This is a genomic window from Erwinia phyllosphaerae (assembly GCF_019132875.1).
In the GTDB taxonomy this organism is placed as follows: domain Bacteria; phylum Pseudomonadota; class Gammaproteobacteria; order Enterobacterales; family Enterobacteriaceae; genus Erwinia; species Erwinia phyllosphaerae.
Window position 1 is genome coordinate 1 of record NZ_JAHSPF010000005.1, and the last position, 57,671, is coordinate 57,671.

51 protein-coding genes (1 of these 51 running past the window's edge) are annotated in these 57,671 nt (G+C 54.4%); 22 read left to right on the forward strand and 29 right to left on the reverse strand.

Annotated features, from left to right (window positions below; all coding sequences use genetic code 11):
• Positions 1-213 (forward strand): hypothetical protein (locus tag KUE00_RS10210; protein ID WP_246759761.1); only part of this gene is annotated, 213 nt, incomplete at its 5' end.
• Here the strand turns inward: KUE00_RS10210 and lpxP are convergent.
• The 12 genes from lpxP to acuI form a co-directional block, all read right to left on the reverse strand.
• Entirely contained in the window at positions 210-1,130 is a 921-nt protein-coding gene (gene lpxP, locus KUE00_RS10215; RefSeq protein WP_246759762.1) for a kdo(2)-lipid IV(A) palmitoleoyltransferase, read from the reverse strand. The genes KUE00_RS10210 and lpxP overlap by 4 nt on opposite strands.
• A 201-nt stretch (positions 1,131-1,331) precedes the next feature.
• Positions 1,332-1,628 carry a DNA-binding transcriptional regulator Fis gene (gene fis / locus KUE00_RS10220; RefSeq protein WP_000462905.1) on the reverse strand — a complete coding sequence of 99 codons (297 nt, stop codon included), beginning with the start codon at positions 1,626-1,628 and terminating at the stop codon, positions 1,332-1,334.
• Positions 1,629-1,652: 24 nt separating this feature from the next.
• Complete coding sequence (gene dusB, locus KUE00_RS10225) at positions 1,653-2,618, reverse strand: tRNA dihydrouridine synthase DusB (RefSeq protein WP_414148008.1); 966 nt, start codon at positions 2,616-2,618, stop codon at positions 1,653-1,655.
• A 400-nt stretch (positions 2,619-3,018) separates the two neighbouring features.
• The gene (gene prmA / locus KUE00_RS10230; RefSeq protein WP_246759765.1) at positions 3,019-3,900 is read right to left on the reverse strand and encodes a 50S ribosomal protein L11 methyltransferase; all 882 of its coding nucleotides are present in this window, start codon (positions 3,898-3,900) and stop codon (positions 3,019-3,021) included.
• A gap of 28 nt (positions 3,901-3,928) precedes the next feature.
• On the reverse strand, positions 3,929-5,356 hold the full coding sequence (panF, locus tag KUE00_RS10235; protein ID WP_246759766.1) for a sodium/pantothenate symporter: 1,428 nt from the start codon (positions 5,354-5,356) through the stop codon (positions 3,929-3,931).
• Entirely contained in the window at positions 5,353-5,589 is a 237-nt protein-coding gene (locus tag KUE00_RS10240) for a YhdT family protein (RefSeq protein ID WP_246759767.1), read from the reverse strand. The genes panF and KUE00_RS10240 overlap by 4 nt, the downstream gene beginning before the upstream one ends.
• A 67-nt stretch (positions 5,590-5,656) precedes the next feature.
• On the reverse strand, positions 5,657-7,006 hold the full coding sequence (gene accC / locus KUE00_RS10245; RefSeq protein ID WP_246759768.1) for an acetyl-CoA carboxylase biotin carboxylase subunit: 1,350 nt from the start codon (positions 7,004-7,006) through the stop codon (positions 5,657-5,659).
• A gap of 14 nt (positions 7,007-7,020) precedes the next feature.
• Positions 7,021-7,494, reverse strand: coding sequence for an acetyl-CoA carboxylase biotin carboxyl carrier protein (accB, locus tag KUE00_RS10250; protein WP_246759769.1), 474 nt, complete (start codon positions 7,492-7,494; stop codon positions 7,021-7,023).
• Between the two features lie 21 nt (positions 7,495-7,515).
• Positions 7,516-7,968: a type II 3-dehydroquinate dehydratase gene (gene aroQ / locus KUE00_RS10255; protein WP_246759771.1), complete on the reverse strand. Its 453-nt coding sequence runs from the start codon at positions 7,966-7,968 to the stop codon at positions 7,516-7,518.
• Positions 7,969-8,193: 225 nt separating this feature from the next.
• The gene (msrQ, locus tag KUE00_RS10260; RefSeq protein WP_246759772.1) at positions 8,194-8,793 is read right to left on the reverse strand and encodes a protein-methionine-sulfoxide reductase heme-binding subunit MsrQ; all 600 of its coding nucleotides are present in this window, start codon (positions 8,791-8,793) and stop codon (positions 8,194-8,196) included.
• Positions 8,793-9,800 (reverse strand): protein-methionine-sulfoxide reductase catalytic subunit MsrP, encoded by a 1,008-nt coding sequence (gene msrP, locus KUE00_RS10265; protein ID WP_246759773.1) that lies wholly within the window; start codon positions 9,798-9,800, stop codon positions 8,793-8,795. The genes msrQ and msrP overlap by 1 nt, the downstream gene beginning before the upstream one ends.
• Before the next feature lie 419 nt (positions 9,801-10,219).
• Positions 10,220-11,227 carry an acrylyl-CoA reductase (NADPH) gene (gene acuI, locus KUE00_RS10270; protein ID WP_246759775.1) on the reverse strand — a complete coding sequence of 336 codons (1,008 nt, stop codon included), beginning with the start codon at positions 11,225-11,227 and terminating at the stop codon, positions 10,220-10,222.
• Between the two features lie 183 nt (positions 11,228-11,410).
• Between acuI and csrD the strand changes: the two genes are divergently transcribed.
• From csrD to tldD, 8 genes are all read left to right on the forward strand, one after another.
• Positions 11,411-13,360 carry an RNase E specificity factor CsrD gene (csrD, locus tag KUE00_RS10275; protein WP_246759776.1) on the forward strand — a complete coding sequence of 650 codons (1,950 nt, stop codon included), beginning with the start codon at positions 11,411-11,413 and terminating at the stop codon, positions 13,358-13,360.
• Between the two features lie 313 nt (positions 13,361-13,673).
• Positions 13,674-14,717, forward strand: coding sequence for a rod shape-determining protein MreB (gene mreB, locus KUE00_RS10280; protein ID WP_003855260.1), 1,044 nt, complete (start codon positions 13,674-13,676; stop codon positions 14,715-14,717).
• Positions 14,718-14,781: 64 nt separating this feature from the next.
• The gene (gene mreC / locus KUE00_RS10285) at positions 14,782-15,780 is read left to right on the forward strand and encodes a rod shape-determining protein MreC (protein WP_246759778.1); all 999 of its coding nucleotides are present in this window, start codon (positions 14,782-14,784) and stop codon (positions 15,778-15,780) included.
• Entirely contained in the window at positions 15,777-16,265 is a 489-nt protein-coding gene (mreD, locus tag KUE00_RS10290; RefSeq protein ID WP_246759780.1) for a rod shape-determining protein MreD, read from the forward strand. The genes mreC and mreD overlap by 4 nt, the downstream gene beginning before the upstream one ends.
• Before the next feature lie 8 nt (positions 16,266-16,273).
• Positions 16,274-16,867, forward strand: a complete 594-nt coding sequence (locus KUE00_RS10295) for a Maf family protein (RefSeq protein WP_246759781.1) — start codon at positions 16,274-16,276, stop codon at positions 16,865-16,867.
• On the forward strand, positions 16,857-18,326 hold the full coding sequence (gene rng / locus KUE00_RS10300) for a ribonuclease G (RefSeq protein WP_246759783.1): 1,470 nt from the start codon (positions 16,857-16,859) through the stop codon (positions 18,324-18,326). Before KUE00_RS10295 ends, rng begins: the two co-directional genes overlap by 11 nt.
• 106 nt (positions 18,327-18,432) lie before the next feature.
• Complete coding sequence (gene yhdP / locus KUE00_RS10305; protein ID WP_246759785.1) at positions 18,433-22,233, forward strand: AsmA2 domain-containing protein YhdP; 3,801 nt, start codon at positions 18,433-18,435, stop codon at positions 22,231-22,233.
• A gap of 81 nt (positions 22,234-22,314) precedes the next feature.
• Positions 22,315-23,760: a metalloprotease TldD gene (gene tldD, locus KUE00_RS10310; protein WP_246759786.1), complete on the forward strand. Its 1,446-nt coding sequence runs from the start codon at positions 22,315-22,317 to the stop codon at positions 23,758-23,760.
• Between the two features lie 67 nt (positions 23,761-23,827).
• Here the strand turns inward: tldD and aaeR are convergent, their stop codons facing one another.
• Positions 23,828-24,745, reverse strand: a complete 918-nt coding sequence (aaeR, locus tag KUE00_RS10315) for an HTH-type transcriptional activator AaeR (protein ID WP_246759787.1) — start codon at positions 24,743-24,745, stop codon at positions 23,828-23,830.
• Positions 24,746-25,016: 271 nt separating this feature from the next.
• Here aaeR and aaeX point away from each other — a divergent pair, with 271 nt between their 5' ends.
• The 5 genes from aaeX (at position 25,017) to KUE00_RS10340 (ending at position 30,031) form a co-directional block, all read left to right on the forward strand.
• Positions 25,017-25,220, forward strand: a complete 204-nt coding sequence (gene aaeX / locus KUE00_RS10320) for a p-hydroxybenzoic acid efflux pump operon protein AaeX (RefSeq protein WP_034890367.1) — start codon at positions 25,017-25,019, stop codon at positions 25,218-25,220.
• Positions 25,221-25,227: 7 nt separating this feature from the next.
• Positions 25,228-26,160: a p-hydroxybenzoic acid efflux pump subunit AaeA gene (gene aaeA, locus KUE00_RS10325; RefSeq protein ID WP_246759788.1), complete on the forward strand. Its 933-nt coding sequence runs from the start codon at positions 25,228-25,230 to the stop codon at positions 26,158-26,160.
• A gap of 5 nt (positions 26,161-26,165) precedes the next feature.
• Entirely contained in the window at positions 26,166-28,121 is a 1,956-nt protein-coding gene (aaeB, locus tag KUE00_RS10330) for a p-hydroxybenzoic acid efflux pump subunit AaeB (RefSeq protein ID WP_246759789.1), read from the forward strand.
• A gap of 127 nt (positions 28,122-28,248) precedes the next feature.
• On the forward strand, positions 28,249-29,700 hold the full coding sequence (locus KUE00_RS10335; RefSeq protein WP_246759790.1) for an NAD-dependent succinate-semialdehyde dehydrogenase: 1,452 nt from the start codon (positions 28,249-28,251) through the stop codon (positions 29,698-29,700).
• A 52-nt stretch (positions 29,701-29,752) separates the two neighbouring features.
• Positions 29,753-30,031, forward strand: a complete 279-nt coding sequence (locus KUE00_RS10340) for a barstar family protein (RefSeq protein ID WP_246759791.1) — start codon at positions 29,753-29,755, stop codon at positions 30,029-30,031.
• 72 nt (positions 30,032-30,103) lie between these two features.
• Here KUE00_RS10340 and yhcN (KUE00_RS10345) read toward each other — a convergent pair whose 3' ends face one another.
• The 3 genes from yhcN (KUE00_RS10345) to argR all read right to left on the reverse strand — a co-directional run bounded on the left by yhcN (KUE00_RS10345) (position 30,104) and on the right by argR (position 31,620).
• Positions 30,104-30,373, reverse strand: coding sequence for a peroxide/acid stress response protein YhcN (yhcN, locus tag KUE00_RS10345; protein ID WP_246759793.1), 270 nt, complete (start codon positions 30,371-30,373; stop codon positions 30,104-30,106).
• A 102-nt stretch (positions 30,374-30,475) separates the two neighbouring features.
• On the reverse strand, positions 30,476-30,739 hold the full coding sequence (gene yhcN, locus KUE00_RS10350) for a peroxide/acid stress response protein YhcN (protein WP_246759794.1): 264 nt from the start codon (positions 30,737-30,739) through the stop codon (positions 30,476-30,478).
• Between the two features lie 410 nt (positions 30,740-31,149).
• A complete protein-coding gene (gene argR / locus KUE00_RS10355) occupies positions 31,150-31,620 on the reverse strand; it encodes a transcriptional regulator ArgR (RefSeq protein WP_246759795.1) in 471 nt (156 codons plus the stop codon).
• 427 nt (positions 31,621-32,047) lie between these two features.
• Here argR and mdh point away from each other — a divergent pair, with 427 nt between their 5' ends.
• Positions 32,048-32,983: a malate dehydrogenase gene (mdh, locus tag KUE00_RS10360; RefSeq protein ID WP_246759796.1), complete on the forward strand. Its 936-nt coding sequence runs from the start codon at positions 32,048-32,050 to the stop codon at positions 32,981-32,983.
• 31 nt (positions 32,984-33,014) lie between these two features.
• Here the strand turns inward: mdh and degS are convergent, their stop codons facing one another.
• The 3 genes from degS to zapG form a co-directional block, all read right to left on the reverse strand.
• On the reverse strand, positions 33,015-34,073 hold the full coding sequence (gene degS / locus KUE00_RS10365; protein ID WP_246759797.1) for an outer membrane-stress sensor serine endopeptidase DegS: 1,059 nt from the start codon (positions 34,071-34,073) through the stop codon (positions 33,015-33,017).
• Between the two features lie 77 nt (positions 34,074-34,150).
• Positions 34,151-35,512, reverse strand: coding sequence for a serine endoprotease DegQ (gene degQ / locus KUE00_RS10370; RefSeq protein WP_246759798.1), 1,362 nt, complete (start codon positions 35,510-35,512; stop codon positions 34,151-34,153).
• A gap of 106 nt (positions 35,513-35,618) precedes the next feature.
• Positions 35,619-36,023, reverse strand: coding sequence for a Z-ring associated protein ZapG (zapG, locus tag KUE00_RS10375; protein ID WP_246759799.1), 405 nt, complete (start codon positions 36,021-36,023; stop codon positions 35,619-35,621).
• 185 nt (positions 36,024-36,208) lie between these two features.
• Here zapG and zapE point away from each other — a divergent pair, with 185 nt between their 5' ends.
• From zapE to sspB, 5 genes are all read left to right on the forward strand, one after another.
• A complete protein-coding gene (gene zapE / locus KUE00_RS10380; protein ID WP_246759800.1) occupies positions 36,209-37,336 on the forward strand; it encodes a cell division protein ZapE in 1,128 nt (375 codons plus the stop codon).
• A 245-nt stretch (positions 37,337-37,581) separates the two neighbouring features.
• Complete coding sequence (gene rplM, locus KUE00_RS10385; RefSeq protein ID WP_125287073.1) at positions 37,582-38,010, forward strand: 50S ribosomal protein L13; 429 nt, start codon at positions 37,582-37,584, stop codon at positions 38,008-38,010.
• A 15-nt stretch (positions 38,011-38,025) separates the two neighbouring features.
• Positions 38,026-38,418: a 30S ribosomal protein S9 gene (gene rpsI, locus KUE00_RS10390; RefSeq protein ID WP_125287074.1), complete on the forward strand. Its 393-nt coding sequence runs from the start codon at positions 38,026-38,028 to the stop codon at positions 38,416-38,418.
• A 306-nt stretch (positions 38,419-38,724) separates the two neighbouring features.
• Positions 38,725-39,366 carry a stringent starvation protein SspA gene (gene sspA, locus KUE00_RS10395; protein ID WP_246759801.1) on the forward strand — a complete coding sequence of 214 codons (642 nt, stop codon included), beginning with the start codon at positions 38,725-38,727 and terminating at the stop codon, positions 39,364-39,366.
• A gap of 1 nt (position 39,367) precedes the next feature.
• Positions 39,368-39,853: a ClpXP protease specificity-enhancing factor gene (gene sspB / locus KUE00_RS10400; protein ID WP_246759802.1), complete on the forward strand. Its 486-nt coding sequence runs from the start codon at positions 39,368-39,370 to the stop codon at positions 39,851-39,853.
• Between the two features lie 86 nt (positions 39,854-39,939).
• Here sspB and KUE00_RS10405 read toward each other — a convergent pair whose 3' ends face one another.
• Positions 39,940-41,697, reverse strand: coding sequence for a sulfite reductase subunit alpha (locus KUE00_RS10405; RefSeq protein WP_246759803.1), 1,758 nt, complete (start codon positions 41,695-41,697; stop codon positions 39,940-39,942).
• A 43-nt stretch (positions 41,698-41,740) separates the two neighbouring features.
• Positions 41,741-47,275 (reverse strand): glutamate synthase-related protein, encoded by a 5,535-nt coding sequence (locus tag KUE00_RS10410; protein WP_246759804.1) that lies wholly within the window; start codon positions 47,273-47,275, stop codon positions 41,741-41,743.
• 952 nt (positions 47,276-48,227) lie between these two features.
• Between KUE00_RS10410 and arcB the strand changes: the two genes are divergently transcribed.
• Both arcB and mtgA read left to right on the forward strand, forming a co-directional pair.
• Positions 48,228-50,558: an aerobic respiration two-component sensor histidine kinase ArcB gene (gene arcB, locus KUE00_RS10415; RefSeq protein WP_246759805.1), complete on the forward strand. Its 2,331-nt coding sequence runs from the start codon at positions 48,228-48,230 to the stop codon at positions 50,556-50,558.
• Positions 50,559-51,429: 871 nt separating this feature from the next.
• A complete protein-coding gene (gene mtgA, locus KUE00_RS10420; RefSeq protein WP_246759806.1) occupies positions 51,430-52,149 on the forward strand; it encodes a monofunctional biosynthetic peptidoglycan transglycosylase in 720 nt (239 codons plus the stop codon).
• A gap of 110 nt (positions 52,150-52,259) precedes the next feature.
• On the opposite strand, the gene npr is transcribed toward mtgA, so the two are convergent.
• The 8 genes from npr to lptC form a co-directional block, all read right to left on the reverse strand.
• A complete protein-coding gene (gene npr / locus KUE00_RS10425; protein ID WP_246759807.1) occupies positions 52,260-52,532 on the reverse strand; it encodes a PTS phosphocarrier protein NPr in 273 nt (90 codons plus the stop codon).
• Positions 52,529-53,383, reverse strand: coding sequence for an RNase adapter RapZ (gene rapZ / locus KUE00_RS10430; RefSeq protein WP_246759808.1), 855 nt, complete (start codon positions 53,381-53,383; stop codon positions 52,529-52,531). The genes npr and rapZ overlap by 4 nt, the downstream gene beginning before the upstream one ends.
• A 75-nt stretch (positions 53,384-53,458) precedes the next feature.
• Entirely contained in the window at positions 53,459-53,938 is a 480-nt protein-coding gene (gene ptsN, locus KUE00_RS10435; protein WP_246760115.1) for a PTS IIA-like nitrogen regulatory protein PtsN, read from the reverse strand.
• A 196-nt stretch (positions 53,939-54,134) separates the two neighbouring features.
• A complete protein-coding gene (gene hpf / locus KUE00_RS10440) occupies positions 54,135-54,422 on the reverse strand; it encodes a ribosome hibernation promoting factor (protein WP_246759809.1) in 288 nt (95 codons plus the stop codon).
• A gap of 22 nt (positions 54,423-54,444) precedes the next feature.
• Positions 54,445-55,878, reverse strand: coding sequence for an RNA polymerase factor sigma-54 (rpoN, locus tag KUE00_RS10445; RefSeq protein ID WP_246759810.1), 1,434 nt, complete (start codon positions 55,876-55,878; stop codon positions 54,445-54,447).
• Between the two features lie 48 nt (positions 55,879-55,926).
• Positions 55,927-56,652, reverse strand: a complete 726-nt coding sequence (lptB, locus tag KUE00_RS10450; RefSeq protein WP_246759811.1) for an LPS export ABC transporter ATP-binding protein — start codon at positions 56,650-56,652, stop codon at positions 55,927-55,929.
• Positions 56,653-56,655: 3 nt separating this feature from the next.
• Positions 56,656-57,201, reverse strand: a complete 546-nt coding sequence (gene lptA, locus KUE00_RS10455) for a lipopolysaccharide ABC transporter substrate-binding protein LptA (protein WP_246759812.1) — start codon at positions 57,199-57,201, stop codon at positions 56,656-56,658.
• Positions 57,173-57,671, reverse strand: the 3' portion of a protein-coding gene (lptC, locus tag KUE00_RS10460; RefSeq protein ID WP_246759813.1) for an LPS export ABC transporter periplasmic protein LptC. Its footprint extends 74 nt past the window's final position; only the last 499 of its 573 coding nucleotides appear in the window; the start codon falls outside the window, past its right edge; it ends in the stop codon at positions 57,173-57,175. Before lptC ends, lptA begins: the two co-directional genes overlap by 29 nt.

A 57,671-nucleotide genomic window follows, 5' to 3' on the forward strand; every position in this document is an offset into this window, starting at 1 on the left:
GCAGAAGCAGAAGCAGAAGCAGAAGCAGAAGCAGAAGCAGAAGCAGAAGCAGAAGCAGAAGCAGAAGCAGAAGCAGAGGCAGAAGCAGAGGCAGAAGCAGAAGCAGAAGCAGAAGCAGAGGCAGAAGCAGAGGCAGAAGCAGAGGCAGAAGCAGAGGCAGCAAAAAGCCAGCCCGATGAGGCTGGCTTCAGTAAAAGCGTTACGGAGAGTTAATAGAGCGGCTGAGCGCCATCGGGACGCGTTTTAAAGCGGCGATGCAGCCACATGTACTGATCCGGCGCACGCATAATTTCGCCCTCAATAACTTTATTCATATAGGCAGCGGCCTGCTGCTCATCCTCAATCGGATACTCTTTTAGCTCGGGCTGAATCACCAGCTCGTAGCCGCTTCCGTCTTCGTTACGGATCAGCACTACGGTAATCATTGCTGGTTTAGCCATGCGAGCAATCATCCAGGTACCGCTGGTCGTGGCAGCCTGAGGGACGGCAAACAGCGGTGCAAACACGCTGCCTTTAGGGCCGTAGTCCTGATCGGGAGCAAACCAGACCGCTTCACCCTGTTTCAATGCCTGCACCATACCGCGTAAATCGCGGCGGTTAATCATCGCCTTATTGGAACGCATACGGCCTTTGGTTTGCACCCACTCCATCAGCTTGTTGTTATGCGGACGATACATAGCCATCATCGGCTGACAGAGGCCCATTGCTCTGCCACCCAGCTCCAGCGACATAAAATGTACGCCGATAATCAGCGCGCCTCGGCCTTCTTTTTGCGCGGCCTGCAAATTATGCAGGCCGTTAACGGTAAACCAGCGCTTAACGCGGCGATCGGACCAGAACCAGGCCATACCGGTTTCCAGCAGTCCCATGCCCAGCGACTCAAAGTTGCGCACAATGCTCAACTCAATTTGTTCTTTTGGCATATCCGGAAAGCACAGCTCCAGATTGCGGCGAGTAATACGAATACGGCGTTTCAGAAAACGCATTGATGTGCGGCCCATCCATGTGCCCAGTTTTTGCAGCATTGGAAAAGGCAGCAGCACCAGTAAATACAGTAATCCCAGTCCGGCCCATGTTGTCCAGTAACGTGGATGCATCATGTTGCGGGTAAAGCGGGGAGATTCCTTCATATGTCTCTCTTTATGCGTGCATGGAAGATGTAGCGCATAAAGAAGTTAATCCGCAGCGATACAGAGGATAGGACAACGACATCGACGAGAAGTTGAGATTAACGTCTGATATTTACACAAGCCAGACGATTCTGTGTAAATCGCAGACATTAAAAAAGGCGCTAACAGTACGTAGCGCCTCCGTCACAATGAACCGAAACCTTAGTTCATGCCGTATTTTTTCAGTTTCTTACGCAGCGTACCGCGGTTGATACCCATCATCAGGGCTGCACGGGTCTGGTTGCCACGGGTATATTGCATCACCATGTCCAACAGAGGCTGTTCTACTTCAGCCAAAACCAGCTCATACAGGTCATTAACATCCTGACCGTTCAGTTGAGCAAAATAGTTCTTCAGTGCCTGTTTGACCGAGTCACGCAGAGGCTTTTGGGTCACCTGATCCTGGGAGTTAACGGTTGAAACGGTCAGTACATCAGAATTTACGCGTTGTTCGAACATAGTTCTGTCAGCTCTTTATTTCTATTATGCAAGTTTTTCGAAGTATGCTTCCAACGCCTCCAGCTGTTCGCTGGCATCCTCAATGGCGTTGAATGTGCGCCGAAACTGGTCGTTTGGGGCATGCTCCTGGAGATACCAGGAGACGTGCTTCCGGGCAATACGGTATCCTTTGCGATGACCATAAAAGTCGTGCAGTTCCCGTAAGTGCTCGATAAGCAAGCGCTTTACTTCAGCCAGTGGCATTGGTGCCAGCAGCTCCCCAGTGTCCAGATAATGCTGGATTTCCCGGAAGATCCACGGTCTTCCCTGAGCCGCACGTCCTATCATCAGGGCATCAGCCCCCGTATAGTCGAGTACGGCTCTGGCTTTATGCGGGTCAGTAATGTCTCCGTTCGCGATAACGGGAATAGAGACATTCTGCTTAACTGTCCGAATGCTGTCATATTCAGCTTCGCCGTTGAACAAACACGCGCGAGTGCGTCCGTGGATGGTCAGGGCCTGAATGCCACAACGTTCAGCCAATTGGGCAATCTCAACACAATTGCGGTTATCCGTGTCCCAGCCGGTGCGAATCTTTAACGTGACGGGCACATCTACCGCATTAACTACCGCTGAAAGGATAGACTTCACCAGTTCAGGGTGTTGCAGCAGGGCCGAGCCCGCCATTTTACGATTCACCTTTTTAGCCGGACATCCCATGTTGATATCGATAACCTGCGCACCCGATAAAGCGTTAATGCGCGCGGCCTCAGCCATCTCTTCAGGGTCACAACCGGCAATCTGCACGGTACGAATACCGGGCTCATCACTGTGTACCATACGCAGTCGTGATTTGTCGCTGGCCCAGACTTCCGGGTTTGACGACAGCATCTCCGATACGGTCATACCAGCGCCCATTGCATAACAAAGCGTCCGGAAAGGCCTGTCGGTAATTCCGGCCATTGGTGCTGCAATCAGGCGATTGCGAAGCTGGTGGTTTCCTATGCGCATGAAAAAAAAGTGACCATAGTGTGTTCGCAAGGCGGCGTATATTACGCATTTTTTTCAGAAGATGAAAGGCCAAACTTTGAACAATTTCGCGTAAAAAGAGTCACCACAAGGTTACGCGATTAGCTTACTTGATAAATATTAATATTAAACAACAGGTTAAATATCAAAGGCTAAATTATGAACAAATATTTTTCTTTTTCTGTGACAAACTTAACACTATAAATAACGGTATCTTGCGTGAAAAACACGCCTGATACCGCCGTGTCCGCCTCGATTCTGCCAGTGCCCGGTCAATTATTCGACGATAATCCGCGCATGTAAAGGCCGGATTGCACGATTAATGACTTGCTTAAGCGCCTTATGCAGGCGACAGGCGAGCATTATCGGCTAAATTCGTTGATTAGCGGCGTATGCCGGTGATGCGGCACCACTCTTCTTTCTCCGCCACAGGATCAAGCGTGAACTTGTCCTCATAGGCTTCGCAAACGCCGCTTGCCTGGCTGGCCAGCACGCCGGAAAGCCCCAGATGACCGCCGGATATCGGCAGCACGCTGATAAGCGGGGCCAGCTCGCGCAGCGGGCCGGCAAGAATGTTGGCGACGACGACATCCGCACTCAGGTTGTCAGGCTGCTCATGGGGCAGATAGAGCGACAGACGTTCCGATACGCCGTTGCGCTCGGCATTGTCGCGACTAGCCTGAATGGCCTGCGGATCGATATCAATTCCGATAGCTTTAGCCGCGCCCAGCTTAAGAGCCGCGATAGCCAGGATGCCGGAGCCACAGCCAAAATCGATTACCGTTTTGCCCGCCAGATCCAGACCGTCCAGCCAGCTCAGGCACATCGCCGTCGTTGGATGCGTGCCGGTGCCGAAAGCCAGGCCGGGATCGAGCATCACGTTAACCGCATGCGGATCCGGCACGTCACGCCAGCTTGGGCAGATCCACAGACGCTGACCGAAGCGCATCGGGTGGAAGTTTTCCATCCACTCGCGCTCCCAGTCTTTATCTTCAATCTGCTCAATTTTGTGATGAAAACTGGCGCCGAGCAGCGGATGTTGTTCCAGACCGGCAATCACGTCCTGCATCTCGGTTTCTGCATCGAACAGGCCGATCACATCGGTATCGCCCCACAGGCGGGTTTCGCCCGGCAGCGGCTCAAAAACCGGATTATCGTGCGTATCCTGGAACGTGACCGAGACAGCCCCGTTCTCAATCAGCGCATCGCCCAGCTCTTCAGCCTGTGCGCCAGTGGTGTTGATCTTCATTTGTATCCAGGGCATTGCGATTCTCTTTAGTCAGACAAAAAGGCTATGGCCGTTGAGGACGGCCAAAACGGTTGCCGATTGCAAAAGCAATCAGGCTAAGCAGCAGCGACGGCACCACGGGGTGAAAGCCCCAGGGCTGCAGCGATAAGCTGGCCAGCAGGGTATAACAGCCTGCGCCGCTAACCATACTGCTCAACGCGCCGGCAGCGTTGGCTTTTTCCCAGTACAGGCCCAGCACCAGCGGCCACAGAAACACCGCTTCCAGGCCGCCAAAAGCCAGCAGATTAAGCCAGATTAGCATGTCGGGTGGATTCCAGGCCGCCAGCAGCAGCAGCAGGCCCAGCACCAGCGTGACGGCCGCCGAGATCTTTTTCAGCAGCGGCTCATTATCGATCTGCTGCGGACGCACGCGTAAAAACAGATCTTTCACGATCGTGGCGGAAGATTGCAATAGCTGTGCGTTGATCGTCGACATAATCGCCGCCATCGGCGCGGCAAGAAAGATCCCCGCAGCCAGCGGCGGCAAAACGTGGATCATCAGCGTAGGGATAACCAGGTCAGGGATCTTCAAATCGGGCATAACCGCACGTCCCAGCGCGCCAGCCAGGTGCATCCCGAACATCAGTACGGCAACCACAATGGTGCCAAGCACAATCCCGCGATGCACAGCCTTGCTGTCTTTATAGGAAATACAGCGAACGGCAGTATGCGGCAGCCCGATAACGCCAAAGCAGACCAGCACGGAAAAAGAGGCCAGGAAAGTTGGGCTAAGGATATTATCCACGCCGCCGGGCGAAATCAGCTGGGGATTAATCTGCTCCAGCTTCTGTACCGCGCTGTGCATACCGCCCGCGGCATGGATCACGGCAAACAGCAGAATAAAAGTGCCGAGCAGCATCACCAGGCCTTGCAAAGCATCGTTCAGCACGCTGGCTCGAAAGCCGCCAAAAGCGGTATAGAATGCGATAGCGCCGCCGAAAATTAACAGGCCGGTATCATAAGGAATGCCTGCCGCCGTCTCCAGCAGCCGTGCGCCGCCGATAAACTGCACGGTCATCGCACCGACAAAGGCAATCAGCAGGCTCAGGCTGGCGAACCACACCAGCAGCGTGCTGCGGTAGCGAGCAAAAAGCATATCGTTCAGCGTGACGGCATTGTAGCGCCTGGCCAGAATAGCAAACTTTTTGCCCAGAATGCCCAGCGACAGCCAGACGGCCGGCACCTGAACCATTGAAAGCAGCACCCAGCCCAGCCCGTAATGGTAGGCCGCGCCGGGACCGCCGATAAACGAGCTGGCGCTGATATAGGTGGTCGTTAGCGTCATGGCCAGCACAAAGCCGCCCATCGACCGGCTGCCAAGAAAATATTCGGTCAGGAAGCTGCCTTCGCGGCGTTTACGCATGGCATAGACAGACAGCGCGGCAACCAGCAGCAGATAGGCGATTAACGGTACAATAACCCCCGGCTTCATGGCGCATCCTCCAGGGAAATATCACGAAACACGCGTTTTATCATCAGCCAGCAAAAGAAAATAAACAGCAGCGGTACCAGCAGACAGGCCATTTCAAACCAGTGGGGCAGGCCGGTTGGGCCGGGCTGGTTATCACCCGACAGCGCCGCCAGAAACCAGGCGGCAAGATAGGCCACCGCCAGCCAGAACGACCAGCGGGCCTCGCGATGCGCCTGCACAAAGCGTTTTTCCATTTTTCCTCCCGGAACAGGCAAAGAAAAAGGCCGGTCAGACCGGCCTTCCTTTCATTCCTCAGACAAATCAGGTTTCCTGAATGCCGAGTTTTTTCTCCAGATAATGGATGTTAGTGCCGCCCACCTGGAAGTGTTCGTCATCCATGATCTTCATTTGCAGCTCAATATTAGTCTTGATGCCGTCAATGATCAGCTCTGCCAGTGCATTCCTCATGCGGGCAATCGCGACTTCACGCGTTTCGCCATAGGTGATCAGCTTGCCAATCATGGAATCATAATACGGTGGTACGGTGTAGCCAGCGTAAATATGAGATTCCCAACGCACGCCAAACCCGCCGGGCGCATGGAAGCGCGTGATCTTGCCAGGGCTTGGCAGGAAGGTATTTGGATCTTCGGCGTTGATACGGCATTCAACCGCATGTCCGCGAATAACAATATCTTCCTGTTTGATCGACAGCGGCTGGCCGGCAGCGATACGCAGCTGCTCTTTGATCAGATCAACGCCGGTGATCATTTCCGTTACCGGATGCTCAACCTGAATACGGGTGTTCATTTCAATGAAGTAGAACTCACCGTTTTCGAACAGGAACTCGAAGGTGCCCGCGCCGCGATAGCCGATATCAATACAGGCTTTCGAGCAGCGTTCGCCGATAAAGCGGCGCTGTTCTTCGCTAATGTCTGGCGCTGGCGCTTCTTCCACGACTTTCTGGTGACGACGCTGCATTGAGCAGTCGCGTTCAGCCAGATAGACCGCGTGGCCCTGACCATCAGCCAGCACCTGGATTTCCACGTGACGTGGGTTTTCCAGGAATTTCTCCATATAAACCATGTCGTTATTGAAAGCCGCTTTGGCTTCCGCTTTCGTCATGTTAATGGACTGCTCCAGGTCTTTGTCGTGGCGCACAACACGCATACCGCGACCGCCGCCGCCGCCAGAGGCTTTGATGATCACCGGATAACCGATGCGGTTAGCAATGGCGCGGTTTTTCTCCATGTCGTCGCCCAGCGAACCGTCAGAACCCGGTACGGTTGGCACGCCGGTTTTCTTCATCGCGGTGATAGCGGACACCTTGTCGCCCATCAGGCGAATGGTGTCGGCTTTCGGGCCGATAAAGATAAAGCCGGAGCGCTCAACCTGCTCGGCAAAATCGGCGTTTTCAGACAGGAAGCCGTAGCCAGGGTGAATCGCCACCGCGCCGGTAATTTCCGCAGCGGAAATCAGGGCAGGGATGTTCAGGTAGCTTTTTACGGAAGGTGCCGGGCCGATACAAACGGTTTCATCCGCCAGCAGCACGTGTTTCAGATCGCGGTCCGCGCTTGAATGCACGGCGACGGTTTTGATGCCCAGTTCTTTACAGGCACGCAAAATACGCAGCGCAATTTCACCACGGTTAGCTATTACAATTTTATCCAGCATGGTTCGCCTCGTCGTTATTCGATGACTACCAGCGGCTCGTCAAATTCAACTGGCTGACCGCTTTCGACCAGAATCGCTTTTACCACGCCGGACTTGTCGGCTTCGATCTGGTTCATCATTTTCATCGCTTCAACGATGCACAGGGTATCGCCAGCGTTAACTTTCTGGCCGATTTCGACAAAGGCTTTCGCGTCCGGGCTTGGCGTGCGGTAGAAAGTACCGACCATTGGTGAACGTACGATGTGACCACTGATCTCGGCAGCGGCAGGCGCTTCCATCACAGGCGTAGCGGCAGGTGCAACGGCGGTAGCCAGGGCAGGCTGCTGCTGCATCATTGGTGCAGCATAGGCCTGCTGCATCATCGGATAGCCCGGATTGGCTGGGGAACGACTGATGCGAACGGACTCTTCACCTTCAGAAATTTCCAGTTCAGCAATGCCTGATTCTTCAACCAGTTCGATCAGTTTTTTAATCTTACGAATATCCATTAGTGTGGTTCCGTACTCTGTTTAATTAGATTGTGACAGGCGTTTTACCGCCGTCTGTAAAGCCCAGGAGTAACCGTCGACGCCAAGTCCACAGATTACGCCAGCAGCAATATCAGAAAGATAAGAATGATGGCGAAAAGGTTCGCGGGCATGCACGTTAGACAGGTGCACTTCAATAAACGGGATGCTCACTGCAAGCAGGGCATCGCGAAGCGCAACGCTGGTATGCGTAAAAGCCGCCGGGTTAATGACGATATAATCGACATTGCCTTTCGCTTCATGAATGCGGTCAATTAACGCATGTTCCGCATTGGACTGCAGATGACTCAGCTTCACGTGGAGATCTTCAGCCTGCGTGTTCAGCATGCTGACGAGATCGAGAAGGGTCGTGCTGCCATACTTCTCCGGCTCGCGTGTGCCAAGGAGGTTCAGGTTTGGACCGTTCAAAAGCAGTATGTGAAACTTGTCGGTCATCTTGCTGCTATCTCCTGCGATAATTGAGGCATCGCACAAAATACAACGCGAAACGCCATTTGTCACCTTCGAAGGTGAAATTTGGCCTGTCCGCAGGTTTAAAACCGGGCATTATAACGATTTCAACGCAATTAGCAGCTAAATACTGGTCGTATCAGCGAAGATAATCCAGCAACTGCAGATAAAGCGCGCGGTAATAGCGAGATATGCGGAGCGGCGCACAGTTTATCGCCGCCAGCCGCGGAATTTTTTATAGCGCCACAGCAGCAGGACGAGCGCGATAAAAGCATAGATCCATGGCTGGGGCGAAAAGGTTTTTACCGACCACAGATAGTGGATCGGGGCCAGGATCAGCACGATATAAATGGCGTTATGCAGCTTTTGCCAGTTTCTCCCCAGCTTCTTCTGCGCTTTCTGAAAAGAAGTCAGCGACAGCAGCAGCAGAATAAACCAGCTGATAATGCCCAGCGTGAGATAAGGCCGGGAGATCAGTTCGGAACCCAGCAGGCCCAGATTATCAATGCCCAGCTCAAGTAGCGCATAGCTAACCAAATGCAGCGTGGCCCAGGCAAAGCACCACAGGCCAAGCAGTCGGCGAACGCGAATAAGCAGCGGCTGCTTGCCATAGCGCGCCAGCGGCGTTACCAGCAAGGTGCCCAGCAGGAACTTCAGCGCCATTCTGCCGGTAAAATGCTGGATATCTTTTGCCGGATCGGCGCTCAGCCAGCCCTGGTTAATGGATAAAATCAGCCAGAGAAAGGGTAAAAAACCGGCAAGATGCAGCAGAACTTTCAGACCGGTAATCTGTTTAATCGTCAGGCGCACTAAAAGTTCTCCCGCAGATCTAACCCTTTATAGAGCGAGGCAACCTGGCTGCCGTAACCGTTGAATAATAAAGTAGGCTGGCGTTTAACATCCAGGATCCCGCCAGAGCCGATAAAGCGTTCAGTAGCCTGAGACCAGCGCGGATGATCGACATGCGGGTTAACGTTGCCGTAAAAACCATATTCATTCGCGGCCAGCTGATTCCATGTGGTCGGCGGCTGCTCTTTAACCAGCGTGATTTTTACGATCGACTTGATGCCTTTAAAACCATATTTCCACGGTACGGTAAGGCGGATGGGCGCGCCGTTTTGTGGCGGCAGCGCTTTGCCATACACGCCGGTAGTCAGCATGGTTAATGGATGCATCGCCTCATCCAGCCGCAGCCCTTCTACATAGGGATAATCGATGCCGCCGCCAACAAAGCGATCGCGCTGACCGGGCATCTCTTCCGGCGCATAGAGAGTCTGAAAAGCGACATAGCGTGCATTGCTGGTGGGCTCCGCCGCCTTTAACAGCTTGCCCAGTTCAAAACCAATCCAGGGTACGACCATCGACCAGGCTTCCACGCAGCGCATCCGATAAATACGCTGTTCCAGCGGAAAACGCTTAAAGATATCGTCCATATCCAGCGTCATGGGCTTCGCTACTTCACCGCCGATCTCAATCTTCCAGTCGGTGGTTTTTAGCGATCCCGCATTGGCAGCCGGATCGGCTTTATCCAGACCAAACTCATAATAGTTGTTATAGCCGGTGACTTTATCTTCCGGCGTCAACGGCAGGCTGGCCTGATATTGCGCGGGCTTGCTGAAATCAAGCGGTTTACCCGCTGGCGCTTTTGGACTCTCTTTGCCTTTTCCCTGCAACCACGAAAGCACATCAGCTTTTGCCGTGGGAATCGACAGGGCAGCCACGCTGATACCCAACGCCTTCATCACCTGGCGGCGCTCGGCATTAAAAATGGTCTCAGGCGTTACATCATTTTCAGTGAGTTTATCAACGGGCTTCATTACAGAGTCTCCAGAATCGATCGCTCTTTAGCATGACCAATAAATCCGGTTTGAGCGAATCAGCAGGCAGAAAAAAGCGTATGCGAATGAGGATATCAGGTCCGTGAACAGTTTGAGCTTCAGGTAAGTGTAATGAGTTATGTTAACGTTAAGAAAGTAAAATGATGCTGGGGTAACGGGTAAACAAACCGCTGATAAATGTAAAGACAACTACTCCGGCAGCAAAAGGGCGGCCGGAGTAAAAGAGCTCTGGTTAAGTTTAATCAGCGTGCGCCGGAGTAAAAGAGCTCTGGTTAGTTTTAACCAGCGTGCGCCGGAGTAAAAGAGCTCTGGTTAGTTTTAATCAGCGTGCGCCGGAGTAAAAGAGGCCTGGTTAGTTTTAACCAGCGTGCGCCGAAGTAAAAGAGCTCTGGTTAGTTTTAATCAGCGTGCGCCGGAGTAAAAGAGGCCTGGTTAATTTTAACCAGCGTGCGGCCGGTTATTTCGCTGTTAAGCAATTTTTCCGCGCTGGCTACCGCTTCCGCCAGCGTGATTTCGTTGGTGGCCTGCTGATAGAAAGCGTCAGGTAGGGTTTTCGTTAGCCTTTTCCAGGCTTCAAGGCGGCGATTAAGCGGCGTCGTCACTGAATCCACGCCCTGAAGACGAACGTTACGTAAAATAAAAGGCATCACCGTTGTCGGCAAGGCAAAACCTGCCGCAAGGCCACAGGCTGCGACTACCCCGCCATAATTCATCTGCGCCAGCACGCCCGCCAGCACTTTATCGCCAGCGGTATCGACGGCACCCGCCCAGCGCTGTTTTTCCAGCGGACGGCTGTCGGCAACAAAAGCGTCACGCGGCAAAATTTCGCTGGCGCCCAGCTGGCGCAGGTAGTCGTGGGTTGATGAACGACCGCTGACCGCCACAACCTGATAGCCCAGCGAACTAAGCAGTGATACCGCCGTACTGCCAACGCCGCCGCTGGCACCCGTTACCACGACCTCACCGCTTTGTGGTACGAGACCGCCTTCTTCCAGCGCCATCACGCACAGCATTGCCGTTAATCCGGCCGTGCCGATAATCATCGCTTTGCGTCCATCCAGGCCTTCCGGCATGGGGATTAGCCAGTCGCCTTTCACCCGGGCCTGTTCCGCCAGGCCTCCCCAGTGATTTTCACCCACGCCCCAGCCGGTCAAAAGTACCGACTGGCCAGCATGGAAACGCGGATCTTCACTGTGGCGAACCGTGCCGGAAAAATCGATGCCGGGCACCATAGGAAACTGACGGATGATTTTGCCTTTACCGGTAATCGCCAGCGCATCTTTGTAATTCAGTCCTGACCAGTGAATATCGACCGTCACCTCGCCGGGCGGCAGGGTGTCTACGCTGATATGCTTAACTTCTGCCCGGGTTTTGCCTTCGGACTGCTCAAGAACAAGTGCCTGCATGAGAATCTCCTGAAAATGAATCGCAAAGGTATAATTAAAGCCTGACCTCACTATACTCGCGGCAGAACATAATATTTTTTAAAAATACAGAAAGGCGTGCGAACCCCTTTGCGGAAATAGTCATCGTGAACCCTTGCAGGATGATTCACGGCGTTTCTTTAACGGCAGTCAAAGAGCACAAGGATGCGATTAACCACTAAACTTTCCGCCCTCATCACTTTTGTCAGCGCGCTGGTCATGCTTGTTATGCTGGTGTGTGGCGTCATGAGTTTCTATTACCTCAGCGATTTACGTGCCGAACACCGGCTGCAAACCATGGCCGAAGATGTCGACCTCGCGCTTGAGCAGCAAACGCCAGCACAGATTGCTGAATGGCTGCCCAGGGTAATGGGGCCGTTACGGGTCATTCGCGTGACGTTTCAGGAAGAGAACCGACCTGCCGCAAGCGTGGCCCGCCAACAGGATGCGCTGCTGGAAGATGAGCCGAACCGCTACCGCGAAAGTACCATCAGGCTGAAACAGCACCCCGGTTACACTCTGCATATTGTCTGGATAGACATGGCGAAAACCTGGCTCACCTCTTTCACCGGTGCGTCAATATTAAGCCTGGCACTGCTGCTTGTTGGGCTGCTGACGCTCATCCTTTCTCTGACGCATCGCTGGCTATACCGACAGCTTGAAGGCATGGAGCGCCTGGAAATCCGCGCGGAAAGGATCCTTAAAGGTGAAAGGGAGACGGTAAAGCAGGGGGCCGTACAGGAGTGGCCGCCAAAAGCCAGCAGCGCGCTGGATTTGCTGCTGGGCGATCTGCTGGAAGCGGGCGAGCAGCGCAATCGCGTCGATACGCTAATCCGCGCGTTTGCTGCTCAGGATCCCATGACCGGCCTCTACAACCGGCTGTTCTTTGATAACCAGCTGGCGACGCTGCTGGAAAACAATGAAACCACCGGCGCGCACGGCATGGTGATGATGATTCGCCTGCCCGATCTGGACACGCTGCGCGATAACTGGGGGCATTCTCAGGTACAGGATTACCTCTTCAGCCTGGTCAACTTACTGTCCACCTTTGTTATGCGCTATCCGGGATCGCTGCTTGCCCGCTATTTCCGTAGCGACTTTGCCTTACTCCTTCCTCATCGCAGCCTGAAAGACGCCGACAGTATCGCCTCGCAGCTTATTAATGCGGTAGACGCTTTGCCGCCGACCCGCATGCTGGATCGCGAAGACATGATCCATATAGGCATCACTCCCTGGCACAGCGGACAGACCACCCAGCAGGTAATGGAAAGCGTCGAGCTGGCCACGCGGCACGCGGCGCTTTTAGGCGGTAACAACTGGTCGGTTAGCGAAACGCCGCAGCAGGAGTTCAGCCGCGGCAGCGTCAAATGGCGCACGCTGCTGGAAAATACGCTCCACCGTGGCGGCCCGCGTTTATACCAGAAGCCTGCCGTCACTCAGGAAGGACAAGTCCATCACCGTGAAATCATGCCGGGCATTTTTGATGGCGAAACGGAGGTCTCGGTGGCGGAATATTTGCCGCTGGTCCAGCAGCTCGGCATGGCAGAAAGCCACGACCGCCTGTTGGTCAGCCGTATCCTGGCCCTGATTAAAGCGTTACCGGAAGAGAGCATGGCTATCCCGCTAACGGTCGATGCGCTGCTACAGCGGCCTTTTCAGGTTTGGCTACGCGATATGCTACTGCAATGCACTAAATTACAAAGAAATCGTATTTTATTTGAACTTGCGGAAGCAGATGTAGGTCAACACATCAGCCGCCTGCACAGGGCCTTTCATTTATTGAAGGGATTTGGTTGCCGGATTGTGATCAATCAGGCCGGGCTAACGCTGGTCAGCACGGCTTATATCAGAGTAGTTGAGCCGGAGCTGATCAAGCTGCATCCGGGGCTGGTACGCAATATCGATCGGCGGAAAGAGAACCAGCTTTTTGTGCAGAGCCTGCTGGAAAGCTGTAAAGGAAAGCCTACCCGGATTTTTGCTGCCGGGGTTAAAAACCGCAGCGAATGGCAAACCCTGAAAAAACTGGGTATTGCAGGCGGCCAGGGCGATTTTATTGCTGCATCGCAGTTGTTAACAGGTGATGCAAAAAAATATTCGCAAAGATATCGAGTTTAGTCTGCCGTTAAGCCGGATTTCACGTAGAATACCCGCGCGGCTGTGGTGCCGGCTACGGTTGACGGACGATGAAGCAGCGTCCAAATATGTAAAATTTTATGTACGTTATGTCCGTACAGCAGCCTTAAAATATGCGCGCGACGCCTGAATACGGGCAGTTTGTCGGCCTGGCTTTTGGGGTTGTGTTTCAGGCGTGAGATAGCGTGATTTTTCACCGAAGCAGAGCGTTTTTGCGCCTTGTCGCTGCTTCGTGTGGTTGGTAAAGTAAGCGGATTTTATTTTCCGCCCCCAGCTAGCAGGATTATCCTTCAGTATGTTTAAAAAATTCCGTGGCATGTTTTCCAACGACTTGTCCATCGACCTGGGTACTGCCAATACCCTGATTTATGTGAAAGGACAGGGCATCGTTCTGAACGAGCCTTCCGTCGTCGCCATTCGTCAGGATCGTGCCGGTTCGCCAAAGAGCGTCGCGGCAGTCGGGCATGATGCTAAACAGATGCTGGGGCGTACGCCTGGCAACATCGCGGCTATTCGTCCAATGAAGGATGGCGTTATCGCCGATTTCTTTGTGACCGAAAAAATGCTGCAGCACTTTATCAAGCAGGTTCACAGCAACAGCTTTATGCGCCCAAGCCCGCGCGTGCTGGTGTGCGTACCGGTTGGTGCGACTCAGGTTGAACGCCGTGCTATCCGCGAATCCGCTCAGGGCGCAGGCGCACGTGAAGTTTTCCTGATTGAAGAACCTATGGCGGCGGCAATCGGCGCAGGCCTGCCGGTTTCTGAAGCGACCGGTTCAATGGTTGTGGATATCGGTGGCGGTACGACTGAAGTCGCGGTTATTTCTCTTAACGGCGTGGTTTACTCTTCATCTGTACGTATCGGCGGCGACCGCTTTGACGAAGCTATCATTAATTATGTGCGCCGTAACTACGGCTCGCTGATCGGTGAAGCGACGGCAGAGCGTATCAAGCACGAAATCGGTTCTGCTTATCCGGGCGACGAAGTACGCGAGATCGAAGTGCGTGGTCGTAACCTGGCAGAAGGCGTGCCGCGCGGCTTTACGCTGAACTCCAATGAAATCCTTGAAGCGCTGCAGGAGCCGCTGACCGGCATCGTTAGCGCGGTGATGGTTGCGCTGGAACAGTGTCCGCCAGAGCTGGCTTCCGACATCTCCGAACGCGGTATGGTGTTGACCGGCGGTGGTGCGCTGCTGCGTAACCTCGATCGCCTGCTGATGGAAGAAACCGGCATCCCGGTCGTGGTTGCCGAAGATCCGTTAACCTGCGTTGCACGCGGTGGCGGTAAAGCGTTGGAAATGATCGACATGCACGGCGGCGACTTGTTCAGCGAAGAATAATCAGCCCTGAAGGCGTGCGGCTGCCGCGCGCCTTGTTAATGATGTCGAGGACTACGCCGAGTTTATGAAGCCAATCTTCAGCAGGGGACCCTCCCTGCAATTACGTCTGTTTCTGGCAGTTGTGGTCGCGGTAGGCGTCATTATCGCCGACAGCCGCATGGGCGCTTTTAGCCAGATCCGCACCTATATGGATACGGCGGTCAGCCCATTCTATTTTCTGGCCAACGGGCCACGCCAGATTCTGGACAGCGTTTCTGAAACGCTGGCTTCTCGTCAGCAGCTGGAGCTGGAAAACAAAGCTCTGCAGCGCGAGCTGATGCTGAAAAACAGCGAATTGCTGATGCTTGGTCAGTTTAAGCAGGAAAACGCGCGCCTGCGCGAGCTGCTGGGATCGCCGCTGCGCCAGGACGAGCACAAAATGGTCACTCAGGTGATTTCAACCGGCACCGATCCCTATACCGACCAGGTGGTTATCGATAAGGGCAGCGTAAACGGCGTGTATGAAGGCCAGCCGGTGATCAGCGATAAAGGCGTGGTAGGCCAGGTGGTTGCCGTGGGCAAAATCACCAGCCGCGTGATGCTGATCTGCGACTCTTCACACGCGCTGCCTATCCAGGTACTGCGTAATGACATCCGCGTAATTGCGGCGGGTAACGGCTGTACGGAAGATTTGCAGCTTGAGCATCTGCCAGGCAACACCGATATTCGTCCGGGGGATGTGCTGGTCACTTCCGGCCTGGGCGGGCGTTTCCCGGAAGGCTATCCGGTCGGCGTGGTTTCTTCTGTAAAACTCGACACGCAGCGCGCCTACACCGTTATTCAGGCCCATCCAACCGCAGGGCTACAGAGACTGCGCTATCTGCTACTGCTGTGGGGCGCTGATCGTAACGGCACCATGCCGATGGCGCCGGATGAAGTTCACCGCGTCGCCAACGAACGCCTGATGCAGATGATGCCGCAGGTATTGCCGGCCGCCAGCGAGCTAATGGGCCCGCCATCACCGGGCGCGCAGCAAACGCCTGCCGCCAGCCAGGCCGCGCCTGCTCGCGGAGGCCAGCCTTGAGCAGCTATCGCAGCCACGGACGCTGGGTCATCTGGCTCTCGTTTCTGGTCGCGCTGGTGTTGCAAATCATGCCCTGGCCTGAACAACTCTATATGTTCAGGCCGTCCTGGCTACTGTTGATTCTGATCTACTGGGTACTTGCGCTACCGCATCGCGTGAATGTCGGTACGGGCTTTGTGATGGGATCTATAATGGATCTGATTTCCGGCTCGACGCTGGGCGTGCGGGCGCTGGCCTTCAGCATTGTCGCCTATCTGGTCGCGTTTAAGTTTCAGCTTTTCCGCAACCTCGCGCTCTGGCAGCAGGCGCTGATGGTCATGGTGCTGTCGCTGGCGATGGACGTCATCGTCTTCTGGGCGGAATTTTTAGTCATTAACGTCTCGTTCCGTCCGGAAATTTTCTGGAGCGGCATCATAGACGGTATTCTGTGGCCCTGGCTGTTCTTACTGATGAGAAAAATACGCCGCCAGTTTGCCGTACAATAAGGAAGATTATGCTATCCCTTTATCTGGCTTCTGGTTCTCCCCGCCGTCGCGAATTGCTAACGCAGCTTGGCCTGCGTTTTGAACGCCTGAGTACGCAGGTTGCAGAAGAGAAGCGGCCGGAAGAAGCGGCCGCCGCCTACGTAATGCGCCTGGCCAATGAGAAAGCGCTGGCTGGCGTGGCGGTCGCCGAACAGGATCTGCCCGTTCTTGGCGCGGATACCATCGTCGTATTAAATAACGAAGTACTGGAAAAACCGGCGGATGAAGCGGCGGCAGCGGCCATGCTGGCTAAGCTTTCTGGCCAGACACACGTGGTGATGACGGCTATTGCGCTGGCAGACCGCCAGCGGCAGCTTGATTGTCTGGTCATAACCGAAGTGACCTTCCGTATTTTGACCGCAGAAGATATCGCCGCTTATATCGCCAGCGGTGAGCCGATGGACAAAGCCGGTGCCTATGGAATTCAGGGGCTCGGCGGAAATTTTGTCAGAAAAATCAACGGAAGCTATCACGCCGTGGTGGGATTGCCGCTGGTGGAGACGGCTGAGCTGCTGAGCCATTTTCACGCTCTGCGCGAGATAAGGGAACAAGATGACGGCTGAATTACTGGTAAATATTACCCCTTCAGAAACACGTGTGGCCTGGATCGACGGCGGCATCCTGCAGGAAATTCATATCGAACGCGAAGCGCGCAGAGGCATTGTCGGCAACATTTATAAAGGCCGCGTTAGCCGCGTTCTGCCCGGCATGCAGGCCGCTTTTGTCGATATCGGTCTGGAAAAAGCGGCTTTTCTGCACGCTTCTGACATTATGCCGCATACCGAGTGCGTCGCAGGCGACGAGCGCAAAAACTTCTCCGTACGCGATATCTCCGAGCTGGTGCGCCAGGGGCAAGATTTAATGGTGCAGGTGGTGAAAGATCCGCTGGGCACCAAGGGCGCGCGGCTGACCACCGATATTACGCTGCCTTCACGCTATCTGGTCTTTATGCCAGGCGCATCGCACGTGGGTGTTTCGCAGCGTATTGAAAGCGAAGCCGAGCGCGAACGCCTGAAATCGGTGGTATCGGGCTACTGCGATGAGCTGGGCGGCTACATTATTCGTACCGCGGCTGAAGGCGTGGGCGAGCAGGAGCTGGCTTCCGACGCCGCCTTTCTGAAGCGGCTGTGGACCAAGGTTCTCGAGCGCAAAAAACGTAATAAAACCCGCTGCCGTCTCTATGGCGAAGTGGCGCTGTCGCAGCGCATCCTGCGCGATTTTGCCGGTGCCGCGCTGGACCGCATCCGCATCGATTCGCGCCTGACGTGGGAACATCTGGTCGAATTCACCAGCGAATACATTCCGGAAATGACGGCAAAGCTGGAGCTTTACACCGGCAAGCAGCCTATTTTCGACCTGTTTGATGTGGAAAACGAAATTCAGCGCTCGCTGGATCGCAAGGTAGAGCTGAAGTCCGGCGGCTACCTGATCATCGATCAAACTGAAGCGATGACCACCATCGACATCAATACCGGTGCCTTTGTTGGCCACCGCAACCTTGATGAAACCATTTTTAATACTAATATCGAAGCGACCCAGGCCATTGCCCGCCAGCTGCGACTGCGTAACCTCGGCGGCATTATCATTATCGACTTTATTGATATGAATAATGAAGAGCATCGCCGCCGCGTGCTGCACTCGCTGGAGCAGGCGCTCAGTAAAGATCGGGTCAAAACCGGCATCAACGGCTTTTCGCAGCTGGGCCTGGTAGAAATGACCCGCAAGCGCACGCGGGAAAGTATCGAGCACGTGCTGTGTCAGGATTGCCCGGTATGTAAAGGGCGCGGCACGCTGAAAACGGTAGAAACCGTCTGCTACGAAATCATGCGCGAAATCGTCCGCGTGCATCACGCCTACGATTCGGACCGTTTTCTGGTCTACGTTTCACCTTCCGTAGGAGAAGCGTTGAAAACTGACGAATCGCACGCGCTGGCGGAAGTGGAAATATTCGTCGGCAAGCAGGTGAAAGTACAGATTGAACCGCTCTATACTCAGGAGCAGTTTGACGTCGTCATGATGTAAATCAGCCGGGCCGTCCGGCTCGCTGATCAAACCCCAATTTTAGCCTGCGCGCCGCCGAGGGTTAACGTGCTTATGGTCCGCCACGGCGGACGTCAAGGAGAGGTGTGTGAGGCAATTGCCGAGGATTCTGCTACTAACCGGCGCAATAATCGTCGTTATTATTGCGCTGCTGGTCAGCGGCCTGCGTCTGGCAATGCCGCATATGAACAGCTGGCGTGAACCTCTTTTGCAGCGCGTCTCCTCCGCCATCGACATGCCCGTTCAGGCTAACTTTCTGCAGGGTCGTTGGGAAAACTTTGGGCCGGTGCTGGAGATCAAAGCGGTTCGGGTCGGCCTGAAAGATGGCGGTACGCTCAAGGTAGGACGCGTCACGCTGGCGCTGGACGTCTGGCAGTCGCTGCTGCATCTGCGGCCACAGTTCCGCGATCTCACTTTCTGGCAGCTTGACCTGGTCACTAACACGCCGTTGACCTCTGGCGACAGTGGCAAAATGCAGCTTAAGCCGGGTCAGTTCAGCGATCTTTTTCTGCGCCAGTTTGACCATTTCGATCTGCGTGAAAGCCAGATCAGTTTTCTGACGCTTTCCGGCCAGCGCGCGAAGCTGGCGATCCCGCAATTGACCTGGCTAAATGAAAAAACGCGCCATCGGGCAGAAGGACTGGTCAGCCTCTCCAGCTTTACCGGGCAGCACGGCGTGGTGCAGGTGCGCCTCGATTTAAGCGATACCAACGGCTACCTTGATACCGGCCGCGCCTGGATGCAGGCCGATGATGTGGATGTCCGGCCCTGGCTGGGACAGTGGATGCAGGACAACACCAGCCTGCAAAGCGCGCGCTTCTCGCTGGCGGCGTGGATGAGCCTGCAGGACGGCGAAATCCACAGCGGCGATATTCTGCTGAAAAAAGGCGGCGCGCAGTGGCACGGCGACAAACAGTCCCATCACTTTACCGTGGATAACGTCACGGCCCATGTCGATCGTTTTGAGCAAGGCTGGCGCGTAGAAGTACCTCAGACCAATCTGAGCACCGACGGGCAAGCCTGGCCGCGCGGGCGCGTTTCACTGCTGTGGCTGCCGGAAAGCACCCTGGGCCCTGGCAGACCAGAAGAGCTACGCGTGCGCGCCACCCATCTGGCGCTGGAACGCTTTGACGCTTTGCTTCCTCTGTTTTCAAAAGCGACGCCTACGCTGCTGGCGAACTGGCGTGCGCTTCAGCCGCGCGGAGAAATTAAGGCGCTGGCTGCCGATATTCCGCTTCAGCAGCCGGAGCAAACCCGTTTTCAGGCCAGCTGGCAGGATCTGAGCTGGCAGTACTGGGAACTGCTGCCGGGAATGGAACACCTTAACGGTTCGCTGGCGGGTAGCGTAGCGGACGGCAAACTGAACTTCAGCCTGAAAAACGCTACGCTGCCTTATGGCACTATGTTTCGTGCGCCGCTGGAAATCAGCCAGGCTACCGGCGCGTTTAGCTGGCAAACCGGTAATGATGGCCTGAAGCTGTCAGGCAAAGACCTGGACGTACAGGCGCGATCGCTGTGGGCCAGAGGGGACTTTAGCTATGCTCAGCACAAAGACCAGGCACCGCGACTGGACATTCTGGCCGGTATCAACCTGACTAATGCGGGCGATGCGTGGCGCTATTTCCCGGAGCCGCTGATGGGCACGAAGCTGGTTGACTATCTGGGTGGCGCCATCAAAGGCGGTCACGTTAATAACGCCACGCTGCTGTTTGCGGGCAATCCCGAACTTTTCCCCTTCAAGCATAACGACGGCATGTTCCAGGTCTGGGTGCCGTTACGCCAGGCGACCTATCAGTTCCAGCCGGGCTGGCCGGATCTGCAAAAGCTGGATATCAATCTGAACTTTTTAAACGATGGACTGTTTATGAAGGCGCAGCAGACGCTGCTAGGCAAGGTGCAGGGCAGAAATATCGCGGCGGCTATTCCTGATTATATGAAGGAAAGGCTGATTATCGACAGCGATATCAGCGGCTCGGGCCTGGAGATAGGGCGCTACTTCAATCAGACACCGCTTAAGTCCTCGCTGGGTGCCGCGCTTGATGAACTCCAGGTGGGCGGCGATGTAAGCGGTCGCTTACATTTAAATATCCCGCTGGATGGGGAAAAGGTGAAAGCTAGCGGCGACGTCAATCTGCGCGACAATGCCCTGTTCATCAAGCCGCTCAACAGCACCATTAAACAGCTCAGTGGCCGCTTCACTTACGACAACGGTAATCTGCAAAGCGGCCCCCTGACCGCAAGCTGGTTTGGGCAGCCCATTAACGTCACCTTTAATACGCAGGAAGGCGAGAAAGACTACCAGATTGGCGTAGATCTGAAAGGCGACTGGCAGCCCGCTAAAACAGAGGGTGTTCCTTCTGCGCTGAAGGAAAAGCTGGGCGGTTCCGCCAGCTGGCAAAGTGCGGTGCAAATTGCGCTACCGCACGGCGGCGGGGCGAACTATAAGATAGCGCTGACGGGCGACTTGAAAAATGTAAGCAGTCACTTACCGTCGCCGCTGGATAAGCCGCAGAATGAAGCGATGCCGGTTAAAGTAGAAGCGCAGGGAAATCTTTCGGCATTTACGCTGCACGGCGCGGTTGGTGAAAATCATCGCTTTAACAGCCGCTGGCTGCTGGGCAAACAGCTGCGCGTCGATCGTGGCGTCTGGGAAAACAACGCGACGCGAACGCCCGACCTGCCGGAAACGTCCGGTATGGTGCTCAACCTGCCGCCGCTGGATGGCGAGGCCTGGCTGGGTCTGCTGGCAGGCGGTTCGGGCGCTGCTGGCGCCTCAGGCAAAGGGCAGGCTTATCTCCCCGGCAATATCACGTTACGGACGCCCGCTTTAACGCTGGGCGGTCAGCGCTGGCAGGATCTGCAGGTCACGCTAAGCCAGACGGTGTCAGGCGAAAACGTCGTGCAGGCTAAAGGGCGTGAAATCAACGGCAAGCTGGTGATGAAGCAGCATTCGCCGTGGCAGGGCCAGCTTACTTATCTTTATTACAACCCACAGTGGTCAGACGCCGGCGGCGCTTCGCCGTTTGGTGACGATAAAGCGAAGGGCATCGATTTCAGCAGCTGGCCCGCTCTGAATCTGAACTGCGACGAGTGCTGGCTGCGTGGACAACGCTTTGGTCGTATCCAGGCGAATCTCAGCCACACCAGCGACACGCTGACCTTACAAAATGGCCTGATTGATACCGGAAAGGCTCGTCTCAAGGTAGAGGGTGAATGGGTCAACCGTCCTGGCGCGCAACGCACGGCGCTGAAGGGCACGCTTAGCGGCGCAAAAATCAATGAAGCTACCGGCTGGTTTGGCGTTAATTCGCCTTTAAAGGATGCACCCTTCAATATTCACTACGATCTGCACTGGCAGGCAGCACCGTGGCAGCCGTCGGTAACTACGCTGAGCGGCCTGCTGAAATCCCATTTCGGTGCGGGGCAAATTGCGGATGTGAACACCGGAGCCGCCGGACAGATACTGCGCCTGATGAGCTTTGACGCGCTGCTACGCAAGCTGCGCCTCGATTTTTCAGATACTTTCAGCCAGGGCTTCTATTTTGATTCCGTCAACGGCACTGCCTGGATTGAAAAAGGCGTATTGCATACCGATAACCTGCTGGTGGACGGGCTGGAAGCCGATATCGCCATGCAGGGTAAACTTGACCTGGTGAAGCGGCAGATTGATATGGAAGCGGTCGTCGCGCCGGAAATCTCCGCTACCGTCGGCGTGGCAACGGCATTTGCGGTCAATCCGGTTATCGGCGCGGCGGTTTTTGCCGCCAGTAAGGTGCTGGGACCGCTGTGGCATAAAATTTCGGTGCTGCGCTATCATATCTCCGGGCCGATGGATAAGCCGCAGATTGACGAAGTGCTGCGTAAACCGCGGGAAAAGAGCGCGAAGTGAATTTGACGTGACCGGGGAATTGCCTCAGGCTATAGAGAATAACCGCCAGCGACGACTGGCTCCCTAACAGAGCGAGAATACATGAGTCTGAATCTGGTAAGTGAACAGTTACTAACTGCTAATAATATCAACCAACAGGATCTCTTTTCCCTTCTCGGTCAGCTCTCTGAACGCAAGCTGGATTATGCAGATCTCTACTTTCAGTCCAGCTACCACGAATCCTGGGTGCTGGAAGACCGGATTATTAAAGACGGCTCCTGGAATATTGACCAGGGCGTTGGCGTGCGCGCCATCAGCGGCGAAAAAACGGGCTTCGCCTATGCCGACCAGATAACCCTTAACGCCCTGACGCAAAGCGCGACGGCCGCTCGCAGCATCGTGCGCGAGCAGGGCAACGGCAAAGCGCATACGCTTGGCGCAGTCCTGAACCGCCAGCTCTATCCTGCCGTTGACCCGCTGCAAAGCCTCACGCGTGAAGAAAAAATCGCCTTGCTGCATCGCGTTGATGCGGCGGCGCGCGCGGCAGACAAACGCGTGCAGGAAGTCAGCGCCAGCCTTAGCGGCGTGTATGAAATGGTGCTGGTTGCCGCTACCGACGGCACGCTGGCGGCTGATGTCCGTCCGCTGGTACGCCTTTCCGTCAGCGTACAGGTAGAAGATAACGGCAAGCGTGAACGCGGCTCCAGCGGCGGCGGCGGACGTTTTGGCTACGAGTTTTTCCTGGCGGACGAGTCGGGCGAAATTCGTGCGGAAGCCTGGGCGCGTGAAGCGGTGCGTATGGCGCTGGTCAATCTTAGCGCCGTGGCCGCACCGGCAGGCACTATTCCCGTCGTGCTTGGCGCGGGCTGGCCGGGCGTGCTGCTGCATGAAGCGGTAGGCCACGGCCTGGAAGGCGACTTTAACCGTCGCGGCACCTCGGTATTCAGCGGGCAGATGGGGCAGAAAGTGGCGTCCGATCTGTGCACCGTAGTGGATGATGGTACCATCGAAGGCCTGCGCGGCTCGCTGGCGGTAGATGACGAAGGCGTGCCGGGTCAGTATAACGTGCTGATTGAAAACGGCATTCTGAAAGGTTATATGCAGGATAAGCTCAATGCGCGCCTGATGGGCGTTAAGCCTACCGGCAACGGCCGCCGTGAATCTTATGCGCACCTGCCGATGCCGCGTATGACCAATACCTATATGCTGGCCGGAAAATCTACGCCGGAAGAGATCATTGCCAGCGTAGAGTACGGCCTTTATGCGCCAAACTTCGGCGGCGGTCAGGTAGATATCACTTCCGGTAAGTTTGTTTTCTCAACGTCCGAAGCCTATCTGATCGAGAACGGCAAGGTGACTAAACCGGTGAAGGGCGCAACCTTAATCGGTTCCGGTATTGAAGCGATGCAGCAAATCTCGATGGTTGGCAACGATCTGGCGCTGGACAAAGGCGTTGGCGTTTGCGGCAAAGAGGGGCAAAGCCTGCCGGTTGGCGTCGGCCAGCCAACGTTGAAGCTGGACAAGCTGACCGTAGGCGGCACCGCCTGACAGGGTTATCTGAGGCATAATGAGGCGGAGTGCGTTTTAGCGCGCTCCGCTTTTTTTTGCCGTCACATTATTCCTGCCGGTACTCCTGATAAATATCCGCCACCTTGTGGAAATAATCCGTCAGGTAGTTAATGCAAACCTGAACCTTCAGCGGCAGCTTATCTTTTTGCGTGTAGACCGCATAAACCGGCCTGGGGTCGGACTGATAGTGCGCAAACAGAATCTCAACCTTGCCCGCGTTAATTTCATCAATTACCCACATTAAAGGCACATAGGCGATGCCCGTTCCGGCCACCAGCCAGCGGATCAGCGTCTGTGAATCGTTAGTGGCAAAACGTCCCTGTGGCGAAAGGCGAATAGCGCTGCCTTCTGGCGAGGTCAGCTCGAAATCGTTATCGGGCCGCACGCTATATTCCAGCCAGGAAAAATTACCAATATCAGACGGTTTTTCCGGCGTGCCGTGCTGCGCCAGATAGCTTTTGGCGGCGCATACCACCATCGGCATGGAGCCAAGCCGCCGGGAAAAAAGGCTGGAATCACGCAGCGCGCCCACGCGGATCACCAGATCTAACCCGTCGGCGATCAAATCAGGAGCGGGAATGCCGGTAACGAGATTGACCGTCAGGCCGGGATACTCTTTCAGCATTTCGGCGGTCATATTCGCCAGCACGTTCTGCGCCATTGTCGAGGAACTGCCGATACGCAGTGTGCCAACAGGAGTATTGTTAAATGCGTATAGCTGCTCATGGACCTGCTGCGCTTCTGACATCATGCGGCGGCAGCCCTGAAAATAGATTTTTCCGGCTTCGGTCAGACCAAGGCTGCGCGTGCTGCGGTTCAGCAGCTTAACCTGAAGTTCATCTTCCAGCCGCGCGACGATCTGGCTGACGGCGGAAACGCTCATCTGCAGATGGCTGGCCGCCGCCGTAAAAGAACCCAGTTCGACCACGCGGGCGAACACGGACATGCCTTTCATTCTTTCCATTATTAACTCTGGCTTAAAAGTGATTTAGATCACATTTGGTAGAAAACAGATAGTCAGCCGCGTTACTATAGCACCGCCGGGTCACGATTCCGTCACCTGTCTCGCCAAAATGCTGGCTCCTGAATACGCTATTATTCATAGAGCGCCGGTTATGATAAGACCGCACGCGGTGAATCTGACATCATCACCTGTAGAGCAGCTGCTACCCCGTCCAGGGCGGCAGAAGATGTGTGGCGAAAGGAATGCCCGGTAAACCCGACAAGGATAAGAGATGAGTGTGCTTCCGGTTATTGTGATATTTGGGCTCTCCTTCCCGCCCATATTTTTTGAAATTATCGTGTCATTGATGCTGTTCTGGCTGGTGCGACGTTTGCTTACGCCCACCGGGATCTATGACCTGGTCTGGCATCCTGCTTTATTTAATACAGCACTTTACTGCTGCCTGTTCTACCTGGTTTCCCGATTGTTTGTCTGAGGTCATAGTGAAAGCGTTAACAAGAAAAATTTCCCGGTTCGCCATCACCCTTATCCTGGTTGCGATCGCTGTTGTTGGTATTTTCCACGTGTGGGTTTACTACACCGAATCACCCTGGACCCGTGACGCTAAATTTACGGCAGATGTCGTCGCTATTGCACCGGACGTCAGCGGGCTGATTACCGATGTGCGCGTGCGCGATAACCAGCTGGTGAAGAAAGATCAGGTGCTGTTTGTTGTCGATCAGCCACGCTATCAGCAGGCGCTGAACGAAGCGGAAGCGGACGTCGCCTATTATCAGGCGCTGGTTAGCGAAAAACGTCGTGAGGCGAGCCGCCGCAATCAGCTTGGCGTCTCCGCCATGTCTCGTGAAGCCATTGAGCAATCCAATAATGACTATCAGACCAGTGAACATCAGCTGGCAAAAGCGGTAGCAACGCGCGATACCGCTAAGCTGGATCTGGAGCGCACCGTGGTAAAAGCGCCGGCAGATGGCTGGATAACGAACCTCAACGTCTATCGCGGCGAATTCATTACGCGCGGCTCTACCGCCGTGGCGCTGGTTCAGCAGCATACTTTCTACGTGCTGGCCTATATGGAAGAGACCAAGCTGGAAGGCGTGCGCCCTGGCTACCGCGTTGAGATTACCCCGCTGGGCAGTAATCGCGTGCTGCACGGCACCGTAGACAGCGTTGCCGCTGGCGTAACCAACAGCAGCAGCTCCATAGACAGTAAAGGCATGGCGACCATTGATTCCAATCTGGAATGGGTTCGTCTGGCACAGCGCGTGCCGGTACGTATCCATCTGGATCAGCAGCCGGGCAATCTTTATCCTTCCGGCACCACGGCTACCGTGATCGTAACCGGTGAGAAAGATCGCCAGCCGCAAGAAATGTCGCCGATGATGAAACTGATGCATCGTCTGCGCGAGTTCGGCTAAGCGCCATGTGGTATCAACTGCGCTTCCCGATCAAGCTGACCTTTGCGATTTTACTGGCGCTGCTGATTGGCTTTCATTTTAATCTGGAAACGCCACGCTGGGCGGTGATGACTGCCTGTATCGTCGCGGGCGGCACGGCCTTTGCCGCGGGCGGCGATCCTTTCTCTGGGGCGCTGCGCCACCGTGGCATGCTGCGTATTATCGGGACCTTTCTCGGCTGTATCGCTGCGCTGACCATTATGATTGCCACTATCCGTGCACCGGTGGTGATGCTGCTGCTGTGCTGCCTGTGGGCCGGTTTTTGCGTCTGGCTTTCTTCGCTTATTCGGGTAGAGAACTCTTATGCGCTGGGTCTGGCGGGCTACACGGCTTTGATTATCGTGGTCAGCGTGGACGCTAACGGCTCGCTGCTGCTGGCACCGCAGTTTGCCGTCGAGCGCTGTAGCGAAATCATTATCGGTATCGTCTGCGCTATCCTGGCCGATATGCTGTTTTCTCCCCGCTCCATTAAGCAGGATATTGACCGGGCTATCGACGGGCTGCTGGTCGATCAGTACAAGCTAATGCAGCTTTGCGTAGCGCACGGCGACAGGGACGAGGTAGATAAAAGCTGGGCCGATCTGGTACGCCGCACCACCGCGTTGAACGGCATGCGTACTCATCTGCTGATGGAGTCCGGCCGCTGGCATAAGGCTGACAGACGCTTACGGGCATTAAACACGCTTTCGCTGACCTTGATTACCCAGGCCTGTGAAACCTTTCTGATTCAAAACACGCGTCAGGAATATATCCCGCCGCAGTTTCACCTCTTTTTTGAAAAGCCGGTCGAAAACGTGGCGGACGTTCACAAGCGCATGAAATTGATGCGCCGTGTTATTACCGCCAGCGGCAGCAAGAATACGCCGCTTACCGTCAGCAACTGGGTAGGGGCCGCTTCGCGTTATCTGCTGCTGCTAAAAGGCACCAAAACCAACAGCAGTATTAGTCGTCTGGAAGAAGAAGTCCTGGATGGCGAACCCGTAGTGAAAATGCGCTCGGCGGAAACTCGTCACGCGCTGATTAACGGCGTGCGCACCTTTGTAGCGACGGCGGTCGGCTCGCTGTTCTGGCTGTGGAGCGGCTGGACGTCCGGCAGCGGCGCAATGGTAATGCTTGCCGTTATCACCGCGCTGGCAATGCGCATGCCCAATCCGCTGATGATGGCAAAAGACTTTCTGTACGGCATGATCGTGGCCATTCCGCTTGGCTCGCTTTATTACATGTTTATCATGCCCGCCACGCAGCAAAGCATGCTGCTGCTCTGTATCTGCCTGGGCGTCATGGCGTTTATCGGCGGTATCCTTATTCAGCGTCGGCAAATTGGCACGCTTGGCGCGCTGGTGGGCACTATCAATATCCTGACGCTGGATAATCCCATGACCTTTAACGTCACCGCGTTTCTGGACAACGCGCTGGGTCAGGCTATCGGCTGTTTTGTGGCATTAATTGTGATTCTGCTGATCCGCGATACCTCTAAGGCGCGTATCGGCCGTACGCTGTTAAACCGGTTTATGTATTCGGCCGTGGCGGCGATGACCACTAACCAGCTGCGCCGTCGTGAAAACCATTTGCCAGCGCTTTATCAACAGCTGTTTATGCTGCTGAATATTTTCCCCGGCGATATTAATAAGTTCCGTATCGCATTAACGCTGATTATCAGCCATCAGCGCCTGCGCGATGCCGATATCCCCGTTAACAGCGATCTGTCCTCCTTCCACAAACAGCTGCGCCATACGGCGGATCGCGTCATCTCTGCGAGCAGCGACGCCAAAAGGCATCGCTATTTTGAACGTCTGCTGGCGGAACTGCATATTTATCAGGAGAAGCTGGTGCAGTATGAAGCGCCGCTAAGCGTGACGGAACCCGTGCAGCGTCTGGTCACTATGCTGAAAAAATACCAGACCACGTTGCTGCAAATCTAATCCTTCCCGGCTACAAACCTGCCGTGCCTGAACAGCGCGGCTTTTACCTACTCTGTTACCAATCTGAGATCTGCTACGCAGGCTGCCATCTATACTTATCCCAACGCTAACTCAACGGGAGAACAGGATGAGCACTTCGCTTTCTGACCACGAATTATTCCAGACTGGTTATTTCACTAACGGCCAGTGGCAGCATACGGACGCGACTTTTGACGTAGTGAATCCGGCAACGGGTGAGGTCGTCGCACAGGTCGCACGTGCCGGGAAAGAGGAAACCGAGCGGGCGATTGCCGCAGCCAAAGAGGCGTTTCCAGCCTGGCGTGCGAAAACGGCTAAAGAGCGCAGCGAAATTCTTTACCGCTGGTATCAGCTGATTATCGATAACAAAGCCTGGCTGGGCAAACTGATGACCGCCGAACAGGGCAAACCGGTGAAGGAAGCCGAAGGCGAGGTCGATTACGCCGCCAGCTTTATTCAGTGGTTTGCCGAGCAGGCCAAGCGCGCTAACGGCGAAATTATTCCACCGGCCAAAGCGGGCTCGCGCATTCTGGCCACGCGCGAGCCTGTCGGCGTTGTGGCGGCTATCACGCCCTGGAACTTCCCTATGGCAATGTTGACCCGCAAGCTTGGCCCTGCGCTGGCGGCTGGCTGTACCGGCATTATCAAACCGGCCAACAATACGCCGCTATCGGCCTTTGCTCTGGTGGCGCTGGCTAAAAAAGCGGGCGTACCGGATGGCGTGCTTAACGCCGTCGCGGGCGATACTAAAGCGATAAGCGAAGCCATCATGGCCAGCTCTACCGTCAGGAAAATCTCTTTTACCGGTTCGACAGAGGTAGGCAAGCTGCTGATGCGTAATGCGGCGGAGACCATGAAAAAAGTCTCTATGGAGCTGGGCGGCAACGCGCCCTATATCGTTTTTGATGATGCGGATATCGACGCGGCGGTTAAAGGTGCTATTGCCAATAAGTTCCGCAATGCGGGCCAGGTCTGCGTCAGCGTCAACCGTTTCTACATTCATAACAGCGTTTACGATCGCTTCGTTAGCCAGCTGGCAGAAGAGGTTAACCAGCTGAAAGTGGGTAACGGCATGGAGGAGGGCGTGGTCGTTGGGCCGCTGATTGAAGCTTCCGCCGTGAAAAAAGTGGAAGAGCACGTTAACGATGCGAAAGCGAAGGGCGGGAAAATTGTGGCCGGCGGCGAGCGACATCAGCTGGGCGGCAATTTCTGGCAGCCGACGGTCATTGCCGAAGCCAACGAAACCATGCAGCTGGCAAAAGAAGAAACCTTTGGCCCGGTTGCCGCCTGCTTTCGGTTTGACAGCGAAGAAGAGGTTATTCAACGCGCTAACGACACGGAGTTTGGCCTGGCGGCCTATTTCTATACGCGCGACGTTCAGCGGATTTTCCGCGTCGCGGCGGCGCTGGAAAGCGGTATGGTCGGCATTAACGAATGCGCGGTTTCTACCGAACTGGCACCTTTTGGCGGCGTAAAAGAATCGGGGCTGGGCCGGGAAGGCTCGGTGCTGGGACTGGAGGAGTTTTTAGAAGTTAAAGCCCTGCATATCGGGGGCCTGTAACTCACCGGGCGGCCAGGCGTCGCCCAACCGTTTGCCCTGTGGAGCGGCCAGTATGAGAACAGAGATATTTGATTTTAATGAGATTGTAGACCAGGCACATTTCTTCCGGCAGTTTAGCGATCGCTTTGCGCTGGGCGACAGGCTAATTACCGATTTAGATAGTCTGTGGGATGTAGTGAACGACAAAAGCCTGCCGTTACCTTTAGATATCGTTTTTGTTCATCTTGGCTCCGGGCAAAGGCGACGCTATGGCGCATTGATTCTGCTGTTTGACGAAGCGGAAGAAGAACTGGAAGGGCAGCTGCGTTTTAATATCCGTCAGGAAAGATAGAAAAAGGGCCCCGGCGAACGGGGCCAAAGGGTTCGTCAAAGACTGCTTAGGGTACAGCCCGAAGACGAGGAATTATTTATACAGTTCTGCCGTGGCGTGATAGTTGCCGTTATTGTAGGCCTCGATGACGCGATAGGATTTTGCACCCTGCTCGTCAGCTTTCTGAGAAAGCTGCTGGCGAATGGTGGTTGGCGCGCCGTCGATACCGCTTACGCTGATGGTACCGATAGACTGCATATTTTCATTGGCAACCTGTTCGTTGGTAACCAGATTAGCGGCGCTGGCGCCAAAAGAGATAACGGAAGCCAGGCTCAGTACAGCGATAGTCAATTTAGTTTTCATTACAGATGCTCCAGAGTTTAACGATAACCGAAAGGGCTAAAAAACATTTATTATTCTTGGGGTTATCGTGAGATTGTTGGGTACATTACGTCGGTTGTTTACTTACTTGTACAGCTCAGCCGTGGCATGGTAGTTGCCGTTGTTATAGGCCTCTACAATGCGATAAGCCTTCGCGCCTTGCGCTTCAGCTTTCTGATTCAGTTGGGCATTGATATCCATTGGCGCAGCGCTAACGCCGCTGACGCTGACCGTGCCCATAGCCTGCATGTTTTGCGCCTGCTCCGTGTTAACAGAATCAGCTGCAAAAGCACCAAAAGAGAGGGCGGATAACACGCTTAACGCGGCAATCGTAGTTTTAACTTTCATGATATTTTTCCTCGTCACTGTTTTTATCTTGTTTTTAGTGTGATTCACATCACGAAAAGAAGTATAGATCTAATAACGTAAAAAATTAATAGCATGCTAATAATGTTTTGTTGGGATACTTAAGCAATTAACCACCTTTTAATAACGTTCTGTTATAAAAAATGCTTATATTTTGTACCAGTGCAGTTAAATGTACTTAAAAACAGCAGGATAGGTAAATTTAACTATTTGTGCGCTAATCTGCGGCAGATCACACTGCGAGACGGGAGTCTATTACCTGAAGGTGCGAGAAGGGTACGTCCAGCTAGCATATCGTGCTGATTACGACGCTGTCAGGGCATATAAAATAAAGCGCCGACCGAGGTCAGCGCTGAGAGAAAAGGAATATAGCCGCGATGCATACAGGCCTTTTACAGCTCCTGTTCAAATAATTTCAGAACGGAATCGCGCAGGTGATGGATAGTAACGTGGCGAGAAGGCGTAATAAAAATCGTATCGTCCCCGGCAATCGTTCCCAAAATTCCTTCCGGCTTGCCCAGAGAGTCCAGCATCCTGGCGATCAGCTGCGCTGCGCCCGGGCTGGTATGGATAACCAGCAGGGCATCATTGTGGTCGATATCCAGCACCAGATTCTTCAGCGGACTACTGGTCGTAGGCACGCCCAGCTCTGCCGGCAGGCAGTAGACCATCTCCATTTTAGCGTTGCGCGTGCGTACCGCGCCAAAACGGGTCAGCATGCGTGACACCTTTGACTGATTGATATTGTCAAAGCCCTGGTCCTGAAGCGCAGCGACAATCTCGCCCTGCGAGCTAAATTTTTCTTCTTTAAGTAGGGCCTTAAAAGCCTTAATCAAATCTTCTTGTTTTGATGAGTTACGCATAATTTTCGCTAGATGTCAGAAAGAGGTTTCCGGTCAGGGAGACCGTTATTATGCATTTTAGTGAATTTTTATGCAAATGCGCCGCCTTGTTTTTGCTTCTTTTTGCCGCTATCAACCTGCATTCACTGTAAAAGTACAGGAAAAAATTCGCCTAATCGTCTGGCGTCGCGCACAATAAGTGAACGGATTGTTATAATGTTGTTGTGATAATCAGTAGCCATCACCGTTGTACTCAACAACATCATCAACCTGCGGTTGCGAACGGCCTGGCGCTGACGTAATGCGGTCTCTCTCTGCTGCTTTATCCTGTATGATGCGCCGTTGTGCAAAAGAGGGTAAAGGCTTTCGCTCAAGCCTTGCGGGTCATATATGTTCATAACTAAATGAATTCCCGGCACTTCCCTTTCTTAATAATAAGGAGTTTAGGATGAAAGTTTCAGTTCTCGGCGCGGCTGGCGGTATCGGTCAGGCCCTCGCGCTTCTGCTTAAAACCCAGCTTCCGGCAGGTTCAGAACTCTCCCTGTATGATATAGCTCCTGTTACGCCCGGCGTGGCTGTCGATCTCAGCCATATTCCTACGGCGGTCAAGATTAAAGGTTTTAGTGGCGAAGACGCGACGCCTGCTCTACAGGGCGCAGACATCGTGCTGATTTCCGCTGGCGTAGCACGCAAGCCAGGCATGGACCGCGCCGACCTGTTCAACGTGAACGCGGGCATTGTGCGTAATCTGATCGAGCAGGTAGCAGCAACCTGCCCTAAAGCGCTGATCGGTATTATTACTAATCCTGTCAACACTACCGTAGCCATCGCCGCTGAAGTCCTGAAAAAGGCGGGCGTTTATGACAAGAACAAGCTATTTGGCGTCACCACGCTGGATATTATTCGCTCTAATACCTTCGTGGCCGAGCTGAAAAACAAAAATCCGGCGGAACTTAACGTGCCGGTGATCGGCGGTCATTCAGGCGTGACGATTTTACCTTTGCTGTCGCAGATTCCAGGCGTGAGCTTTAGCGAGCAGGAAGTGGCTGACCTGACTAAGCGTATTCAGAATGCCGGTACGGAAGTGGTTGAGGCAAAAGCGGGTGGCGGATCGGCAACCTTGTCGATGGGGCAGGCTGCGGCGAAATTCGGACTATCGCTGGTACGCGCGCTGCAGGGAGAGAGCAACGTCGTGGAGTGCGCCTATGTGGAAGGCGACGGCGCGCATGCTCGCTTCTTTGCCCAGCCGCTGCTGTTAGGGAAAAGCGGTGTGGTAGAGCGTAAGCCAATCGGCACGCTGAGCGCCTTTGAAGAAAAGGCCCTACAAAACATGCTGCAAACGCTGAAACAAGATATCGCCCAGGGCGAAGAATTTGTGAAGTAAGCAAAAGGGCCAGCGTCGCTGGCCCTTCTCTTTAGCTGCCCGGATATTCCAGGACGGTAATCGGCAGCGTCATCTTGTGGTCGTTACGTAAAATATCCACGTCTATCACCGTGCCGGGCCGGATCTCCGCAACCTGATCCATCGTTTCCAGTGCGGAAACGGCAGGCTTGTGGTTCACGCTGGTAATCACATCGTTTACCTGTAGGCCCGCTTTCGCCGCAGGCCCGCCCTGTGCGACGTTAGTCACCACGATCCCCTGAATATGATCGATGCTGGGGTTCTGCCCGTGCATTTGCGGGATTTCCCGGCCGCTGATGCCGATAAAGCCACGGATTACGCGGCCATCCCGAATCAGCTTATCCATTATTTTTGTTGCCAGCGCGGTTGGAATAGCAAAGCCAATGCCTTCAGGCGTCTCGCCATCGTTGCTTTTATCAAACGACAGCGTGTTAATGCCCATCAGCTCGCCCAGCGAGTTAATCAGCGCACCGCCGGAATTGCCTTTATTGATAGAAGCATCGGTTTGCAGGAAATTCTGATAGCGGGAAGGGCTTAAGCCTACGCGTCCGGTAGCGCTGATAATGCCCTGCGTCACCGTCTGACCAATATTATAGGGATTGCCGATGGCCATCACTAAATCGCCGATATGCGCCACGCGCGCGGGATTTATCGGAATGACCGGCAGGCCGGACGCGGTAATTTTCAGTACCGCCAGATCGGTCAGGCTGTCGGAACCTACCAGCATCGCCTCAAAAATTCGGCCATCCTGCAGCGCGACAATAATCTGATCCGCGTTATTAATAACGTGTTTATTGGTTAAAATATAGCCGCGACCGTCCATGATAACGCCGGAACCCAGCGTGCGGATCTCCAGATTATGGGCCGATTCGTTGGCGCTACGATTATAAACATTCACTACCGCAGGCGCGGCGCGGCGAACCGCAGCGTTATAGCTGACGGGCATCTGGCTGGCGCTGTCGTCTTTAGGCATAAAAAAGGTTGTGCCGATACGCAGCCCGGGCAGCGCGACCAGCAGGAGACCCGCCACAACAAGGCCAAGAAGCACTGAACGTAAAAGTTTAGGAAACATGGCTTTAACTGATGAGTGAATGAACGTTGGGCAGGATACCATGAGTCGGGCGGACGCGCAGGTGTCCGCCCAATGTTTTAGCGTAAAAGCAGGTAGATACTTTCGTCGTTGCGGATCACGTTCAGCGCCAGTAGCTCCGGTTTCGCCGCAAGAACCTTACGTAATTCGGCAAGATTCTCAATTCGCGTGCGGTTAAGGCCGACAATAACGTCGCCTTTTTGCAGGCCAAACTGACCGGCCGGAGAAGCCTTATCCACGCCGTCGACGCTAACGCCTTTCGTACCGTCTTTGGCAGCGCCGTCGCTTAACGTCGCGCCCTGTAGGGCTGGGCTCAGCAGTTCGGCGCTGGCGGTCTGGGTGCTGTTATCCAGCTTAACGGTTAGCGTCTGCGGCTTGCCGTCGCGCAGCAGGCCAACCTTCACTTCTTTACCTGGAGGAGTAGTGCCGATTTTCACGCGCAGTGCGGCAAAGCTTTCAACCTGTTTGTCATCAAGGCTGGTGATAATATCGCCCGCTTTGATCCCGGCTTTGGCCGCCGCCGAGCCTGGCAGCACTTCGTTGACGAAGGCGCCGCGCTGAACGTCAACGTTAAAGGCTTTCGCCATCTCCGCCGTCATCTCTGTACCTTTAATTCCCAGCTGGCCGCGCTTCACTTCGCCAAACTCAATCAGCTGCTGCGCAAGATTCATCGCCATATTGCTCGGAATAGCGAAGCCGATACCGATATTGCCGCCCGCAGAAGAGAGAATAGCGGTATTGATGCCGATCAGCTCGCCGTTCAGATTGACCAGCGCGCCGCCGGAGTTACCGCGGTTGATGGCGGCATCGGTCTGGATAAAGTTTTCCAGCCCTTCAAGATTAAGCCCGCTACGCCCCAGCGCCGAGACAATGCCGGAGGTGGCCGTTTGCCCCAGACCAAACGGGTTGCCGATAGCGACGGCGAAGTCGCCAACCTTGAGCTGGTCAGAATCAGCAATTTTGACCTGAGTTAACCCTTTGGCACCGCTAACCTGGATCAGTGCGATATCGGTCTGATCGTCGTGACCGATTAGTTTGGCATCAAAATCCCGGCCGTCGCTCAGCTGCACGCTGATTTTATCGGCGCCGTTGACCACATGGTTATTGGTAAGGATGTAGCCTTTTTCGGCGTTGATCACCACGCCGGATGCCAGTCCTTCAAACGGTTGGGCCTGCTCTTCACCGCCCTGATCTTCCTGGCCAAAAAAGCGTTTCAGCTGTTCAGGAAGTTCCTGCGCCTGGGTCTTTTGCGTGCCTTCCACATGCACACTGACCACCGCAGGCAGCACTTTTTCCAGCATTGGTGCCAGGCTGGGCAGCGGCTGTCCCTGAATTTGTGCAGGCAAAGAGGCCTGCGCGGCTGGCGCTAAACCTATGCTGATGCTCAGAGCTAATGCGCTCAACAATAATGTTTTTTTCATCGCTTTAAGGCTCGCAAGGTAGAAGGACGTCCCGCAACGTCGGGACACGGTTATCAGTAATAAGGGGCGATAAACGCCCCTTGCCCACCGAGTGCAGCGATGGCTTTTATTTCTCGTGCGCCGTGCGATCGCCACGCAGCAGGCCGGTAGCGCTGTCCGGATAGTCGCGCGGCATCTGTACCGGTACCTGATCGTTATCCGCTTCCGATTCGGTAAGCTGATAAGCGAACGGATTTTTTTCGCCCGGCAGGTTTGGCAGCAGGTCGTTAGAGCCTTTCGCCATGTGCTGATAAAGCTGGCGATAGTCGCGCGCCATGTTGTCCAGAAGCTCGGCGCTCTGCGCGAAATGGCTGGTCAGCTCTTCACGATAATCGGCCAGTTCGGCTTTCGTTTTTTCCAGTTCGTACTGCTGACTGCGCTGTTCACGCAGCTTCCTGTTGCCAAAACGCATGGCCAAAGCACCAATAATCAGGCCCACTACCAGGCCAATAAGCGCGTATTCCCAGGTCATAATAACTCCCGTGTTGTCTTCATCGTTCCGTAAGGACCTCCGGCTTAATGCCTGTCCGTTAATAGCCACTATAACCGCTAATCTTATGGAAGTGGAATCCTGCGGCAGCATCGCTTAGTGTAGAACGACTTTTTTTTCGACAATCAACCACCTGATGCACCGAATATTTCAGGGAACGGGAATCTATGCAAACCAAGTCACCTCTTGCGCTCTATCAGCAGGCGCTGGATAAGGGCGAATATCAACCTGATGATATTCAACGTGAAGCTGTTACGCGCCTTGACGCGATTTATCAGGCGTTAAGCCGTACTGGCAGCAGCGCCGAACCCCAGGCAAAAGGGCTGTTCGGCAAGCTGAATAAGCTTATAGGAAAAGGGAAAAGCGAAGCGCAAACCCCCGTACGCGGCCTTTACATGTGGGGCGGCGTGGGTCGTGGTAAAACATGGCTGATGGACATGTTTTTTCAGGCAATTCCTGGCGAACGCAAGCAGCGACTGCATTTTCACCGCTTTATGCTGCGGGTGCATGAAGAGCTGACCGGCTTACAGGGACAGAGCGATCCGTTGCAGATCGTGGCCGATCGCTTTAAAAGCGAAACGGATCTGCTCTGCTTCGATGAATTTTTTGTCTCAGACATCACCGACGCGATGCTGTTGGGCACGCTGATGGAAGCGCTGTTTGCCAGAGGTATCACGCTGGTGGCGACCTCTAACATTCCGCCGGATGAGCTTTACCGCAACGGTTTACAGCGTGCGCGTTTTCTTCCCGCGATTGAAATGATCAAGAAACATTGCGATATCATGAACGTGGATGCGGGTATCGATTATCGCCTGCGCACGCTGACTTCTGCGCATCTGTGGATGATGCCGCTGAATGAAGCGACCAGCAAAGAAATGGACAGGATGTTTGTCGCGCTGGCCGGAAAAGCGCGTACCGACCGGCCGGTGCTGGAAATCAACCATCGTCAGCTGCCAACGCTGGGCGTGGCGGAAGGCGTGGTCGCGATGGATTTCCTGACGCTATGCGGGGAAGGGCGCAGCCAGCACGATTATATCGAGCTATCACGCCGTTTTCACAGCGTACTGCTGTTTAACGTCCCGGTAATGATCTACAAAACTGAAGATCAGGCGCGCCGTTTTCTGGCGTTAGTAGATGAGTTTTACGAGCGTCATGTTAAGCTGGTGATCTCGGCTGAGGCCACGCTATACGAGATTTACCAGGGCGCGCGGCTGAAGTTTGAATATCAGCGCTGCGTTTCGCGCCTTCAGGAGATGCAAAGCGAAGAGTATCTTCGACTGCCACACCTGCCATGAACCGTTAAATTTCCCGGCGTCGGGGTGCATTTAATTGTAAAAAGGGGTCGCGCTTTGCGGGCGACTTCTCTATAATCTTGCGACCCCACGTTACAGCAAAGGTTTTTTTCCCAAAACTCTTTGTGTTCCAGTAACTCTATCCGAAGGGGTGGGCTTGCTGGTCGAGATGGTCGTGTGAGCCTCAACCGTTTATTCAAGCGTTTGGGATTTCACCAACGTGTAACTTAATTTGGGTAAGCTTTTAGATGAAAACTTTTACAGCTAAACCAGAATCCGTCCAACGTGACTGGTATGTTGTTGACGCAACGGGCAAAACTTTAGGTCGTTTAGCGACTGAACTGGCTCGTCGTCTGCGCGGTAAGCATAAAGCGGAATACACTCCGCACGTAGATACCGGTGATTACATCATCGTTCTGAACGCTGACAAAGTTGCCGTAACCGGTAACAAGCGTACTGACAAGATTTACTATCATCACACTGGCCACATCGGTGGAATCAAGCAAGCGACCTTCGAAGAGATGATTGCTCGCCGTCCTGAGCGTGTGATTGAAATCGCGGTTAAAGGCATGCTGCCAAAGGGCCCGCTGGGTCGTGCTATGTACCGTAAACTGAAAGTTTACGCGGGCAACGAGCACAACCATGCGGCACAGCAACCGCAAGTTCTTGACATTTAATCGGGATTACAGGCAATGGCTGAGAATCAAAACTACGGCACTGGTCGCCGCAAAAGCTCTACCGCTCGCGTATTTATCAAGCCGGGCAGTGGTAACATCGTCATCAACCAGCGTTCTCTGGAACAGTACTTCGGTCGCGAAACTGCCCGCATGGTAGTTCGTCAGCCGCTGGAGCTGCTGGATCTGGTTGGTAAATTCGATCTGTACGTCACCGTTAAAGGTGGTGGTATTTCTGGTCAGGCTGGTGCGATCCGTCACGGTATCACCCGCGCTCTGATGGAATACGACGAGTCACTGCGTGGCGAACTGCGTAAAGCAGGCTTCGTTACCCGTGATGCTCGTCAGGTTGAACGTAAGAAAGTCGGTCTGCGTAAAGCACGTCGTCGTCCACAGTTCTCCAAGCGTTAATTTATTCTGCTGTTGCAGAGTCAATTATCGAAAACCCGGTGCCTGCACCGGGTTTTTTCTTGTCTTTTTTCTGGCGTAGCTCTTAAAAACGCAACGGGCTTTGTCATTTTCCCGTCAAATCCCAATTCCTGCCCCCACAAGCTGGCTAAAATCTGGTAAACTGTGTGTCACTTTGTGCCTGTTAGCAGGGCGGTGGCGCTGGCGATAAGTCGTCCGGATTCAACCGCAGCTGGCGGCAATTTTAGCAGCCTGGTCGCCGCGTGGCGGGCTTGCGCAGTAATTTTCTGGATAAACTTGGAGGTTTACATGGCTGTCGCTGCCAACAAACGTTCGGTAATGACGCTGTTTTCTGGTCCGACTGACATTTTTAGCCATCAGGTGCGTATTGTCCTGGCGGAAAAAGGTGTCAGCGTAGAGATCGAACAGGTAGAAATGGATAATCTGCCCCAGGATCTGATTGACCTCAATCCCTACCGTACCGTGCCAACGTTAGTCGATCGCGAGCTGACGCTGTATGAGTCCCGCATCATCATGGAATACCTTGATGAACGCTTCCCGCATCCGCCGCTGATGCCTGTCTATCCGGTCGCGCGTGGCGAAAGCCGCCTGATGATGCACCGCGTAGAGCAGGACTGGTACACGCTGATGCGTAAAGTAGAAAACGGTACGGCGCAGGAAGCGGAAGCCGCGCGTAAACAGCTGCGTGAAGAGCTGCTGGCGATTGCGCCGCTTTTCTCCCGTACGCCTTTCTTTATGAGCGAAGAGTTCAGCCTGGTTGACTGCTATCTGGCACCGCTGCTGTGGCGTTTGCCGCAGATGGGTATCGAGCTGATCGGCGCCGGGTCAAAAGAGCTGAAAGGCTACATGACGCGCGTATTCGAACGTGACTCCTTCCTGGCTTCCCTGACGGAAGCAGAACGCGAAATGCGCCTGCATACGCGGGGCTAATATGGAAATGTCGCAACTTACCGCTCGTCGCCCTTATCTGCTCAGGGCGTTCTACGAATGGCTGCTGGACAACCAGCTGACGCCTCATCTCGTGGTGGATATTAATCTGCCCGGCGTGATGGTGCCGCTGGAGTACGCTCGCGATGGACAGATTGTCCTGAATATCGCGCCGCGTGCCGTAGGCAACCTTGAGCTGGGCAACGATGAGGTTACCTTCAATGCCCGCTTCGGCGGCGTACCTCGTCAGGTCAGCGTGCCGCTGGCAGCGGTGATGGCTATCTACGCGCGTGAAAACGGTGCGGGAACCATGTTTGAGCCAGAACCGGTCTACGAAGCGGCGGGCGAGTACAATCCGGACGCTGAAGCACCTGAAACGGTCATGTCGGTTATCGATGGCGATCGGCCAGATGATAGCGGGCAGGATGATGATGGCAACGACGAGCCGCCGCCGCGCGGAGGTCGTCCGTCGCTGCGCGTCGTGAAGTAAAAGCTATTAGCTGACTGTGAGTTCGGCAGTAGTTGTAAAACCAGCCTTTGCAGGCTGGTTTTTTTATGGCTTTTAACGGTGAAGCATCAGTAAACGTCGCGCAGGTAACGCTTCTCTTTCTTCAGCTGATCCACGTAATCGGCAGCACGCTCGGCAGAGAGACCGCCAAACTGGGCGATAATCTCATACAGCGCTTTATCCACGTCCTTGGCCATACGTGACGCATCGCCGCACACGTAGAAGTAAGCGCCTTCCTGCAGCCAGGCATACAGCTCGGCACCCTGTTCCATCATGCGGTTCTGCACGTAAATCTTTTTGGCCTGATCGCGTGAGAAAGCCAGATCCAGACGGTTCAGCAGACCGTTTTCCTGCCACGCCAGCAGCTCGTCACGATAGATAAAGTCGTGCTCCAGGCGCTGATCGCCAAAGAACAGCCAGTTTTTGCCTTTTGCGCCGGTTGCCTGACGCTCCTGCAAAAAGGCGCGGAAAGGCGCGATACCGGTGCCGGGGCCAACCATGATCAGCGGCGCATCGTTGTTAGCCGGAACGCGGAACGCTTTGTTTGGCGAAATAAAAATGGCTGGCTTTTCACCGCGACCCACGCGCTCGGCCAGGTAGGTCGAGCAGACGCCGTTACGCGCGCGTCCTGCACTGTGGTAGCGCACGGAGGCAATGGTGAGATGAACCTGATTAGGGTGCGCCTTAGAGCTGGAAGAGATGGAATAAGCGCGATGCTGTAATGGACGCAGCAGCGCAACAAATTCAGGAATGCTCAGCGTACGTGCCAGTTCAAGCTGCAGCAGATCCAGCGAATCTTTGCCCCACAGCCAGACGCCCATCGCATCCTTATCATCATGCTGCAGAACATGACGCAGCTCCTGGTTAGTGGTGTTTTGACCAACCCATTCAATCAGCTTGCGTGAAGGCTCAGAAATCTCAAACTGGTAGGTTAACAGATCGCCCAGGCTGCGATCGTAACCGGAAACCGGCGTATCGTAATCGGCCTTCAGCTGCGCCAGCAGCAGGTTAACCAGCGTCGGGTCGTTAACCGGAATGACGCCAAGCGCATCACCCGCTTCATATTTCAGCCCGCTGTCGGTCAGGTCGAATTCGAAATGACGAATGTCTTTTTCCGAATCAGGCCCTGAGAGACGCTTATTGGTGACCAGCGCCGCAGCGTAAGGATTCTGCTTATTGCTGCCTGGAATAACCGGCGCTTCCGGACGGTTTTCCAGCGCCTTACCACTGCTGCCCGCGCTGGCGGCAAACTGCGGCATCGAACCGGCAAGCCATTGCTGAGCCGGATCTTCATAGTCAATATCGCAGTCGATACGGTCGGCCAGGCGTTGCGCACCGAGCTGTTCCAGACGCATATCGATAAATTTACCGGCCTGGCAGAAGCCGTCGTAGCCGGTATCGCCAATTGCCAGTACCGCAAAGTGCATCTGTTCAAGACGCGGCGCGGTGCTGGCAGAGATAGCCTGCCAGAACAGCTGCGCGTTATCCGGCATCTCGCCTTCGCCATAGGTTGACGTGATAACCAGCACGTGACGCATAGAGGCGAAAATATCGATATCCACTTCGCCCAGCGCCTGCACGACAGGGACCAGGCCGCTATCGCGTGCTGCTTTCGCTGCGCTTTGCGCCAGCGCTTCCGCATTGCCCGTTTGTGAGCCAAACAGGATATGCAGCTGCGTAGTGGCCGCTGCGCCGGTGCCATTGTCAGCCTGCGGACGCTCTTCCAGCACCAGCAGACGTGAATGTAATCCGGCAAGAAAGCCCGCCAGCCAGTATTTCTGCTCGCCGTTAAACGGCGCGTCTTCAGGAATGTAAGGAATTTTCATCGGTTTTCTGTACTCGATCCGTCATATAAACAAAGGCTCATTGTCAGGAAAGTTTCCCGACGGCAGCAGCGATCTCCGGCAGCGCGGCGCGGGCAAACAGCTCTTCGAAGTCAGGCAGTCCTCCCAGTACTTCGCGGTTACGCGCATCCTGATAAATGATCCAGCCATAGGTAGCCAGGCTGTCCATCGAACGAATATTACGCTGCGTTAACGCCGCTTTGTAGTCCGCCATACGCTTCGCGGCGATCAGGCAGGCCAGCTCGTCGTCGCTGTAGCTTTCAATTGCCGAACGCGCGTGGCGCTGTAGCTTGCTGATCAGAGCAAAGTCTTCCGTCATCAGCAGGTTACGTACGGCTTTTTCTACGGCTGCGTTATCTACGGAGGTGCCTTTTGGCAGGCGCGAGAGCGCCAGCTGTTGGGCAAAGCTGAGCACGGTATAGTTGTTCAGCAGCACGAACATTTCCGGCGTATCGGTCGCGCCGTAGGCCGGCACCGCGCCGTTGGCGATGGTCGATTTATTGCGCCATGCCGCTTTAAATTTTGCCACCTGATGGGCCGCCAGCGCGGTAGACAACTCTTCCAGCAGGTCTTTACGCGCTTTCGCCTTCAGAATCTCTTTGCTGTCCTGGTAAAGCAGCAGTGAACGCGGCATCACGTAGACAAAGTGCTGGCATTCGGTTTCCCAGTGCTCCAGCAGCCAGGCCGCACGCGGCGAACCGGTCGCCTGCAGATGCCAGCGCAGCATAGTCAGCACCGCATCTTTATGGGTTCTGGCCATCTCGTCGTTGTCGGTAATCGCACCGAACAGAACAGAGTCGCCCGCTGCATGACTGGCCAGCTTGCGGTACGGGTCGTACTGGTAGGCGAAACCGCCGCTCATCCCGTTACCGAATCCGGTACCGAAGGTGCCGAGGTTTAACACCGCGCCGTTGGTCATATATTCGCAGCAGAAATCGCCCACGCCTTCGACTACTGCCGTTGCGCCGGAGTTACGCACGGCAAAACGGTCGCCCGCCTGGCCCTGCACAAACAGGCGTCCGCCGGTTGCCCCAAACAGCGCGAAGTTGCCGATCAAAACGTTGCCTTCTGCATCCTGTGAACCGCCGCCTGGCGACATGACGATCAGCTCGCCGCCGCACTGGCCTTTGCCCACGCCGTCGTTACAGGTGCCGCGATGCTTCAACTGCATACCATCGTTACAGAACACGCCGAACGACTGCCCGGCAGAACCGGACGTGGTAATTCTTACCGTTTCCGGGGCCAGATAGTGACGTCCACGATCGTCTGCCAGCACGGCAGGCATGGCGGCCAGCTCTGCTTTGCTTAGCTTATGGTTAAGCAGACGCTCAATATCGATAGCCAGCTGGCCACCGACGCTCTTGTTACGGTTGTTCAACGTGATGCCATGGCCCAGCTCAATCGAGCTGTCCGTTTTCAGCAGCGCGCTCTCCACCTGGCCAACCCAGCCATCGTCCAGCTCAAAATCTTTCTCCAGGTAAACCGGGTGAGCGATTTTGATTTCCGGTACGACGGTCAGCATTGCCCGCAGATCCAGTTTGCCAACTTCCAGCGGATGGTCCATCAGGTGCAGCAGATCGGAGCGGCCACGCGCTTCACGCAGTGAGCGCAGGCCAAGACGGGCCAGGATTTCACGCACTTCGTGAGCAACATTCATAAAATATTGCGCCAGCTGACGCGGATCGCCGTCGAAAGCCTCGGCATTGGTCGTCAGACCCGCCGGGCATTTCACGTTACAGTTTTTAGCCATCACGCACTTCAGCATCATCAGCGCGGTGGTGCCAAATTCAAAGCTGTCGCTGCCCAGCAGTGCCGATTTCACTACGTCACTGCCGGTTTGCTGCGCGCCAGAACTGCGCAGCAGAACTTTTTGGCGCAGGCCGTTAGCGCACAGCGCCTGATGAACTTCGGCAATGCCGATTTCCGCCACGCGACCGGTATATTTCAGGCTGGTTACCGAAGCCGCACCCGTGCCGCCGGTGTTACCGGCAACGTTAATCACGTCCGCACCCGCTTTGGCAACGCCAACCGCGATGGTGCCGATACCTTCTGAAGAGACCAGCTTGACGATGACGCGTACGCGCGCCGCCTTGCAGTCGTGAATCAGCTGCGCCAGATCTTCGATAGAGTAGGTGTCATGGTGCGGAGGAGGTGAAACCAGCTCCACGCCAGGCGTACCGCCACGCGCGGCGGCAATTTCTACCGTAACTTTGGCCGCCGGCAGCTGTCCGCCTTCGCCTGGTTTTGCGCCCTGGCCAATTTTGATTTCCAGCTCTTCCAGCATCGGGTCGGCCAGGTAAGCGGCCCAGACGCCGAAGCGGCCGGAAGCCAGCTGCTTGATGCGCGAGGCGCAGATAGTGCCGTGACGGGAATAGTGCTCGCCGCCTTCACCGCAGTTGCTCATGCCGCCAACCATGTTGGTGCCGTGCGCCACCGCTTCGTGAGCCGGTGCCACCAGTGCGCCGTGGCTCATCGCGCCTGAAGCGAAGGTACGGGTAATTTCGCTGGCTGGCTGTACTTCGCTTAACGGCAGAGAAGGCGAAGTGGTAAACATCCGCGACAGATAGTCCGCCGCTTTGCCCGAGGCAATAATATGCAGGCTGCCCGCCATTACTTCGCCACTGCTGATTTCGTCGCCGAAGCGGCTTTTCAGCGCGGCCAGCAGGGCAGAGAGGCGCTCAACTTCCGTCTTCAGGCCTGCAATCGTGTCAGAAAGGCGCAGCGTAAAGTGGCCTTCGCCGCCGTCACCCGCCTCGCACAGCAGACCACGCACGGCGAAGCCGTTGTTAATCAGCGAATAGCGGCCCAGCTTACGGCTAAATTCCGCAACGCTGTCGACGTGAGTCAAATCTGCCGGGAAAGTCAGAATATCGCGCAGCGCGGCCGGACGACGTTTACGTTCTTCATGCATCTGGCTGGAGAACTCGCGGTAATCCGGCGTGATGGCAAAGTTGTCGATAACCTCGTTCGGAATACGCTCGAAGCTGCTGTCGGCAAAGGAGTTCGGCTTGATATTGAAAGCGTTATCCAGTTTTGCCAGCGTCAACAGACGGATAAAGTCGTCCTCTTCGCGCGGCTTGTCAGCATTGGCAAAGCGCAGCGGCTGCTCGGTCATATCGATAAAAGTACGTACCGCGATGGTGCCGTATGAGTGGCCAGCGCCTTCGGCACGCTCTTTAAACAGGCCCAGCAGCGGCACTTCTGATTCGCCCTGGATCCTCAGAGCGCTTTGATGCCAGTCCACGGCCATCTGCGCGATAGTGGCAAAGCCCGCGCCGCCAACCGGCGTTTTAATATTCGGGAAGTATTTCTTCAGAACCCGATCTTCAGTATCCAGGAAGTTAGGCTCAAAGAATTCGCCGCAGCTGTAGCTTTCCACGGTACACAGACCCACTTTGCCCATGGTTTTCATCAGCGCTTTTTCGGCAGCTTTGGCATAGCGCTTAAAGGCTTTATTGCCTTCTTCGCCTTCACCGTATTTCTCTTCGGCCCGCATCTGTACGCCAAGCGGATAAATAGCGGAAGCGCCAAAGCCCAGCGCGGCAGCGATATGGTGCGAAGAGATGCTTTGTCCGCTTTCTACGACCAGCGACACGTCCAGACGCAGACCTTCCTGCACCAGACGCTGGTTAATAGCGGAAACCACCAGCAGCATTGGGATAGCGGCGCGCTCGCTGGAGATATGGCGGTCGGTCAGGACAGCAATGCCGCCCTGTGCGCGGGCGAAATCCACCACCTGCTGCGCCAGATCGTCAATCGCTTTTTCCAGCGCAATGGCGTTATCGGTACGGCTTTGCGCATCGCTGCCCACCACCGGACGATAAAGCATGTCGAACCGCGCATAAGGAGCAACATCCTGCTCGCGCAGCTGCAACATATCCAGATGGGTCAGAATCGGCGTGGGAACGATTATCTGGCGGCCTTTGCTGCGGCCCAGATGCGGCTTGGCACCCAGCGCAACGCGTAGCGTCATGCCATCCGCCTCGCGGATAGAATCCAGCGGCGGGTTGGTCACCTGCGCAAAGCGTTGTGAAAAATAGTGCGCCATGCCGCCTTCGTGATCGGAAAGCCCGTTGATGGCATTGCCGTAACCCATCGCGGAGATCTTTTCCGCGCCGGTTGCCAGCATAGGATCCATCATGAACTTAAAGCTTTCCTGGTTGTAGTAGTAGGCGACGAAACGCTGATAGGTTTTTAAGTCACCACCGTAACGCAGCGGCGAACCCTGCTGCTCGGCAGGCACAACCGGCAGATCCTGCAAGGTTACGCGAGCCTGCTCCAGCAGCGCCGGATAATCTTTCTCGGCGGCCAGCTTTTCCAGCGCTTCGTTAGTGGTGTAGCTACGCTTTTCCTGGTGATCGTAATAGAGCATGCCGCCCGCTTCGATACGGCCACGACGCAGCACGCTTTCCGGAGGGAAGGCAATTTGTCCGGCTTCCGACATGGCACCGATATATTCAGCGGTCTCTACCGAACGCAGCGGACGCAGGCCCAGACGGTCCAGACGCGCGCCAATCACTTCGCCGTTACCGAAGATGAGCGCCGCCGGACCATCGTTTTTCTCTTCGTACAGCGAAAAATATTCCAGCATCGCACGGACTTCCGGCGACAGCGTGTCATCGTTTTCCCACGCTGGCGGCATCATGGAGACCACCGCGTTGATCAGGTCAAGGTTATCTTCCATCAGGCGGCTGTGGATGCTCTGATCCAGACGCGAGCTGTCCGACTGGCCTTTTGGCCGCACGATCTTTTTACCGCGCGCCAGCGCCAGCGCAGCTTCGGCAATCCGGTTTTTACGATCCGTATTCAGTTCGCCGTTGTGCGCCATCAGGCGGAAAGGCTGCGCCATCGTGGTATGCGGATCGGTATTGGTTGAAAAACGGGTATGGAAGAACAGGCCGCGAACCTGATGGTCCGGATCGGTCAGATCTTTAAAATATGGGATCACTTCGTTGGAATTCAGGCGAGCTTTGAAAACCTGGGTGCGTGATGAAAGAGAAAGCGGATAAAGACCGCCAAATTCGCTTTCGGTAAAAGCACGGGCTTCAATAGCCAGCAGGGCACGATAGATGCGTTTTTCAAAGTCGTCCCGATCGGCCACGTCATAAGGCGCGTTAAATACCCATTGCACGATAGGCAGCTGGAACTGGATGGCCGCCGGCCGCAGAACGCTGGTATCGAGCGGCATATCGCGCTTTAAAATGATGTCCAGGCCGTGCGCGGCCAGCGTCTCTTCTACCAGGCTTTCCGCACGGGCGCGCTGTTCATCATCTTTAGGGACAAAAAAGTTACCCACGCCGAAATGGCCTGACTTAAGTGGCGTACCGGTAATCTTGCGGAAAAATTGCAGAGAAATATCTACATTGACGCCGGCACCGTCGCCCACGCCTTCGGCTGACATGCCGCCACGATGCGGCACCGTGCAGAGTGCACTGTGCGCCATCTGAAGAATTTCATGGGTCTGCTCGCCATCCTTGCGGGTAATAAAACCGACGCCGCAGCTGTCGTTTTCTTGCGATGGGTCATACAGACCATAGGGAAACGCTTGTGGATTGGACATGGCAGACCTCCTGACTTCTTTTGACATTACCTACGTTATTTCAGGCACAGATTGCGACGGAGAAGGCTCCCCAGGCTCTGTATCATTTTCCTGACCGCTTGTCGGGTGACTGTTCGCCGGGCATTTTTCTCCAGGACTCTCTGAAGAAAAAGCTCGTTAATTTCCGGGTCTCTGATGGGAGATAACTTGCATCATGAGGGAGTCTTCTTGCTGCATAGATATGCCGAGACACTGGCCCGTCAGGAACGCTTCCAGCGAATTTCCAACTTATCGGGAAAGCGTACTCAGGTCAAATAGCCGCCTCTTAACGGTATTTAGTGCCCTTTTAAGATCTATCCATTTGATTGTTATGATTTTATTGCTGTTTTTTCTGCATGGAGTTTCATCACAGAAACCCTGTTAAGTGTGAGCTGTCTCACTGTAGTGCAGGCAGCAAATCTCTGCACCATGCTGGTGCCGGGGTTATTGTCAGCAGAATATGCTGGTAAAGAGGTGTTAATTGTTGAAACGCACTGTTTTTCAGGTTGTCATGGATTTGAATTAAACCGCGTATCATCATTAGTAAAATTAATCAGGCTGTGAGTGACTAAATTACCACTTATCGTGAATGATTATTCTATCTGCAAATCAGTAAAACGCCACCGAAAGCACTTATCGTAATGAAATTTAAAAAACCGTCATGCATTTATCCATAAACTAAAGCAGCGGAATTATGCAGCGGCTAAAAGCGCCTTAATTGATAGCAGGGCGCCACTAACCGGTGATATTTCAGGAAGTAACCGCTGCTGCCAGCGCATTTTCCTTGTTAAATCACACGCTTTTCTTCCAGTGCGTAAGTAATCACTTGTCTTCCAAATGCACTAAACAGGTGCACCACGGGCATTTCACCCGCAACCTTGGCCTTTCAGGCTTTTGCGGTATGATTGACCCAACCGCTCTGCAAGGATCTTTTATGAAACAAATTCGTCTGTTAGCCCAGTATTACGTCGATCTGATGGTGAAACTGGGGCTGGTGCGTTTTTCACTGTTGCTGGCTTCCGCGCTGGTCGTTCTGGCGATGATTGTGCAGATGGCGGTGACCATGGTGCTACGCGGCCATGTGGAAAGTATTGATATGGTTCGCTCAGTCTTTTTTGGCCTGTTAATTACGCCCTGGGCCGTTTATTTCCTGTCGGTAGTGGTTGAGCAGCTTGAAGAGTCGCGACAGCGCCTGGCGCGCCTGGTGGACAAGCTGGAAGAGATGCGCCACCGCGATCTGGAACTCAACCAGCAGATGAAAGAAAACATCACCCAGCTTAACCAGGAGATTGCCGATCGTATCAGAGCGGAAAAAGCACGCCTGCAGGTTATGGATAAGCTGACCGAAGAGATGACGATCCGCGAGCAGGCGCAAATAGAGCTGGAGCAACAGTCCTCTTTCCTGCGCTCTTTTCTGGATGCGTCGCCCGATCTGGTTTTTTATCGCAACATCGACCAGCAGTTTTCCGGCTGTAACCGCGCAATGGAACTGTTAACCGGCAAAAGCGAAAAACAGCTGATTGGCCTGACGCCGCACGATGTTTATGATCGCGACGCGGCCACTAAGGTACTGGAAACGGACGAAAAGGTTTTCCGCCATAACGTGTCATTGACCTATGAACAGTGGCTGCAATACCCCGACGGACGCAAATCCTGCTTTGAAATCCGCAAAGTGCCTTATTACGACCGCGTTGGCAAACGTAGCGGGCTGATGGGGTTTGGGCGCGATATAACGGAGCGTAAGCGCTATCAGGACGCTTTAGAGAACGCGAGCAGGGAGAAGACCACTTTTATTTCTACCATCAGCCACGAGCTTCGTACGCCGCTTAACGGCATCGTCGGGTTAAGCCGTATTTTGCTGGACACCGAACTGAACCAGGAGCAGCTCAAATACCTGAAAACCATTCACGTATCGGCCATCACGCTCGGCAACATTTTTAACGATGTTATCGAAATGGATAAAATTGAACGACGCAAGGTGCAGCTGGATAACCAGCCGATCGATTTTACCGAATTTATGGCTGACCTTGAGAATCTCTCCGGCCTGCTGGCGCAGCCTAAGGGTCTGAAATTCGTTCTGGAGACGCATCAGCCTCTTCCTCATAAAATTATTACCGACGGCACGCGCCTGCGTCAAATCCTGTGGAATTTAATCGGCAATGCGGTGAAGTTTACGCAGCAGGGCAACATCATCGTCAGAGTGGATTACCAGGGGGAAGATTGCCTGCGTTTTGACGTGGAAGATTCCGGGATGGGCATTCCGCAGGATGAGCAGGACAAGATCTTTGCCATGTATTACCAGGTAAAAGATCAGAATGGCGGTAAACCTGCGACCGGCACCGGTATCGGCCTGGCTGTGTCGCGTCGCCTTGCGCAAAGCATGGGCGGTGATATTACGGTGAAAAGCGCGCCGGGCAAAGGTTCCTGCTTCACCTTAACCATTAACGCGCCGCGTATCGCCAGGCAGCACGAAGACGAGCAGCCTGCTGACGATATGCCGCTACCGGCGCTGCACGTGCTGCTGGTGGAAGACATTGAGCTGAACGTGGTTGTCGCGCGCTCGGTGCTGGAAAAACTGGGCAACAGCGTAGAAGTGGCGATGACGGGCGCAGAGGCGCTGGCGATGTTCGATCCCGAAGAGTTCGATCTGGTGCTGCTGGATATTCAGCTGCCCGATATGACCGGCCTGGATGTCGCGCGCGAGATCCACCAGCGCTACAAACATCAGCAGCTGCCGCCGCTGGTGGCGCTCACGGCCAACGTGTTAAAGGACAAAAAAGAGTATCTGGACGCGGGAATGGACGACGTGCTGAGCAAGCCTCTGGCGGTTCCGGCGCTCACGGCCATCATTCAGAAGTACTGGGATTATCAGGAACAGGATGACGAACAGGCACAGGCAATCGCAGAGGCACCGGGCCTGCTGGATACGGCTATGTTAGAGCAATATATTGAGCTGGTCGGGCCGCAGCTGATTGTGCAGAGCCTGGAGATGTTTGAAAAAATGATGCCGGGTTACCTGGAAGTGCTGGATTTGAATATGACCGCGCGCGATCAAAAAGGGATCGCGGAAGAGGGGCACAAGATCAAAGGCGCAGCGGGTTCAGTTGGCTTGGTTCATTTACAGCAGCTGGCGAAGCAGATCCAAAGCCCTGAGCTACCGGCATGGTGGGACAACGTTCAGGAATGGATTGACGAACTGAAACAAGAGTGGCGAAAGGATGTGCAGGTATTACGTGAATGGGTTACTAAGGCCCAAAAAAAATGACCCCGACCGAGGCCGGGGTGCGCGAATACTGCGCCAACACCAGGGAAATCGAGCGCCTGTGCCATTCTTAATGGAAGAGTACAAAGCACAGGTGCGGTATTGGTTAAAACGCTTAGCAACTACCTTAGCAAAACTCGCGTCACACGTTACGAGATTCATTAAGATGTGTGATGTAGAGCAGCGTTTCCAGACAGAAAACATTAATTTGATGATACAGTCAAGCACGGAATGAATTTATTCGCGTTATTGCTCATAAAATGCACAGTTGTACCACTTTTTGTCCGGTTTAGATGAATGTCTCCTGGTAACCGGTCCTGAAGAGAGGGAACGCTGATGAGAAAGAAATTTATCAACGGAAGGTAAATATTTAACTCTATGTTATAGATGTTTTTTTATGAGATTAGGGTCTCTGAGCCGAAACGGTTCAGGCAGGGATGAAAGAAACAGCTAATGAGAGTTTATAACGATTCATTGAAGCTTTTTGCCAGGCAAAATTGTTTTTCAGGTCCAGATAATGTCAAAGCCTGTTTGCGCCACATTGGGTCTCATAGCGCGATGAAAGCGGGGATGTGATTAGTTTTACCGAGGTCAGAACAAATAATTCATAAGAGGTATGAATCTATTTTTTGCGGTGTATCCGCTACAACTGAGTGATTAATTCTTCAGCGCTTTAGCTTCGTTTAAGCGCTGGAACCGATTCCTTTTTTACGGAAGTAATTGATGGCGTTAGCCCATTTACAAAGTGATACGGATTGTAAACAGATGAAAGCGGTTTCATTTACGGCAATTACCGCCTGCTTTTAGCAATCGTGAAGCGTATTTAAAACAACAATGTTACAGGAATTGATAAGATCGTCATGGATATATTTTTATGAGGCAGCATAAAAAATCAGTTTTGCAGCATTTAAAAAAATGGGTATTACGCCTGGTTATCGCTGTAGCAGGGGTATGGCTTACCGGGATCCTGCTTTTTGCATTTTTACCCGTGCCTTTCTCTGCGGTGATGGCAGAGCGTCAGGTAAGCGCGTGGTTTAGCGGAGACTTTCATTATGTTGCCCATTCTGACTGGGTAAGCATGGATCGGATCGCGCCCTGGATGCCGCTGGCGGTCATTGCTTCGGAAGATCAAAAATTTCCAACGCACTGGGGATTTGACGTGCAGGCTATCCAGTCCGTACTGGAAAACGAAGGCGGAGGCGGGCGGGGTGCTTCTACACTGTCGCAGCAAACCGCGAAAAATGTATTTTTATGGGACGGACGGAGCTGGGTGCGTAAAGGACTGGAAGCGGGTTTAACGGTCGGCATTGAAACCGTATGGACCAAAAGGCGTATTCTGACGGTCTATCTGAACGTAGCGGAATTTGGTCCTGGCGTTTTTGGCGTTGAGGCCGCGTCACAGCGCTATTTCCACAAGCCGGCCAGCCGACTGACGATGGCGGAAGCGGCGCTGCTGGCGGCGGTGCTGCCTAACCCGATTCGCTTCAGGGCCGATGCGCCGTCAGCGTGGGTTCGCCAGCGCCAGCAGTGGATTTTACGCCAGATGCGGCAGCTGGGCGGGGAAGGCTTCCTGCAGGCACATAAGCTTCGCTGAAAAGCGAAGCTTGTCAGACTACTGACGGGCACGCTGGCTTTTTTATAGCGGCCCCGATACCAGGCCGCAGGGGCAGGGCGAACCGCTTTCACTCGTGAGAAGCCCGACGGCTAGTCTTCGTCAAAGCCTGCATTAAACAGCTCGATTACCGCCGCCAGCGCTTTCTCTTCATCCGGACCGCTGGCTTCAATTTCAATCTGGCCGCCCTTGGCAGAATCGAGCATTAACAGCGCAATCACGCTGCTGGCTTCGGCTTCTGTCCCGCTCTCATTGCGTAGCAGCACTTCCGCATCAAAACTCTGCACCAGTTCAAAAAGCTTCATTGCCGGACGGGCATGCATACCAAGCTTGTTTTTAATCTCAACCACTTGTTTCACTGTCATGATTTGCGCTTTTCCAGAGTGCGATGACGAGACTGTACATTTTTGCCGCGTGAACGGAAATAGTCGGCCAGCTGTTCGGCTATATAAACCGAACGATGTTTGCCGCCCGTACAGCCAATAGCGACGGTAAGATAGCTACGGTTATTGGTCTCCAGCATGGGCAGCCAAAGCTCAAGATAGCTGCGCGTCTGGTAGATAAAATTATGCACTTCAGTATGGCGATCGAGAAAGGCGGCGACCGGACGATCCAGGCCGGTCATCGGACGCAGTTTAGGATCCCAGTGCGGATTCGGCAGGAAGCGGACGTCAAAAACATAGTCGGCATCAATTGGAATACCGTGCTTAAAGCCGAAGGATTCAAATACCATGGTCAGCTCGCGTTCACGCTTGCCAAGCAGCCGCGTGCGCAGCATCTCGGCCAGTTCGTGCACCGACATCTCTGAGGTATCGACAATCAGATCGGCGCGGGAACGCAGGGGCTCCAGAAGATCGCTCTCTTCATCGATAGCGCTCTCCAGCGAAAGATTTTTGCTGGAAAGAGGGTGCAGTCGGCGCGTATCGCTGTAGCGGCGGATCAACGTGTTGCGATCGGCATCCAGAAACAGCAGCTGGGGAGAAAAGCTGTCGGGCAAGCCGGTCAGGGCTTTTTCAAAAACTTCCGGTGATTCAGGCATGTTACGTACATCAATGCTGACCGCAGCCGACATATTACGATCGGCCAGCGATCTGGCCAGCTCTGGCAGCAGCACCACGGGAAGATTGTCCACGCAGTAAAAGCCCATATCTTCCAGCGCCCGTAAAGCAACGGATTTACCAGAGCCGGAACGCCCGCTGACGATCATCAGCACCATGACTTATTCTCCTGAGTTTAAGCCTTTTCAAAGGGAAAAAGGTTCCCTGACAAACAGCGCTTTGCGCCAGCCTGGCTACTGCTCCGCCGGGGTTTCCGCCATGATTTCAAAAAGCTCTTCGTCGCTTTGCGCCGCCCGCAGTCGCCGACAGACCGTTTTATCGGCCAGGCGTTTTGCTACGAGAGACAGCGTATGCAGATGCGTTTTGCACTGATCGGCAGGGACCAGCAGCGCAAACAGTAAATCCACCGGCTGGTTATCAATGGCATCAAAAGCAATAGGCTGCTCAAGGCGGATAAACACGGCCACCGCGCGCAGCGTATCTTCTACCAGTTTACCGTGCGGGATAGCGATGCCGTTACCTATACCAGTACTTCCCATCCGCTCGCGCGTCAGGATCGCTTCAAAAATGGTCTGATGCGGCAGATTCAGCTGTTTGGCCGCCAGCTCGCTGATAATTTCCAGCGCCCGCTTTTTACTCTGGCAGTGCACGCCATTGCGGGTACAGGAGAGACTCAGTACCGAGCTCAGTTCCAGTTTCAGGTCATTGTTCATCATAGGTTCACTTAATTTTACTTCCGCCTGGCAAAACGGCTCGGCAGGCAGCTCAGGCTGCCTGCGGGCCATCGGTCGAGTGCAACACGCCTTATTGATTAACGGCCCGTCCCCTGCGATAAGAAGACGAGCCGGAACATTTTACGCCACTTTATTAGCAAAGGCGGTGTAAAAATAATCAACAGGTTTTTAAAATTTAATGTTGCTTCAACTTGTCTTTATGTTTATTGAGTTGGCGCACCAGCTTGTCTGTCAGGCCGTCTATCGCCGCGTACATATCTTTTTCTTCCGAGGTGGCATGCAACTCCCCACCGCTGACGTGTAGCGTCGCATCGGCTATCTGCGTCACTCTTTCCACCTTCAGGACAATATAAACCTGCGTAATTCGGTCGGAATATTGCTCCAGCCTGGCGAATTTCGTGGTGACAAATTCGCGTAGCGGCTCGGTGATTTCCACATTCTGCCCGGTAATATTGAGTTGCATAGGCTATTCCTTATCTGTTCGTTCAGACCAGCTGTTTGCGCTGGTTTGAGGGCGGGATGGATAAAGACTCTCGGTACTTCGCAACGGTACGGCGGGCCACCATGATTCCCTGATCGGAAAGCAGCGTGGTCAGCTTGCTGTCGCTAAGAGGCTTGGCGGGATTCTCCGCCGAGATCAATTTTTTCACCAGCGCGCGTATAGCCGTAGAAGAGGCTTCACCTCCGCCTTCGGTATTAACGTGGCTGGAGAAAAAATATTTCAGTTCAAAAATACCGCGCGGGCTGTGCAGGTACTTTTGCGTGGTAACTCGCGATATGGTCGACTCGTGCATATCTACCGCAGAAGCGATATCGGCCAGCACCATAGGACGCATAAACTCTTCGCCTTGCTCAAAGAAAGCCTGCTGCTGATCGACGATACAGCGCGTCACTTTTAGCAGCGTATCGTTGCGGCTTTCAAGGCTTTTAATCAGCCATTTTGCTTCCTGCAGGTTGCTGCGAATAAACTGGCTGTCGCTGTCGCTGCGGTTTCCGGCGCCGAGCGAAGCATAGTGCTGGTTGATGCGCAGACCGGGCACGCTGTCGGCGTTCAGTTCCACCACCCAGCGCTTGCCGATCTTCCGCACCAGCACGTCAGGAATAACGTATTCCGGCTCGCTGGTGTTGATCGACTGACCGGGACGAGGATCGAGCGACTGAATCAGCTGCATGGCGTTTTTCAGCACGTCTTCTTTCAGACGCGTAACGCGCATCAGGCTACGAAAATCGTGATTGGCCAGAAGATCCAAATGATTGCTGACGATCAGTCTGGCTTCCTTCAGCCACGGCGTATCCGCCAAAAACTGTGACAGCTGGACCAGCAGGCAGTCGCGCAGATCGCGTGCGCAGACGCCAACGGGATCAAAACGCTGGATGCGCTTCAGTACCGCTTCTACCTCTTCAGCGGAAACCTCTTCGTCGCCGATGCTTTCCTGAATATCCTGGAGCGAAACGGTGAGGTAGCCGGTGGTATCCACCGCATCGACAATGGCGGTCGCAATGGCGCGATCGGTATCGGTAAAGGGCGTCAGCTCAACCTGCCACATCAGGTAATCCTGCAGCGTCTGGGTCGTTTCTCCCTGATAAACCGGCAGCTCATCGTCGTGATAGTCGGTGCCGGTGCCCGACGGCGTACCGGCGGTGTAAATCTCATCCCAGGTCGCATCGAGCGGCAGCTCTTCCGGCATATCCTTTTGCTCAAGCGCCTCGCGCGTGTCCAGCGCCTCTTTTTCCTGATATTCGCGGCTATCCACTTCTTCATGAAGATCGGTTTGTTCAAGCAGCGGGTTACTTTCCAGCGCCAGCTGAATTTCCTGCTGGAGTTCAAGCGTAGAGAGTTGCAGCAAGCGAATCGCCTGCTGCAGTTGTGGCGTCATGGCAAGCTGTTGGCTAAGCCTGAGCTGCAAACCTTGCTTCATATTCAGGATACGGATTCCTCAAAAAACATCATCAGTCAGGACACCTTATCAGAGTCTGAACTCTTCGCCCAAATAGACTCGCTTAACTTGTTCATCCTCAAGGATCTGTTCGGGTGAACCGTGGGCGATAAGATGGCCCTGGCTAACGATATAAGCGCGCTCGCAAACCGCCAGCGTCTCGCGTACGTTGTGATCGGTGATCAGGACGCCAAGACCGCTGTCGCGCAGGTGTTCAATAATTTTCTTGATATCGATAACCGAAATAGGGTCAACGCCGGCAAAAGGCTCATCCAGCAGAATAAATTTTGGATTGGCCGCCAGCGCCCGGGCAATCTCCACGCGGCGGCGTTCCCCACCGGAAAGCGCCTGGCCCATGCTGTCACGCAGATGGGAGATATGGAACTCATTCATCAGCTCGTTAGCGCGGTCGGTACGTTGCTCCGAGGTCAGATCGTCACGGATCTGTAAGACGGCCATCAGGTTATCAAACACGCTCAGGCGACGAAAAATCGAGGCTTCCTGGGGAAGATAGCCGATGCCGCGACGCGCGCGGGCATGCAGCGGCAGGATACTGATATCTTCATCATCAATAATGATGCGGCCCGCATCGCGAGGCACAATACCAACCACCATGTAGAACGTCGTGGTTTTACCCGCGCCGTTCGGGCCAAGCAGGCCAACGATTTCGCCGGATTTAACCTGCAGGCTAACGTCTTCCACCACGCGGCGGCCTTTGTAGGCCTTAGCAAGATTTTGCGCAATCAAAGTTGCCATAACTTAATTACTCTTTTTGTTTGACTGGGTGCCTTTATCCTGCAGCTGCGAAGGCACCAGCACGGTAGTAACGCGTTTACCGGTATTGCTGCCGTAAGCCTGCATTTTCTGCTCTTTCACCAGATAGGTGATGCGGTCACCCTTCACGTTGCTGTCCAGCTGTTCCAGATAGGCGTTGCCCGTCAGCTCGACAAAATCTTTCGCCAGCTCGTAGTGCATTTTCTGCGCGTGGCCTTTAACCGGTTTACCATTATCCTGCATCTGATAGAAGGTGGCCGGATTACCCCAGGCATCAACGATGGTTTTATTGCTGTCACCATTGGGACGCGTTACCACGACTTTGTCGGCGGTAATTTTAATCGAGCCCTGGGTCACGATGACGTTGCCGGTGAAGGTCGCCACGTTGCCCTGCATGTCCAGCGCCTGGTTTTCGGAATCTACATTGACCGGCTTGTCCGAGTCACCCGTCAGGGCAAAAGCGGGCAGGCTGGCTGCCAGCAGCAGGCCGAGCGTCAAAAACTTAAGGTTGTTTCGCATTCTGAATTTCATAGGAGGTTTTGACCTTTTCAATCAACTCGGCGGTTTTCTTCCGTAAATTGCCACGCATCTTCATGCCGGTAGAGTTAAAGCCATTGCCATACAACGTTACCTGATCTTGTGAGGTAACATCCTGCGTGACAAGGTTTGCTACGGCGTTATCGGTTTTAATTCTTTGCAGCTGGGCGTCCGGGGTCAGACTGTTTAGCTCAACGTGACCATACAGATAGAGCATACGATCCTGCGTGAGTTTTGCTTTGTCTGCCCGCACGGACCAGGTCGGGATTTTATTTTCGTCATAGGTGGTCATGACCGGGTTATCAAACCAGCTCACCGCATCGGCAGAAAAATAGGTCACCTTGTCCGAAACGAGCTTGTAGTTCAGCGCGCCGTCAGGATTATAAACCACCGTACTGGAGGACTGGCTGGTATAGGTCGGCTCCAGAGCGTTATCGGCAACCGGCGCGGGCTTATCCGTATCG

Coding starts and splice junctions, on each gene's coding strand:
- lpxP (WP_246759762.1), bottom strand. CDS start 1,130: ATGAAGGAATCTCCCCGCTTTACCCGCAACATGATGCATCCACGTTAC.
- fis (WP_000462905.1), bottom strand. CDS start 1,628: ATGTTCGAACAACGCGTAAATTCTGATGTACTGACCGTTTCAACCGTT.
- dusB (WP_414148008.1), bottom strand. CDS start 2,618: ATGCGCATAGGAAACCACCAGCTTCGCAATCGCCTGATTGCAGCACCA.
- prmA (WP_246759765.1), bottom strand. CDS start 3,900: ATGCCCTGGATACAAATGAAGATCAACACCACTGGCGCACAGGCTGAA.
- panF (WP_246759766.1), bottom strand. CDS start 5,356: ATGAAGCCGGGGGTTATTGTACCGTTAATCGCCTATCTGCTGCTGGTT.
- KUE00_RS10240 (WP_246759767.1), bottom strand. CDS start 5,589: ATGGAAAAACGCTTTGTGCAGGCGCATCGCGAGGCCCGCTGGTCGTTC.
- accC (WP_246759768.1), bottom strand. CDS start 7,006: ATGCTGGATAAAATTGTAATAGCTAACCGTGGTGAAATTGCGCTGCGT.
- accB (WP_246759769.1), bottom strand. CDS start 7,494: ATGGATATTCGTAAGATTAAAAAACTGATCGAACTGGTTGAAGAATCA.
- aroQ (WP_246759771.1), bottom strand. CDS start 7,968: ATGACCGACAAGTTTCACATACTGCTTTTGAACGGTCCAAACCTGAAC.
- msrP (WP_246759773.1), bottom strand. CDS start 9,800: ATGAAGCCCGTTGATAAACTCACTGAAAATGATGTAACGCCTGAGACC.
- acuI (WP_246759775.1), bottom strand. CDS start 11,227: ATGCAGGCACTTGTTCTTGAGCAGTCCGAAGGCAAAACCCGGGCAGAA.
- csrD (WP_246759776.1), top strand. CDS start 11,411: ATGCGATTAACCACTAAACTTTCCGCCCTCATCACTTTTGTCAGCGCG.
- mreB (WP_003855260.1), top strand. CDS start 13,674: ATGTTTAAAAAATTCCGTGGCATGTTTTCCAACGACTTGTCCATCGAC.
- mreC (WP_246759778.1), top strand. CDS start 14,782: ATGAAGCCAATCTTCAGCAGGGGACCCTCCCTGCAATTACGTCTGTTT.
- KUE00_RS10295 (WP_246759781.1), top strand. CDS start 16,274: ATGCTATCCCTTTATCTGGCTTCTGGTTCTCCCCGCCGTCGCGAATTG.
- rng (WP_246759783.1), top strand. CDS start 16,857: ATGACGGCTGAATTACTGGTAAATATTACCCCTTCAGAAACACGTGTG.
- tldD (WP_246759786.1), top strand. CDS start 22,315: ATGAGTCTGAATCTGGTAAGTGAACAGTTACTAACTGCTAATAATATC.
- aaeR (WP_246759787.1), bottom strand. CDS start 24,745: ATGGAAAGAATGAAAGGCATGTCCGTGTTCGCCCGCGTGGTCGAACTG.
- aaeX (WP_034890367.1), top strand. CDS start 25,017: ATGAGTGTGCTTCCGGTTATTGTGATATTTGGGCTCTCCTTCCCGCCC.
- aaeB (WP_246759789.1), top strand. CDS start 26,166: ATGTGGTATCAACTGCGCTTCCCGATCAAGCTGACCTTTGCGATTTTA.
- KUE00_RS10335 (WP_246759790.1), top strand. CDS start 28,249: ATGAGCACTTCGCTTTCTGACCACGAATTATTCCAGACTGGTTATTTC.
- KUE00_RS10340 (WP_246759791.1), top strand. CDS start 29,753: ATGAGAACAGAGATATTTGATTTTAATGAGATTGTAGACCAGGCACAT.
- yhcN (WP_246759793.1), bottom strand. CDS start 30,373: ATGAAAACTAAATTGACTATCGCTGTACTGAGCCTGGCTTCCGTTATC.
- yhcN (WP_246759794.1), bottom strand. CDS start 30,739: ATGAAAGTTAAAACTACGATTGCCGCGTTAAGCGTGTTATCCGCCCTC.
- argR (WP_246759795.1), bottom strand. CDS start 31,620: ATGCGTAACTCATCAAAACAAGAAGATTTGATTAAGGCTTTTAAGGCC.
- mdh (WP_246759796.1), top strand. CDS start 32,048: ATGAAAGTTTCAGTTCTCGGCGCGGCTGGCGGTATCGGTCAGGCCCTC.
- degS (WP_246759797.1), bottom strand. CDS start 34,073: ATGTTTCCTAAACTTTTACGTTCAGTGCTTCTTGGCCTTGTTGTGGCG.
- degQ (WP_246759798.1), bottom strand. CDS start 35,512: ATGAAAAAAACATTATTGTTGAGCGCATTAGCTCTGAGCATCAGCATA.
- zapG (WP_246759799.1), bottom strand. CDS start 36,023: ATGACCTGGGAATACGCGCTTATTGGCCTGGTAGTGGGCCTGATTATT.
- zapE (WP_246759800.1), top strand. CDS start 36,209: ATGCAAACCAAGTCACCTCTTGCGCTCTATCAGCAGGCGCTGGATAAG.
- rplM (WP_125287073.1), top strand. CDS start 37,582: ATGAAAACTTTTACAGCTAAACCAGAATCCGTCCAACGTGACTGGTAT.
- rpsI (WP_125287074.1), top strand. CDS start 38,026: ATGGCTGAGAATCAAAACTACGGCACTGGTCGCCGCAAAAGCTCTACC.
- sspA (WP_246759801.1), top strand. CDS start 38,725: ATGGCTGTCGCTGCCAACAAACGTTCGGTAATGACGCTGTTTTCTGGT.
- sspB (WP_246759802.1), top strand. CDS start 39,368: ATGGAAATGTCGCAACTTACCGCTCGTCGCCCTTATCTGCTCAGGGCG.
- KUE00_RS10405 (WP_246759803.1), bottom strand. CDS start 41,697: ATGAAAATTCCTTACATTCCTGAAGACGCGCCGTTTAACGGCGAGCAG.
- KUE00_RS10410 (WP_246759804.1), bottom strand. CDS start 47,275: ATGTCCAATCCACAAGCGTTTCCCTATGGTCTGTATGACCCATCGCAA.
- arcB (WP_246759805.1), top strand. CDS start 48,228: ATGAAACAAATTCGTCTGTTAGCCCAGTATTACGTCGATCTGATGGTG.
- mtgA (WP_246759806.1), top strand. CDS start 51,430: ATGAGGCAGCATAAAAAATCAGTTTTGCAGCATTTAAAAAAATGGGTA.
- npr (WP_246759807.1), bottom strand. CDS start 52,532: ATGACAGTGAAACAAGTGGTTGAGATTAAAAACAAGCTTGGTATGCAT.
- rapZ (WP_246759808.1), bottom strand. CDS start 53,383: ATGGTGCTGATGATCGTCAGCGGGCGTTCCGGCTCTGGTAAATCCGTT.
- ptsN (WP_246760115.1), bottom strand. CDS start 53,938: ATGAACAATGACCTGAAACTGGAACTGAGCTCGGTACTGAGTCTCTCC.
- hpf (WP_246759809.1), bottom strand. CDS start 54,422: ATGCAACTCAATATTACCGGGCAGAATGTGGAAATCACCGAGCCGCTA.
- rpoN (WP_246759810.1), bottom strand. CDS start 55,878: ATGAAGCAAGGTTTGCAGCTCAGGCTTAGCCAACAGCTTGCCATGACG.
- lptB (WP_246759811.1), bottom strand. CDS start 56,652: ATGGCAACTTTGATTGCGCAAAATCTTGCTAAGGCCTACAAAGGCCGC.
- lptA (WP_246759812.1), bottom strand. CDS start 57,201: ATGAAATTCAGAATGCGAAACAACCTTAAGTTTTTGACGCTCGGCCTG.